A 57,671-nucleotide genomic window follows, 5' to 3' on the forward strand; every position below is an offset into this window, starting at 1 on the left:
TGGTCAGTTTAAATTGAAAAGGGGTGGTCAGTTTGACCCGAAATCGGTGGTCACTTTATATTGAAAAAGCGTGGTCAAGTTGACCGTTTTTTCCACATTACCTCCCACCTCTTATAAACTTAAAAGAAGAGTTGCTCACTCTATTGACCTTAATGCCTACGTAGGGGCTCAATTATCTGGACTATTTACCAATGGTGATACTTCAATGACGGATCAATTTACAGCAGGTATAACTGCTCCCATCGGTTTCGCTTTTTCATGGACCACCAGTGACCCCAAACACAATAACTGGGGGTTTACAATTGATGTCATTGATTTAGGGAATATTGTTAACCATTATTTAATTTCTTCTACTCCAGATTACGAGCCAGATGTGCACTTTTCAGAAATCTTTAGTCCAGCTATAAGTGGCATGTATAGCATAAAAAATACTCCTTTTGTCATTTTTGGTAGCGTTAAATTTTTGCCTCTAAAAACTACCTTAGTTGAGGAAAAATTAATTAATAATAAAACATTTGACGCTACAATATTTAGTGCAGGAATTAAAATTGATATACCGCTTGTGAACTTATTTACCAGAATAGATTATAAATGATTATGTAAAAAATTAAATCAAATAAAAAAAGGAAATAAATCAATTTTTAGATTCAGTGGACGAACAGTAAATAGTAGATTTTCATTCTAATTAACAAACATACTCATCAAATTTTGACCTGAATAACCTCAAAACTAATAGTTAATTTTGTCAAATACTTGAATTAAATCTTAATTTAAACAATGAATTAAGATTCTGATTTAATACTCGAAATTGATCCAATATAAAATTACTGAAATCACATTCTTTAACATTAAACCCCTACGATACATACAAACCGCTTCAAAACAAAAAATAAAACTAATTATCCTGCAAGTCAATAGAAAAATAATCTAATTTCTTTAAATCATTCATAAAATGATTTGTAAATTGTAAACTAGATCACTTAAGGAGACAACTAGCAAATAGTTGTCTCTTTTTTTATGCCTAAACATATTGATTTTACAGGCCTTCACAGCCTAATATTTGTGGTTCGATTTTTTCACAGGAAATTCTTAGTCTGTTTGAAATAAACAGTCTTAAAGTGGCGCTATCAGAGATTTAATCGAAGCTGAACGATGATTCGAAATCCCGTTAAGGATATAGGATTTTTTTCTCTTTTGGTTTATCGTAATTTTTTGATACTAAATACAGTAATTCCAAAATAATTTTAGCTTCCTTCTCATCTACCTGAATGCCGTTTTTGGAAAGAATAATAACGGCTTTCTTTCTCTACTGAAACATTCTTCTCAATGAAATTCATTTTTTCTATTGTTTTTTCGGTTTCTTTTTTTTGACAATATTTTTAAAAATGCTTGATTTAAGCCTAAAGATAGATCTCCTGTTTTAAAATTAATTTCCGTCGGTGGAATAAGATTTACAAGATGTCTTTTATCTGAAGCCTCAAATTCAGAAAATCTTTGAAAGATTTCAACTAATGCTTTTTCTTCTATTTGATTTTTTCTATCAATCCCTTTTAATTTAACGGCAATATCATGCACTTCCTTTTTAAGATTTTTAGTGCTGACTTGATTCTCTTTTCTTAATTGGTTGTAGTCATCAATTTTTAATATTCCAGCTATAAATAATTTTCTGCCACGAGAAAGAGTCAGCTCCTCCTCATTTATTTTCCTCTCCAATACCTTTTGAGTGCATAAATAACTTGCTTTCTGTGTTTTTATATTCTGGTCTTCCAAAACTTTTTTAAATAATTCAACTGCATTCTTTGAGAGCATTAATTGTCGAAGCTTGTTATAATAACAGTCATTAAGGAATAATGCATTTATTCTTGTTCTGCAACCATTATGACAATGATAATATGGATAGTTTTTTGATCTGCCTTTTGAAACACTTCCGCTAAGTTTTCGATTACAAACAGGGCATATTAAAAAACTTCTAAGAAAAAATAATGATTGTAAATCATCTTTCTTGGCAGTAATTCTTCTTCTTGTATTGATAACAGACTGAACCTGATTAAACAATGACTCAGATATCAATGGCTCGTATAATGCTTTTACACTCCCTCATTACCAGAATCAAGTGTTACCGGTATAAGCCCGCAATAAACAGGATTATGTAAAATCCTAAAAAAGTGTGATCTTGAGCATACTAATCCTTTTTCATTGACTATTTTAATGATTTTGGATATTTTATGATCGTTCCTCGCAACTTGATAAAAAGCCCATTTTATAATTTCGGCTTCAGGCTCTTTAGGAGCAATACCTTTCTTACCATCCATCATTGTCAAATTGATAAATCCTAACGGTGCCTTACTAGGATGTCTGCCCATCAGCTTCGCCCGACGAATGCCATTTGAAGTGTTTTGAGCCCTTCTCGCATTTTCTGCTTCCGGAACAGCCAAATATACAGCCAGCATTACTGTGCTTTCCGGCACAGAAAAATCAATTGGCTGATCAATAGCCTTTGCTGTTGTTTTGTATTTCCGGAGCTTTCCAATCATTTCGTAGGCATATTCAACATTGCGGCTGAATCGATCCCATTTGATAAATAATATATTTTTGTCTTCTCCTGAGGATTTCTTTTTGATTTCTGAAAACAATCGGTTCCATTCAGGCCTATTGAAATTCTTGGCTGAGTAATCTTCGCGGTAAATTCCTTTGACTTCGATATCGTAATATTTACAATACTTCAATAGCCTGTCTTCTTGCTCCAGCAAGGAGTAACCTTTTCTTTTTTGTTCGTCCGTACTTACACGAACGTATAAATAGGCTGATTTCATATAATTAATTTACTTGTTAGAATTTACTACTGAATATTTTTAATACATGAACTCGTTAATAAAAAATCATTTTATGTTTCATTAAATTAAACGCCATTTACAATAAAAAAATATATAACAAACTACAAATCAACACAATATTAATTTTAATAATATTGTATCAATAGTTTATAATTACTAAGTTCATAAGATATAACACTATTAACTCCGTTATAGGCCAAGTATAATTTGAGAAATCTAAGTCATGATTACGTACTAAATTAAAATTTATAAAAAAAATTAAAGAGAATGTAAATGGCACCGAAAAAACAAATTCCGAAAATCCAGCACTTCGTTCCACATTTTTTTCAGCGTTTTTTTTCTTTTGAAAACAATGGAAAAACTATTGGCATGTTCGAAACTACTAGGGATGTTTTTAACAGACATGTAAAAATATCCTCTCATCTAGGCAGAAAACATTTTTACGGATCTGATGTTTAGCTTGAAGAATGGCTTTCAAAACTGGAGTCAGATTCTACACCTTTTTTAGGGTTAAATCTATTATTTTTGAATATTATGTTAAATGATCCATGAAGCTCTTCAAAAGTTACCGTCAATAAAAACTAGAAGCACCTAGGAACATATTTTGCTCTTAGGTGCTTTAACCTTAACTTAATCGAGTTGGATTTACCGGGCTTAACTGAACTGGATGAACCTAGAATTTGGAACTTCAGTAACACAAATAGAAAAAACTCCACTCTGAGCCAATTCTCCAATTACAGTTGATGAGGGATGCCCGAAGCTGTTAGTTGTTCCAAAAGATAAAACAGCACATTCAATGTGTGCTGAATCTAAAATTTCTTTATTAAAATTGTTAATCGCACCGTGATGAGGAACCTGAATTGTGCCTGTGGTAGCCAGAAGTCCTTTTAATTTCATCTTAATATCCCTCACAATATTTGGTTCATTCAGGTTCAGATCACCAAAATAAATACAGCTTTTATAAAATTTTGGGTGAAACAAGAATGGTAAAAATTTATTCGTAGAGGTATATTCCAATATACGGCCATCCTCTTTTCCCGAAAATAAAATCATAGAATTTTCGTTTAGATCCCCCTCAATGTTATCATACGCTTTTCTTATTAAAGCTTTATTAGCTGTTATATTTTCAATTTTATCAAAAAGCTTCACTCCTAGTCCAGCTTTTTCCAGCTCCAAAATAAACTCTGCTTTTCTGGAACGCTGCTTATAATTAAAAGGAATAAAAGCCCAGTCGATATCCGCTGCAATATCTGCTCCCAGTACTGTACCGCTTTCGATAGAAGAATAATTTTCAAGTGACGAAACTTCTGTTACATTCTCTGGATTGATCCCATCCAAATTTTCGCCAGGATTTACAACTGCATTAACAAATATAATGTCTGTTCCTGATCCAAAATAACTGCGTGGGTTGTCAATTAATTCCCAAAAAGTATCCCATAATTTATGAAATTGCTGATTTTCATTAGAATTTTGGCTGTATCATCCAATAGAGGAAGCACTACTTTCTTTATCCGGTAATTTTTCTTTAAAAAGTCAAGACCGTTAACATGATCTGTGTGAAAATGTGATATAAATAAAATATCGATTATATGTTTTTTACGAAATGCAGAACTAACTAATAATTCGAGTTTTTTGTCCTTAAGAGTCAGGGATCCGAAATCAAATACTATTGTAAAACCAGAATTTGAACCTGTATTCTGATGAACTTCTGAGTAAAATGCTCCCTGACCTGCGGAATGAAATATTCTTAATGTTTTCATTATACTGTATACTTTATTAAACTATTACTATTAATGAACTATTTCTTTAGAATTTCGAAAACTTCGACTGAAGTACTTGCCACTTATATTTCAACTTCCGAACAAAACTGGGCAGTAAAGCTTAACTTGAATTTCTGTCAGACATGCGGCCTGTTTTATTAACGCATAGATTTGTTCATCACTTAGCGCCTTAAGATTTGTCGAAACTGAACGGGCTGTCCGCAGTTCATCTTCCGAAGGCTGTTTCACACTAATTTCAGAATAATTCAGACGCTTTTCAAGCTTCTGCTGTATGGAGATCCAATTTTGCTCTGCAAGATCCTCACTGCTGATTCCATGGGCATCAATAACTTCCTGAAGAACGGCGCCTTTTTTCAGGTTTTGAATAAAACCTTTAAGACAAGTGTCAAAATCCCAGCCAAGTGACTGGTATGCAACAGATTTTCTATTAAATTTATAATTATCATATACATGCTGTATCATCTGATAATTTTTAATTCTATTCATAAAGATATCACTAGTCCTGACAAGAAGCTGCAATACATTTGTAAACGAATTGATCTTGGGCATTATGTTTCCCGCATCGCTTACTATAACTATATCGCAGACATATGAGCTGTTTCCGTGGGTGAGCTTATGAATCCCTTGATTATCATACACTCCTCCGTCCACCAGACAGGGTTTCACTTTATGGAAATCCTCTTCTTTTTCAAAAAACTTAGACTCAATATAAATCGGGGTAAATGCAAATGGGACACAGGTTGATGCAGTAACTGCCAGGGAAATTGGAAAATCATCAGGAATAAATCTAATGGCTTCTGCTCCTGTCTCCGGATATTCGTAACTCGAATCACTCATTTTAAACTTAGAAAACGTAAAAGGCCTTCCAGTTTCTACATTTGTTGCATTAATGGCTATTACAGGAGTTGAATTAAAATCTTTCAGCGTTTTCGCGCCAAAAAACCAGCGGGAATACAGGCCGTCAATTATGGAACTGACTGGAAAGATTTTAAACTGAAATCTTAAAGCCGTAAAAAAAACAGCTATCAGCAGTATTGTAGAAACCCAGGCATACGCTGTGAAAAGCAACATAACCACAAGACTAAAAAAAGAAAGAAAAAAGAGAAAAATACAGATAAATCTGAAAGAGAAAAAAATCCCACGTATGATACTTCTCTTAGCAATGCTAAGCACCCCTTTCTCAAATTCTTCAAAATTATTTCCGGTCAATCCATAATAGGCTCCGGTTATGGATCCTCCCGATATCGTTGAAATAATGTCAACTTTATCCAAAAGACCAAGTTCTTTTAATTTCTTCAAAGTTCCTAAATGATATACCGACGCCCTGTAGCCACCTCCGGATAAACTCAATCCCAATTTATACTTAACATTCTTTTTTTCAATCATATACAAATGGTATTATTCTATGCGGCGTAACAATTACCGCACAGGTAGGAATAGGTGTCCTTCTATTAATTTCTTTTAATTTTTCAATTGTTTCCAAATCCTGCCCGCTAAGCCGTTCAAGATTCATCGGATGGGAATGCCATTCTCCTATATAGCCGATTATCTCACCAGTATTATACTTAATTTGGTCTATAAATTCAGGCAGACCAATTATTCCTCTAGTAAAAGCCACAACTGTTCCGTAGCTCCCTTCCGGCTCACCGCTTGCTTCAAAAACATGTATTACTTTAGTTTTATAATTTGCAACCCCTATTAAAACTCCACCTGTCTCTAATTTGCCTGCTTTCTCGCTCATTTTCCTGAGATCCTGGCATACTCCGGGAAAAAACCTAATACTCCAGCCGCTTCCTGCTTCACATTCAAAAACATCAAATGGCTTGATAGGAAACTGCCTGCTGGAGATCTGAGGAATTCCATTAGCTTTTCGTGAGACACTTAAATACAAAAGCCCTGAATCTTCTTGCTTCAAATACCCGGCAGAACCAAGAACTTGTGAAAACGCCGCGGCATGAAAACTAATTAAATCGTCAGACATAACTGTTGTCACCGAATTGCATCCAAGACCTATATTCAACACAGTTGGTTCCCGTGTTGCATCATTTCTGCGCCAAATATGCAGATCGGAATCTCTACTGGCTAAATAACAGGCCGTAAAGGACAGATCATCAATTCTTGGGTTACGTTTAACCCCTTCAATATAAAGCAGTCCCGTCTGTCCGTCATCTACCAGTTCACAACGATTATACTGAACTGATTCAGGAAGATCGCGTAATACAAAATGCTGCAGTACCTGCTGGCTGGCCGTTGTATCGACTATTATATCATATTTCCTAAATACTTCATCATTAAAAAAAGTGATGCTATGCTCATAAGCATGAAAGCCCGAAGTAACATCTAATTCGTAAAACTCTTTTACTTCTTCTATTACTGCCGAAGCTTTATTTTGGCCGATAGATCCCGAGAACAGGCTGTGGCGCGCCAAATTATGCTGCTCAAACTTGTCATGATCGACAGCGCCAATATTCACATTCCCAGCTCTCGCCTCATGCAGAAGCATCTTAGAACCAAGTGAACCTGCTCCAATAAACAATGTTTTTTGATTTCTATTTTCATTACTCAGAACCTGCGCCAGCTTTGAACTATAAGGTTCGGTGTGCGATTTCATTAAAACAGGAGAAATATCAGTTAACGCTTCCAGTCCTTGATCAGGGATCAAAAGAGTATAAGTAAAAAACTCATAAGTTCCTGGGTAGCCAATAAGTTTTTTTGGACGGCGTACAGCATGAACTATAGGTATCAATTTTGAAATTTCAACCTTTGCTGTTTTCACTGCTGCAAGCATTGCAGCAATGTTGATACCTCTCAAACTTAAATAACTTTTGAGTTCACCGTAATTTTGAGGCAGATTTGTGCTATAATACTTTTCTTCTGTTTGTTCTGGATCCCAGACAAGTAGTGAAAATAGTGAATTTACTTTTATTTTATTTTCCGAACTTCTTATCAATTTTAAAGCTGTGCTTACCGTTTTTGTAATGTCAGTTAATCCCAAGAGCGGTATTCCAGCAATTGATTTATAAACAAATTGCTTCTTGGAATCGGATTTATAAAGACAGCTTAAAATCAAAGCCATTGGAAAATCTGGGATAAGTCTTTGATCGTTCTTTACAATCTCCTCAAAAGTCTCATATTTGTAGATATGTTTCCCAGAAATATTTTTTTCAAGCCTTACAGGATCAAATTCATCATTATCATCAAGGAGTCTCCCAATTGCGGCCTTGTAAAACCACTGAGATCCGACCAAAAGGAAATCCTGCATAGTAATGCTTGCAAACCATTGATTTAAACTGTCTCTAACCAGACATAAAACAGCAGGTTTATCCTTTGGAGTATAATAAAGATGAGGCAGGTTGGTTTTCGGAAAATCTTTTCTGTCCGAAAGGATTGCCGGAGCCTGCTCCGGATAATTTTCAAGTGAAAGACGCACTAGAATAGGCTCCTCCACTCTGATCAGATTATCTGCTGATCCGCGTGAGGGAAGTGAAACATCATACGAAGCTCCAACAGCTATATAATCTGAATCTAAAGAAAATATTTTGAGGCTGTCCGCCCCAACATATTTTCTAATTTCAGAAATTCCTTCTTCTACTTCTGACCGCAGTACGCCGTCATACAAAGCCATATCATTACTAAAAAGCATTATCCCTGCGATATTATAGTTCCTGCAGCTCCAGTACCTCCGGCAGAAGTAGATGATCCGCTAATCGTTTTATTGGATGCTCTTGCCGGACCATTGGACGTGATATCAAAAATTATAGGCTTTGGTTCTGATTCACTTGGCTCTATATCCGTATTTAGAAACTTTTCTTTTGATTCCAAATATTTAAGATACTCTTTTTTTGCATCGTAATGAGGAGGGTTATCTTCATCTTTGACAATTTTTTTGCAAGATGCAATTATAAAAGATCCTTTCCTTGCATAAGTAAGTGCCTGGGCTGAAGTTTCAACGACTTCATCTTTATCAGTATCATTAAAAAATGTCCAAGAACAATGATGCGGAGCTAAAAATAAATCCCAATCAAGGGCTTTTTCATCCTCATCATTTCCAAAACGGACCGTTCGCTCGATAATCTCGCCCCACGTCTGATGATCAGAATCTCCGGCAAAAATTGCCAGACAAGAAAAATCAGAACTCCAGGAATACTGTTTGAATCTGACTTGAAAGACGATACTGGCGCAATTCCTGTTTTTTTCTTCAGAATCAAGATGCACTTTAAAGGGCGCATGAATAAAAATAGAGAAATTATCCTGGTCCTTATCGTTAAAACGAGCAACTACATCACCTGGTTTTGAACGCAGATCATCAAGGTCTTCATATTCGCCATTGATATCATAGCCAATTATTCGGATTCTGTTTCCGGGATTATCTTTCTCGAGGCTTTTTTCACGGTGAAGTTTGAGCCTGCGTTCAGCTTCCTGCTGATGGGCGTCCTCATTCGGATTTGAAAACTGCTCAGCGATCATTGGTGAAAACCACATTGCATCCATAATTATCAAACCTTCATCACGGTCCTTCTGCGAATACAGCTTTGGATCACCCTGGTAAAAATTTTCCTTAAAACCCTGGCAGTGATCCTTATCTCCATGCGTAAGTATGAAAACATCAACATAAGGATTTCTGTCTCTATACTGTATTGATTCGAGAAGGTCCTTTTTTGCATCAAAACGGGTTTTGTCCGCCTCATCCTGCGATACCACAGTTATATTGCAGTCTACAAGCAGTGTGGTTTTATCTTCCAGTGTAATTAGCGACATGTCGCCATTTTTTACCGGATAGTACTTAATCTGAGGTCCTGAAGCTACTGGCATTTCTCACAGCTCCTCTCTAAGTTTAAAAAAAATGCCTTTTCTGCGATTGTTTTTTTTGTTTTACTCATAATTCAAAAAAATGGCTTGTTAGTTAATAATTATTTAGTTTATCGGGAATAAACATTAGATAATTTAAATTAAATGGGCAGAATGGGCAATTTTTCTAAAAGCACAGATTATGCCATTTGCAAGCAACTGCCAATTCATCTTAACTTTTATTCCACAAATCCTTTTTATTGGATTCTTGCCATGACAAAATATCCTAAAATTCCGTCCTTTTGATTTACATGCAAAACTAAACTGATGCGCAAGATAAATTTTACGGATTTCCGTATCGATACGTTCTCCACACACCTAAGCCGCCAACAAAATACAGAAGAGAGTAGCTGAAAGGGACTACTTTTGTACTACAAAACCTAAATTGCATAAAGTAGCATTGCAAAGAAAAACTGCCGCATCCGATGAGCACAGTGCTCCGTCTATCTGGCAAAATGCCAAAAATAGACACTCATCCTATCAAAAGGACAGGTCCTTCAAATCAGCTTTGGGAATTCGGCTAAAATGTACCCACAGGTATCAAACTACATAACAATTTGAAAATCAGGTATTTTTACGGTAAACCGCTATAGTTTTATTTTCGATATTTGAAAAATAGAATACATCATGCCTGACCATTACACGCCTTTATTTTTTTATTTACGGATGCAGGGATTTTAAGCCATACTGAAACGGCCGCCAGGAACCACAGGAACGATTTGCCGGCAAAAGAGCATTGGATTGAAACCAAAATCAGCACAGCGGATAAACCCGCTGCTGCATCATACGATGTTTTTTTTACTGAAAACCTAAAATAAATAAGTTATGAAGATTTTTAAATGCTGCATGGCGCTGGCTGCTTTTTTTATGGCCGTGGCCAGCTCCTCTGCCCAAGACAGGCTCAATCCTAAAGTCGGCGACACCATTGTCCTGAAAAGCTACTGCCAGGTTAAGAATACAGGCAGTTTCTTAAATAATGGAACTAAGACCCTGGCCAATCAAAATACTTTTCTGCAGTATTTAGAACCCAATGTAAAATACATGATCAATGCCATCAATGACCAGACTGTAGATCTGGTTGCTCTGGACTATCAGCCCCTGTCTGCCAAAAAACTGCAGGAAATGCAGAAGACAAAACCCGAAGCTTTTGATAAAAGCCTCTATTACAACGGCAAGATATATACAATTTTACGCAGTGAATTTAACGACAGTGCAATACGCAAACCCAAAGAAGATACCATACTGAGCATAGGCCTTCTCACGCTCCCCTTTAAAGCCCGTCCCCAGAATGATTTCAGTTTTGACACCGAATTTAATATCAATACCACTCTGAATGTACGAGTCTATGAATTAAAAAAAATTAAGACCAGCCTGAATTGGCAGTTTGGGACAGGAATCGGAACCGTCAGCTTAAATGCAAGCAATGCAAAGGGCATTACCGCAGAAGACTCACAGGATGTAGCCCTGCTGAGCCTCTCAAGCGGACTGATGCTCCAATACCGGAAAATCCAGACCGGAATCTATCTCGGCGTCGACCACATCAACAATCAGCAGCACTACAAGTGGCAGAGCAATGGCAAGATCTGGTTTGGGTTTGGAATCGGATTCAATGTATTTAAGATTTCACTGGGGGAAGACAATAAAAATTCAAACTAAAACAGTAGCCAGCTATGGACATTTATACCAAAGAAAAAGATGCAATCGCATTTTTGGGACTGCTCTCGATAGCCAGTAAAACTTTCGATGCACCCTACCGGCACCCCGATAATACTGTTACCCATACCAAAGGGCTGAATATTTACGCGGTTATTTTGGACAATTCCGACGGAGACATCCTGGGACAGGGGTGCAATACCATACACACCCACTGCAATCCGCTGCTCCATGCCGAACAGGCCGCACTCCACCAGGCCATTGCGGCAGTAAACCTAAAAAGACCCCGAGACCCGCAGGCCGTCTCAGTGGAAAGCTATTATAGAAGCCATCTCTTCAATGACTCGGGACAGATTGGGAATCCCAATTTTGGAGGCACCATTTACACCACCCTTGAACCCTGTCCCTACTGCACTTCCGCACTTCTGGTAAGCCGCATGAAACGGATAGTCTATATACTGCCGGACCTGAAATTTGGAAGTGCCTACCCCTATTTAAAAAATAAATACTATCCCTCCTATAACATGAGCTGCGGGCCCGCAGATTTTGAAGGCTATGCAGAGAGGAGTTCCCTGCTTGGATATGCCGACAGCGCGCTTCGTACACTGCGGGATTATGTCAGCAGCAATCCGAACCAGTTTGGGACATTGGTGCTGGATCATTTTAAAACCTTATTGGACCAGACCTGTGAATTCTTTTTATCGCTGGACGGGGATTCCCTGATCACCCAGGGAGAGGAGAAAAACAGGAACCTGAAAACCCTCAACGATTTCAAAAAAATACTTACCGTGTAACGCTATAACCCAAAAATATGATCAGCTCCCTTTACAATATCCAGCCCAAAGACCCCCCATTTCGCAAACTAAAAGGATATACCTTCGATCCCTCACTGTCCACTAAAATCGAAACCGTTTTTATAAACAGCACCGTTTATAAAGTCATATGGGAAAAAAATCTTCAGCCGGGGCCTGTCGGGGAATACCTTGAAATTATTGATTATGACCCGACCTTGAAGAAATTTTACTTGCCCGTTGATTTAAATGACACTTATATACTGGCGCAGGACGGTCTGGACCCCAGCGAAAGCAACCCCATGTTCCATCAGCAGATGGTATATGCCGTAGCCATGACCACCATACGCAATTTTGAGAATGCAATGGGAAGAAAAGTGTTCTGGAGCCAGAGGGAAAAGGCTTCGGGCGGTTCCAAGGATAATAAGGAAGAATTTATACAGCGCCTGCGCATCTATCCCCATGCGATTAGGGAAAGCAATGCCTATTACAGCCCTGACAAGAAAGCGCTCCTTTTCGGCTACTATTCCTCAAATCCTGAGGATGAAACCCTTCAGATGCCCGGCACGCTGGTCTTTACCTGCCTGAGCCACGATATCATTGCCCATGAAACCACCCATGCCATTCTGGACGGGATATTCAGGAGATACTCCGAGAATACCAATCTTGATGTACTGGCCTTTCATGAAGCATTCTCAGATATTGTAGCTCTGTTCCAGCATTTTACCTTTCCCGAAGTGCTCAAAGACCAGATTGCAAAAACCAAAGGAGACCTTTCAAAACAGAATATACTGGGACAGCTCGCCCAGCAGGTCGGAAGCGAGAAAGGGAATTATGCCGCCCTGCGTGATGCAATCGGCCATATAAACCCTGATACTGGTAAATGGGAGGCTTTTGAGCCCGATGGAAACGAATACAAAACACAGCTGGATCCCCATCCTAGGGGCTCTATATTGGTTGCAGCAGTTTTTGAGGCATTCCTTGCCATATACAAAAGGCGTATTGCCGATCTGCTCAGGATAGCCACAAATGGCAGCGGGATTCTTCCCGGAGGGGATATTTCCCAGGATCTGGTAAACAGGCTTTCCTCAGAAGCCTCAAAAGCAGCATCCCATGTGCTTCGGATGTGCATCCGCGCCCTCGACTACTGTCCTCCGGCCGATATCACATTCGGCGATTACTTAAGAGCGGTGATCACGGCGGATTATTTGGTGGCACCTGAAGACGAGCAGCACTACAGACTGGCATTTATTGAGGCTTTCAGACGACGCGGCATCTATCCGGCAGGGGTACGGAATCTTTCTGTGGAAAGTCTGTGCTATCCTGTAGTAGTGCCCAATACCACACGCCAACTCTTTGGCACACTCACTGAGTTTCTAAGGGATTTCACCAAAGCGCTGGGATATGAAAAAGATCGTCAGAATATTTTCAATATTACCCGCAAATATATTGTCGGAGGCAAAAAAGAAGAATGGGAATGCAAAGAAATACTCGGGCTCCACAAACGCATTTTTTCTAAATTCAGCGACAGCACTGAATTTGAAGCCCTAACAGGGCTGATTATCAAGGATGACTGGGAAGCACTGGGAATTGCCACATCACGCCAGTACGGTCCCAGAATGGCCACCATACAGGTGCATTCGCTCCGTGTTGCGGTGCTTCCAAAAATCGACGGGGGACAGAGCAATCAGGTCATCCTGACTCTCATGCAGAAAATTAGGATTTCCGAAGATGCCGAGAAAGGTTTTACAGTAATAAACGGAAAAGAAAAAATACTGCCGGAAGGAAAAAAAGTGCATTTTCTAAGGGGCGGCTGCACTATGATCTTTGACCTGGATGACCTGCAGCTCAAATACGTCATTTCCAAACCACTGCTCGACCGCGAAAAAATCAAAAAGGAGAACAAAAGGGAAATCGATGCCGCAAGGGCTCGCGCACTGCTCGCTTACAAAAATAAAAAGCACGATACAGACCAGTACAATGCCTATTTTGCCGGCAGGCAGAACGATAATGAACCTTTCTGTTTTTTACATAACCATTAATACAAAAAGCCATGCCAGAAAATACGAAAGCCACAAGCGTAAACATTAGGATGTACCGCATGGGTACAGGCGATTTCTTTATCCTTAAATTCAGCACCGGATTTACCATGATGATCGACTGCGGCTGCATCAATGCCAGAAGCCCCAAGCGATTCGATCCCTTTGTTGAGGATCTGGCTGACTACACAGATAATAATATCGATCTGCTTGTAGTCACCCACGAACATGCTGACCATATCAACGGGTTCCAATATCCTTCACGTTTTTTTAAAGATATCAAGATCAAAAAACTATGGCTGGCCTGGACTGAAGACAAGAAGGACACTTACGCCAATTATCTTCGGGAAAACCATACCAAAATCAAAATGGCACTAAAAATGGCGGGTTTTAAGCTCAGTGAGCTTAAGGACCGGAATTATTACAACGTCTTTTTTGCAGGCGATCCGGGAAAAACAGAAAAAATAAAAAACCAGCAGCATTTTATCGATGTGGTCACCGAATTATCCAATCTGAACCTGCTCGGGGCTGACGGACAGGATATCCCCACCATTGAGGATCTGCTGAGAGACAAAAAAATCATTGACAAGGATACCCAAGTGGAATACCTCTCTCCCGGAAAGCTCTATGCAGACCTTGTAAACCTTACCGGCGTGCGCTTTTTCGTTCTCGGGCCGCCACGTGACAATGGCGCTCTGAGCCTGGAACATAAAAAAGGCCATGGCTATGAAAAAAGAAAACAAAGGAGTCAGGTAAACTTCTCTTTCGTAGATGCGCTCCTGAGCAGTGATAACGAGTTTTCTGATCCTTTTGATGCGCTTTATACGGCTCAGGGCAAAACTGCCGCAATGGATAATTACAGCGATGCGGGGAATGCCTGGAGACAGATCGAACAGGACTGGCTTTACAGCGCTGGGGCATTGGCGATGCGCCACGAAACAAGCATTAACAACACCAGTCTGGCTCTGGCAATCCAATTCACCGATAGTGAAAAAGTTTTATTGTTCCCCGGTGATGCCGAATATGGCAACTGGGAAAGCTGGAAAGAAATCACATGGCCTACAGAGAAAGGTAAAGTCGGGCTTGAATATCTGCTCAACAATACCGTTTTTTACAAAGTCGGGCACCATATGTCACAAAATGGTTCCGGAAAGGAATACGGCATTGAGATGATGCTGCAGCCCGAAATGGCAGCCATGGCGACACTGCACCTGGGCCAGGGCAAAATCAATACCGGATGGCTCAACACTATGCCCAATGACCTTATCGGTGAAGCCCTTATGGCCAAAACCAAGGGCAGGTTATTCTTTGTGGGCGACCCTGAGGATATTCTTCGAAACATTAAAACAGACCGCGTTTCAATCCGAAAGGCCGATATTGATGAGTTCCTCAGGCTGAACCACCAGGCTGATCCCCTTTTCATAGACTGCGAAGTTAAAGCCTAGACTGCCGTTTTTTTAAAAAAGGCATGCAATATCGCAAAAAAAACCATAACCGACCGCGACCGCATCATTTTTTGAGAGGTTACTGAATTTTAGAAATGAATAAGGAGCTGTCTGCTCCGGTAAGAACATCGCTTTTTCAAGCGGTGTTTTTTTTGCATATGCACGAAACAACAGCGCTTGTTATACTACTCACCACACCTTTGTAAAATGCCACAGGTGCTTGCAGGCAATGTAAGCGAAAGGCTCATTTTCATTCAAAATGGGTTAAAAGGGCTGCCAAAGTAGCATCCGCCCTCGCCTGCATGCGCATAACCGACAAAGTCCGACCTTCGGGACTTATAGCACTTTGGCTCGATATCCGGATACTGGCTTTTTGCTTTCTTTTTTCCCGTTTTTCTTGGAACATATCGATCTACATAACGGTACAATTTCAAAAAAAGAGACAACTAGTTAATAGTTGTCTCTTTTTTTTATGCACAAATATGCATTTTCAAGCTTTCACAGCCTGACATCATATGGTTCTATTTTTTCGAAATCCCGTTAAGAATATAGAGTTTTTTCTCTTTTGATTGATCGCAGTTTTTCGATGTTAAATATAAAATAATTCCAAAATGGACTTAATATATTTTCTGTCACAAAAGCTAAGGCGAATTTCAAATAAATAAGCCATCGCGGAACTATCCATACATATTTTTTATCTCCGCCATGACAAATGTACTTTGGGTGCTGCCTATGCTTTCAACTGAACCTAATTTATTAAAGACAAAATCCTGATAGTGCTTCATATCTTTGGCAGATACTTTCATTAAAAAATCGTAATCACCTGAGATATTGTAACATTCCACAATTTCTTCTATTTTCATTATATCACTAACAAATTGATTCCCAATATTGCGATCGTGCTGTTTAAGTTTGATATTACAAAAAACAATGAATCCCCTGTTTAATTTTTCTGCATCAAGGAGTGCTATATATTTTTTAATGTAGCCGCTGTTTTCCAATCTTTTAATTCGCTCAAAAACAGGCGATGCGGAAAGATTTACCATTTTAGCAAGCTCTTTTACAGTGTATTTAGAATTATCGTGAAGTATATTTAATAACTGAAGATCAATTTCATCTATCTGCTCCATAGAATATTTTGGGTTAATTTATTTTTAAATCAGAATAAAATTCTTCAAATATAACTAAAAACAATACAAAAATCTTACTTCAGACAAGTTTAAAACATAAAACACTGCAGCTTTCATCTTCGCAGTATAAAAATCTAAAAGGTATTATTTTATCGCAGGGAGCGTGCCCTTTATCGAAAAAAGATAAAGGAGCACGTCCCTCATAAATAAAATTATACTTCTTTTCGTCGAGCCATACCCTGAGCAATGATGCTGGCAGCGATCAATTGCAAGGCATGGTAAAGCATGAGCGGCAGCAATACGATGCCAGTGATGGTACTGTGCTGAAAAAGTACTTTTGACATAACGGTGCCGTGTACCAATGACTTTTTAGACCCGCAGAATAAGACAGTAATACGGTCTTCATCTGAAAAGCCAAGCAGACGGCTGAGTAGTCCGACACAAAAGAATACGGCAAAAAACAACGCCATCATCCCTGCTGCGAGTCCAGCAAGTTCAATGGCGGTGAAGCCTTCAAAAAGATGTTCGGAAAATGACTTGCAAAACGACGTGTAAATAATCGTTAGAATAACTGCCTGATCGAAATATTTGAGCTGTTTCTTGTATTTTTCGGCAATGGCACCGAAACGGGAGTTTAGACTTATGCCAATGATGACAGGCAGCAAGACTTGAAAAATCAACTTTATGACGATATGAGCGATATCAAAATCGCCTGTAGCAGAAGCTATAAACAGCCCAACCCAGAGCGGCGTAACCACTACTCCGATTAAACTGGAAATGCTTGCATTGAAAATGGCTGCAGGAATATTTCCCTTAGCGATCGAAACCATAACCACCGAAGAGGAAACTGTAGACGGTAAAGCTGCCAGAAAAAATACACCCAGCCAAAGCAGCTCGAAACCGTTATTAACAAACAACGGACGAAATGCCAAAACAATGAGCGGAAAAAATAAAAAAGTTGTCAACTGAACGACAATGTGCATTTTCCAGTTGGCAAGTCCGGCTTTTAGCTTCTCAACACTCAGTCGCATGCCATAAAACAAGAAAATCAAGGAAACGCCAGCATTGGCAATCTCCTCCAGTGAAACTGGTTCTTTGACCATGCCTGGCTTTGGCAAAAAATAAGCCATCAAAATCATGGTGGCTATCATTAACAGGAAACCGTCGAAACCTGATTTTTTTAATACTTCTAATGATTTCTTCAATGTGTTTTAAATATTATTCCTCCGTGGAGGCACGGACTCCATTATTAATATATTGAGACTAAATCCCAAGTTCTTTGCGTATAATTTCTGCTCCTGCGCTTAAAGCACTTAATTTGCCTCTAGCTACTTCTCGAGATAGCGGGGCCATACCGCAGTTTGTAGAAGGGTAAAGATTTTCGGCATCTACAAACTCAAGAGCTTTACGAAGAGTATCAGCTACTTCTTCTGGTGTTTCGATAGTGTTTTTTGCCACATCAATGGCACCTACCATTACTTTTTTACCGCGAACAAGTTCCATTAAATCTAAAGGCACATTGGAGTTGTGACATTCTAAAGAGACCACATCAATTTTAGATTTTTGAATTTTCGGAAAAATTTCTTCGTATTGTCGCCACTCTGAACCTAGTGTCTTTTTCCAATCAGTATTTGCCTGTATTCCATAACCATAACAAATATGAACCGCAGTTTGACAGTGTAAACCTTCAATGGCTCTTTCTAATGCCGCCATTCCCCAATCGTTTACTTCATCAAAGAACACATTAAATGCAGGTTCATCAAACTGGATAATATCTACCCCTGCGTCTTGAAGTTCTCTTGCTTCTTCATTGAGTGCTTTCGCAAATTCCCAAGCCAATTTTTCACGGCTTTTATAATGGTCGTCATACAAGGTATCTACCATAGTCAGCGGGCCTGGCAATGCCCATTTTATAGGCTTATTAGTCTGTTTACGTAAAAATTTAGCATCTTCAACAAAAACTGCTTTTTGACGTGCAACCTCACCTACAACCACTGGAACACTCGCATCATAACGGTTACGGATTTTTACTGTTTTACGATTTTCAAAATCTACACCGCTTAAATGCTCGATAAAAGTCGTTACAAAATGCTGGCGTGTCTGCTCGCCGTCACAAATGATATCTAGATCTGCCAATTGCTGTTCCTGCAGAGAAATGCGTAAAGCATCTTGTTTCCCTTCAAGCAGCTGATCGCCTTCTAATTTCCATGGTGACCAAAGTTTTTCGGGTGGCGCAAGCCAGGCAGGTTTGGGTAAACTTCCAACAATAGAGGTTGGCAATAATAATTTCTTCATAATAGTATAATTTTAATGCGTTGTAATCAATTAAAGGGTAAAATTAGCAGACCATTGTTCTAGGAGACTCTTGTAAGGCTTAATGAAATGCTCTTCTGCATATTTACCCTGTTCAACAGCCAATTGGCTGCGCTCTTCGCGGTCATAATCCACGCGAGTCAGTGAATAATCTTCGTGTTTAAGACTAGGTTGATAGACTTTCCCAGCCACTGAATTTGCATTGTAAATTTCAGGGCGATAAATCTTCTGGAAAGTCTCCATAGTGCTGATTGAGCTGATTAGTCCTAGATCAGTATAATCAGCAAGCAGATCTCCGGAATGATAAAAAGCCATCGGTGCCACACTATTCGGAGGCATGAAAAAACGAACTTTTAAGCCCATTTTAGAGAAATATTCATCAGTGATAGAATACTGATCCTGCAGATACTCAAAACCCAGAACCGGATGCTGGTACTCAGTGCGAGTATAAGTTTTGTTGCTCGATACACTTAAACAAATGATCGGTGACATCTTAAAGTGCTCTTTATAAGTGGCTGAATTGACAAAGCACTTATAAAGTTTTCCGTGCAAATCACCAAAATTTTCAGGAATACAAAAATTAGCTTTATTTTTATTGTGCTCGATCAATAAAATACTGAAATCATAATCACGTACATAAGACGAAAAATTATTTCCGGCAATACCTTCTATACGCTGGCTGGTCTTGTGGTCAAAAATATTCGTTTTTAAAACTTCAATCAACGGCAGATTGTTAATACCATTCTTATCATCAATATTCATCGTTACTGTGATGATTTCAAGTTCTACAAGATAACGATCTGCTTTTGGATTATCCACATGAGCCAATGCATTGAATCGATTGTTAATCATATTTAAGGCATTACGTAAGTTTTGTTGGCGATTACCTCCTCTGGCCAGGTTTGCAAAATTGGTTGTCAAACGCGTTTCACTTGAGGGGTGATAGTTTTCATCTAAACAAGTGCTCTTTAGTGTGAATGCAAAATCATTCTGGATTGTATTCTGGGTGTTTTCAATATCCTGCTTTTCGCTTATTCTTAAATCTTCTTGTATGTTCGCTTTCATTTGATGAAAAGGTTTAGTTTTTTTACCCTGCAAATTTGAAAATAAAAGATTTAATATTTTTCAAAAACAAAAAAATCAGATAATTATTCTTTTTTAATACTATTTTAAAGATTATTAATCTTTTTACAAATATAATAACAAAGGAAAACAGATAATTATTCTTTAGAGAACTAGGATATGACTGATTTGAAGTTTCCAATAGCAATTCAAGCCTCGTAAAACAAAACAAATAAATTTATATTTGCCAAAATTTAAGACAGACATAGCAATGAATTTGATAGAAAATTTGAAATGGCGCTACGCCACAAAAGCTTACAATAACGTTAAAGTAACAGAAGAGAAGGTCGATCAGATCTTAGAGGCTATAAATCTTTCAGCATCTTCTTGTGGTCTACAATCTTACCGTGTTTTTGTTGTAAGCAACCCAGAAATCCAAAAGAAATTAGGTGCTGATTCGTATAATGGACAGATCAGCTCTTGCTCTCATTTGTTGGTTTTTGCTGCATTCACTGACATGACTCCGAGTTACATTAACGATTACATGGCAATGACAGAAAAGCAAAGAGGTCTTGATGCTGGTGCTTTATCAGGATTTAGAAATGGACTGCATTCCTATTTCAGCGCTATTAATGCAGAACAAAAAGCCCTTTGGGCGGCCAAACAGGCTTATATTGCACTAGGAACTGCACTTATTGCTGCGGCAGAATTGAAAGTGGATGCCACTCCTATCGAAGGTTTTAATGCCTCCATTATTGATGCCGTTTTGGGTTTGAAAGAAAAAGGGCTGCATTCTACAGTTATCCTCGCTTTAGGATATCGGGATTCGGAAAAAGACTATATGGCAGCTACGAAAAAAGTTCGTTTGCCTATAAGTGAAATGATAACGAAAGTTTATTAATGTTATTAGATATGAAATCACAGAATAAAAAAATAGTCATTATTATCATTCATTTTTTGTGTTTATTAAATTCATATGCTCAAAATGACATTAATCAATTATTCTTCAATCTCCCATTACAATCAAGCAGAGATACTATCTATTCTTCAATAAAAAAATATGGATTTATAGAAAACCATAGAAATAGAAATGTTTTTCAAAATGACCAAATTATCAAAACATTTTATGGTTATTTAGATCTAAAATCGTCTGAAAAAGCCCTAGTAGCTGTGGATACCATAAAAATTCAATTAACGATCGCAAGTACTTCTTCAGAAATTGACAAATATTATCAAAATTTACTCATCGTGTCGAGCTATTATCACTTTTTAGACCCCAGAGCAGCAAAACTTTTTTACAGGGACAAAAAAATAGAAATAGATAAAATAACAGCCGAAAAGCAGCTACATCAAAAAAATTTCAGTGATCATGCAGAAACAAGAGTCAGTGATAAATTTGTGGATGCCCAGAACGAAAAAGTTTCAATTTCGTTTAAAAGGGAGCAACCAGGACACATTGTGATTGGCTTGGAATATGAAAGAAATGAAGGAGAAAAAAAACTCAAACACGAGTTTATTCCAAAAAAAGAATTAGTATTTCGGGAAATAGATATCAAAAATTTATTTCGTTCAAATAATGTGGAACAGATCCCCTTGACGAAAAAATGTGCAGTTAAAAATGATAGATCAAAAGAATGTTTCAAAGAAAGCATTATAAATCACATTTGGAATGAGGTGGAATTTGATTCTTTTAATCTGACTCCTGAAAGACAACGTATTGCAATAAATTTTATTATTAATAAAAATAAAGAAATCATTAATATTAAAGTAGAACATCCCAACAGAAAACTTTGTGAAGAAGTAATGAATAGCATAAACGAAATAAATATAATAGAACCTGCAATTAACAAAGGAATAAAAGTCGACTATTTGGCTGAGATTCAAATGATCATTTCAAATATTAATTACTGATTAAAAATGTCTTTACAACTAATCAGATAGTAACATATCTCGAATGATGTGTTTTTGTCTAGTATTTATTTTGGAAGATGAATAAATAGTAATTTATCATTGCAGTATTTTATTTACATTTGAACTATATTAGCATTTAACTATTAGAGTAACGATTACTAATCAAAATCGTTAAAATTAACACCACTAACAATCAAAACCTCACAAAAAAATTATGAATTTTACAAAACCTAGTCGCTTGACTTCTTCAAACCTCTATAAAAAAGTGCTATTTCAATTTCTATTATAGAATCTACAATCAATCATCTTACTTCAAAAACAAATCACACAACAAATGCATTTTATCTCTATTTCTCAAAAAATAGAATAGAACTATTATGCCTCTTTTTCAAAAAACCACAACCAATTAATGAAACAATCAATTCTATTATTATGTTGCTTTCTTTTTTTATCAAATACTTTACAGGCACAAATATCAGGCACAGTTAAAGGATATGTAGCAGACACCATAAACAAGTCTACTTTAACGAATGCATCAGTCTCCTTGTTAAGAGCACAAGATTCCATTTTACTAAAATTTACCCGAGCCAAAGAAAATGGTTATTTTGAGTTGAATAATATTAAACCCGGTAAATTTATTTTACTGGTTTCTTATCCCAAATATGCTGATTTTGTAGATCAATTTTCTGTCGATTCTACAAAGTTAATCAAAGATTATGGTAAAATTAATTTGGCTGATAAAGGAAGATTATTATCCGAAATAATTATAAAAGGCAATAGAGCCGCCATGAAAATCAAAGGAGATACGTTAGAATTTGATCCAAAAGCATTTAAAATAGAACCTAATGCAAAAGTAGAAGATCTGATAAAACAATTCCCGGGAATACAAATTGATAAGGATGGAAAAATTACCGCTCAAGGTGAAACTGTAACCAAAGTTTTGGTTGATGGTGAAGAGTTTTTTGGTGATGATCCCACTTTAGTTACAAAAAATCTACGTGCGGACATGGTTGATAAAGTACAATTGTACGACAAAAAAAGTGATCAGGCCGCTTTTACAGGAATTGATGATGGTCAGAAAACCAAAACGCTGAATGTTAAACTTAAAGAAGACAAAAAAAATGGTCATTTCGGGAAAGTAGAACTTGGAGGAGGAACAGATAATTTTTACAAAGGTCAAGCCATGTTTAATAAGTTTTGGGATAAGAAAAAAATAGCTGCTTATGGCATTTTTGGCAACACCGGACAAGTAGGATTAGGATGGGGAGATAAAGATAAATATGGCCAAAGCGGTTATCAAGTAACTGATGACGGCGGTATTTATTTTTCAAACAATGGAAATGATGAACTTGATAGTTGGGATGGTCAATTTAATGGTGAAGGAATTCCTGTAGCTCAAACTGGCGGAATACACTTTGACAATAAATGGAACAACGATAAAGAATCTATCAATGTAAATTATAAAATTGGCGATATCAAACTTTCAGGAAATCGCAATGATATTAACCAGCAAAATTTAAGTTCTAGCAGTATTTATAATACTTCAGACAAGAGTTTTGAGAAAAACATGACTAAAAACAAACTTGATCTGGCTTATGAAATTAAAATTGATACTACTTTAACTTTAAAATTAAATGTAGATGGGTTATTTAAAAATAGTAATTCAAGTGAAGCAGAAATGCGAAAAGGTACTGACGAACAAGGTAACCAATTGAATAATTTGAAACAGACAACTACAAACGATGTTGATGATAAAATATTTAATATAAATACTTTATTAACCAAAAGACTTAAAAAAACGGGTCGAACATTATCTCTTAATTTAAGCCAATCCAGTACAGATAGCAAAAGTGATGGTTATTTAAATTCCAGAGCTGAATTTTTTACACCATCCGTAATTAGTCCGGACAGCACCAAAGTAGTCAATCAAAATAAAGTCAATAATGTTAGCAATACAGCTTTTAAATCAAATCTAATTTATACCGAACCGTTATCCAAAAGCCTGACTGTAATTCTTAATTATGGATTCAACATTAGCAACGGAAAAGCTGATCGCAAATCTTATAATCAATCTCCCAATGGCGATTATAATGTTTTAGATTCCATCTTTAGTAATAATTATGAATTAGACCAAACTATAAACCAACTTGGGGCGATTTTTAATTACAAAAAAAATAAAACTGTTTTTTCTTTTGGTTCTAAATTTAGTGGTGTAAACTTTAAACAATATAATGTTTATACAGATAGTTATTTTAAGCAAAAATTTATCAACTACATGCCTCAAATAAACTATCAATATAATTTTAAACAAAGAGAATCACTGCGTTTTTCGTACAACGGAAACACCGATCAGCCAACATTAGAACAAATACAACCGATACGAGATAATCAAAATCAATTAAATACAATTTTGGGTAATCCAAATTTAGATCCTTCTTTTAGAAATAATTTTAGAGGAAATTATTATACATATAAAGTACTTAGCAATCAATATTTTTCGGTTAATGCGTCGTATAATTTTACGCTAAATCCAATAATAAGTAATGTGGTTACAAATGATAGAGGACAAAGTATTTCTCAATTTGTAAACCTAAAAAACAAATTAGCAACAAGTTATTATTTGGGCAGTAATTTTGGCAAAACAATCAAAGCCATAGACATGAACGCAGGAATTGGTTTAAGCGCTAACCAAAATGTAAACTATAATTACATCAATACAAAACTAAATCAAACTAAAAATTCAAGTTATTCCTTTAATTTAAACTTATCAAAGTATAAAGAAAAAAAATATAATTTTAATACTAGCTTCGGTCCTACTTACAACGTTGCTAATGCAAGCATCAACGAAAATAGTGATAGTAATGGCTGGGGTTTTAATGGAAATTTCTGGACCAGTATAGAATTACCTTTCAAACTAGAAATCAGCACAGATGGTAATTATCAATATAATGGAAAAACGCAGGTGATTCAAGAATCTTTTGAACGTTTTATTTGGAATGCCTCTATCACCAAAAAATTCTTTAAATCAGATAATTTAAAAGTTTCTATAACAGGAAGAGATCTTTTGAACCAAAATGTAGGATTTAATCGTTCTGCATTCAATGGAAATATCAACCAAAGTACTTATACCACTATCCAAAGATACTTTATGTTCTCTGTAAGCTGGGACTTTAGCAAAATGGGCGGAGGAGAAATTAAACAAAACTAAAACCATGAAAACAATACTAAATCACCTCTTAATTTTAATAATTGTATTGACAAGCTGCAATACTTTTGCACAAAATGAACACTTTGTACAAAATGGCGTAATCGAATTTGAAAAAAAATCAAATATGTACGCTTTGATTACAAAAAAAATAAAAGGAGAAACTGACAGTTATTATAAATTAGCTTTTGAAGGTTATAAAAAAAACAATCCACAATTTAAAACTGCAAAAAGTACACTCACCTTTTCAAAAAACAAAAGTTTGTATAAATGGGATGAAACCAATGAGCCAACAAGCAACAACAGTTGGATTGCAGATGATGCAATGGCTAATTTAAAAAATGTTATCGCCACAGATCTGGATACCCAAACCAGCATTACCCAAAAAAACGTTTACGATGATTTATATTTAGTTAAAGATAGTTTACGAAAAATTGACTGGAAAATTACCGATGAAACCAGAGAAATTGCGGGCTATGAATGCCGAAGAGCAAATGCCATAATTATCGATTCTGTTTATGTTGTTGCCTATTACACCATTCAAATTCCGTTCTCGGGCGGCCCTGAATCTTTTACAGGCTTACCCGGAACAATTTTAGGCTTGGCTATGCCACATGAAAATATGACATGGTTTGCTACAAAAGTTACTGAAATTACAGTACCCGAAAAAGATTTAATTCCTCCGGCAAAAGGTAAGCCTACTGACAATAAAGAACTAAACAAAACACTTTTAGAAGCTTTAAAAAATTGGGGGAAATGGGCAAGAAAAACATTACAAGCCTACTCCTTGTAACAAGCTATTAAAACTTATTTCTTATATGAAAACTAATCTAATGGTTCCTGAGATTTCCAGAATATATCAATAGAGCCTGTAATAGAAGTCACAGAATTGCATAAAATGATTTGTAATTTGTATCATAGAGGTCACAAACTGAAAATCCCATTTCTAACGAAATGGGATTTTTTTTGCCTATTTCGTCTTATTTAATCATTCCTAAAAAGTACATCCAAAAAAATAGGCTGTTTCATAAAATTATGAAACAGCCTATAATATTTTGTAAAGAGAACTCTAATTCAACTTTTAATTTCTAATATAAATAATTCAGAGCTGTAACGTCATTAGAATTGAAAGCTCCAGTTTCACTTGAAGAGAAACATGCTCTCATATAAGAAGTTGGGTCATACCCTGTAGGTGTTCCTGGGATATGAATTGCTCCAACACCAGCTGATCCTTCATTTGAATTCTGACCACAACTCTGACGGCTGAAATAGTCTGTATGACGCAAACCAATACAGTGCCCAATTTCATGTGCAGCTACGTGCGCATTTACATTTGTTGAATAAGATTCTAATCCTGAATATAATGTAACTGAATTATATGGGTTTCCTCCAGAAGGGAAACCTGCTACTCCACCCGCAGATCCAGTTTGTCTCCGGACAACAATATTTGCACCTGAAGTACTTGAACTAAAAGTAAGTGTAAAGTTAATAGACAATCCTAAATTATTATATCTATTAATTGCCGCTTGCAATCCAGCACGCATATTGGTAGTCAGCGCTGTTGTACCTGTTCCTGTTAATCCAACAACTTTTATAGTTCTTGGGGCAGATACTAAATTACTAGTACGGTATTGTTCTGTAGTAATACCACCATGAAGATCCATTTTATTTAATTGATCTTGTGTAACGATGATATCTCCTTCTACCAGGAACGCATCCTCAGTGGTACCATCTAACTTAATGTTTTTAATCACTTGAACATCTTTGTTATTTAGTGCAAGTGCATCTATTTTATTTAACACATCTTGTGTTACTTTAAGAGATTCTTGGTTAGATTGACCTGTTTCATCTTCTTTATTACAGGACAATACTGTTAGCGCTATAAATGACAACGCTAAAATTGATTTAATTTTCTTCATAATAATAGCTTTTTGGTTTAAATAAATTGATAAATTAGGGGGCTCTTTACAAAATATTGTAATATTTATTATCAAATTTATATAAATTTTAATCTTAAAATACTTATAAAAAAACTATTTAACAAAATTAATACTTTTTGTTACAAAAATTTAACATATGTTTTTAACAAAAATTATCTCATATTAATCTGAGCCCAGTAAAATCGGTAATAAAATACAAATCAACCTTTTAAGTATAAAAAAATATTTCAAAATTTTGTTTTGTTTCGCATGTGTTAAAAAATGATTTTATAGTTTTTATATCCATATAAAATATAAAGACGGCTGCAAAAGAGAATATCATTCCCATAGATTTTGAAGATTATGCAGGAAATAAAAAATCATAAAATTTTTACAAATATTTTAATAACTTTGATTTACCCACGACAGATAGTTATTTCAAATAGAAATCATTATGTATAAATTTCATCTTTGCTTTATCTAAATGAAGACAAAAATTACTTTTTTCATTCTTATGATAACGACAATCAGTCTCTCACAAAGCTCTGACAAATGGAAACAATACATAAAAAAGGAAAACGAAATAAAATTTGAAAAATATTATTTTACGTCTTTAGAAAATGCACATCACAACAACTACAAGATTGTAAAAAAGCTAGACAATACTTTTTGCATTGTTGAAAATAAAAGTGAAAGTGCAGGACTTAAAAAATCTTCGCAAAAAATTTTCCCGGTTAATAATTTATGGAAATTACCCTCCAATTTTTCAAATCATAAAGAAGACAAACAGTATATAATAGCAGCTGATTCCCTAAAAGCGTTAATTACTGATTTGAAGTCAATGAAGATTTCTGATATCGAAATACTGGATAACCACCTTGTAATGATAAAAAGTGATTCTAAAAAAATCAGCAATGAGGTTATAGTTCTGAACAGTGTATCTTCTGTTTCGCAAGAATCGCTGCAGCCAAAAGCTGAATCTAAAATAATAGATCAAAATTTTAGTATCAATTATATCAATAAAGCCCATGCTGATTTTCCTCTTTTAAAAGGCGAAAATCAAACTGCAGTAATCAAAGATGATTTTTTTGATGTGAATGATATTGATCTTTTAAATAAGCATATCCCTTCCACAACACAATCTGCTATTGTATCGGGACATGCAACGGCTATGGCGACTATTGTCTGCGGATTAGGAAATAGTTCTGCATTAGGAAAAGGCGTCGCTCAAAAGGCTAAAATACTATCATCTGATTTTTTGAATATTTATCCTGATGAAGTAGCAGCTTTACAAGGAGCGACAACTCAAAATCATTCCTACGGTACAGAAATTGAGAATTTTTATGGTTCGCTTGCTAATGCTTATGATTCTCAATTATTTTTAAATCCAGATTTGACCCATTGCTTCTCATCTGGAAATATCGGTCTTCAGGGTTATAAGTCTATTACCGGTAATTTCAAGCAATCCAAAAATAGTATCGTATTGGGCTGTATTGATCAAAACGAAGTAATTATGCCTTTTTCTTCAAAAGGCCCGGCTTATGACGGCCGAATAAAACCAGAATTAGTCGCGTTTAGTACGCAGGGAACTTCAAATTCTACGGCATTGGCTACAGGAATTATTACGCTGATGAAAGAGCATTATAAAAACATAAACAATATGCCACTGAATAATGCCACAACAAAAGCAATTTTAATTAACAGCGCCAAAGATTTAGGCAGCCCAGGACCTGATTTTACCTATGGTTATGGCAATATTAATACTTATAAATGTCTAAAAACCATCAGCGAAAATAGAATTATATCCGGCACTTTGACATCTGGTCAAACAAATATGCACAACATCAATGTTCCGGAAAATGCAAAAAACTTAAAAATTACCTTAGTATGGAATGATCTGCCTGCCGAAATCAATAGTAATATAAGTTTGGTTAACGATCTAGACCTTGAAGTTATTACGGCTAACAATACTGCTTTTTTACCCTGGATTCTTAATTCTGATGTTCCTGAGCAGCAAGCGCTCAGAGGAAAAGACAAACTTAATACGATAGAACAGGTTACTATTGAAAACCCCATATCGGGATCTTATACGATCAATATTAGCGGTGCATACATTTCGAATAATTCTCAGCAATACAGCATAGCATATGAATATGAATTGAAAAATCAATTTGAATGGAATTACCCCGTTGCAAATGATAATTTCCCTTATGATGGTAAAACTATTTCGCCTTTTAAATGGGATTCTTCTTTTTCTGGTACTTCGGGACAATTGTCTATTAGTTATAATAATGGGCAGACTTGGGAGATTATCACAAATGGTATCAATCTCGATTCTGAACAATTTCTCTATACTCCTTCTGAACAAAAATTTTCAAAAGCAAAATTAAAAATGACCATTGGTACTACTGATTATATTTCTGATAGCTTTATTATTTCTTATGATTTAAATATCAGTACCAGTTTAGTTTGTGACGGCACAACAGAAATTAATTGGGAAAAACCTGCGGATGTTACTTCTTTTAATATTTATCAGCTCACGGGTGATAATTTAGAATTTAAAGAGCAAACAACAAACACTAATTATACCTATACAGATTGGAAAATTTACACTGTAACTCCAGTATTTGACAATAGCGAAGGAATAAAATGTGAGTCAACTTTACAATATGCTCCAAACTCAAATTGTTATTTTGAGCTGGCCTTGGCAGAGATTTATCAGGAGGACAAAGTAAAAATTGATGCCAGCCTTTTTAGCTTGTACAATATCAAAAGAATTGAGCTGATAAAAATAACCAACAATGCCGAAGATGTCATTAATACCATAAATAACATCGATTCAAAAACATTTTCTTTTGTCGACAGCACGCCCACAAAAGGCAGTAATCGATATAAAATAAATATAATTTTAGAAAGCGATACTATAATAAGTTCTTCAATTCTTGATGCTAATTATTTAGGTGATGATTTGTTTTTTATCCATCCTACGTTATTAAACAAAAATGAAGAATTATTTATTGAAGCCAAAAAAGAGGAAAACGCTGTTTTCTATTTGTACACTATCAGCGGGCAAAATACCATTACTTCGCCCCTAGTTTCTAAAATTAATAACATTAATATAAAAAATACGGCTTCAGGAATTTATATCTACAAAATAATTACAAGTTCTGGCGGAATTCAAACAGGGAAAATTGCGGTTTTTTAAGCTGTTTTTTAATTCAGAAAAATAAATTAAAAGAGATTGTCCCAAAAGTCAGAGCCGACCCTTTTAAATACAAACAAATACTGTCTCTTTTTTAGTTTTAAAGTAATTTTTATTTTTATAAGAAATAGCTTATATTTTTAACATTATTTTGTAATATATTATTTATATTTGTTTTTAATATTTATATTAAATGAATAATTTTAAAAAATATAAAGTTCAGCGTGGAGATACGATAGAAAGTATTGCTGCAAAAATTGGAATTCCTGTTATCGAAATCAGAACATATCATAATCGATATTGCGATGTGCGTGATTTGGTAGAATTTGGGCTTCCTATTCGACATGCTGAATATATTTTACTTCCGGATTTAGAGGAATATGTAGAATCTAAAAGGGCTAAAAATAGCGCAACTAAAAAAGTTTTTACTAATCCAGAAAATCATCTGAGGATGCTGGTTACAGAAAATCTGAAACTTGATTACGGAACTATAATACAGTACAAAGAAAATAATCTAGTAAAAGATAAAATTCATTTTACGTCTCAAATAGAATTCCTAAAAAGAGATGGAAATTTTTCTATTGTAAAATTTCTAATAAATCAAGTTTACATCAATAACAAAGATTCGGAGTTAGTAATAGAAAAATTAGCCGACAGAATTTCGAAGGCTTTATATCCTGTTTTATTGCGTTTAAATGATAAAGGCGAAATAGACAACATAGTTAATATTGATGAGATTCAAAAAAGATGGGAGATAATAAAACCTTCTATTCTTGAATATTTTAGAGGTAATGAAATAGCTAAATTAATCGCTTCTTTCGAAAAAAACATAATGTCGGCATCTTTATTAAAAAGGAACTTTAACCAGCATCCTTTTTATCAAATTTACTTTGCACCTATATACCAAAAATACACTTCAGAACTATCATTTGCCAAAACTGACTCTCAATTAAAAACACTTCAAATTATTGATGAATTCCAGACTTCAACATCTAAAATTTGTCTGAGGCGAAAAGGTATTGAACAATTGCTTGCAAATGACTCAGAGGATTTGGAAAAAGATTTAAATAAATCTGAATTTGAAATTGGAAAATTAGAAAAAGAAAACAGCAGTAATATGGATTTTCTATACAAACTGCATCACGATAACAAAACCATATTTTCTGTTACAGGTTTTATAAATTCAAAAAAGAATAGCAATGTTATATCTACTGTAGAGTTTGAAACTTATGAGCTAATAAAGAAAAAACCAAAACAAGAAATGTTAAATCCAATATCAGAAAAAATAGATTGGAGTGCAGAGGTTATTAATGAAAAAGAAATAAATGAAAAAGGGTTTTGGGATACGTTTTGGGGGACCTAACATTAATTAAGATTAAAAGTTTAATCGATAATTTCTAATTGTAAAAAAGATAATGAAATATATAGGAGTAGACGGAGCCAAAATAAATTGTGAATATGGTAGTGCAGATTCAACTTTTTTAGAAGTACCATACTATGGATGTACAATTGATGATAAAAATCCGGTGCTTGAAAGTAATTTAAATATTGGCAATTTTATTTTTTGCACACTTAGTAAACAAACTTGTGTCTTTACAGCATTAGATAAGACTTGGAGAAAGTCTGCAAATTGTGGTATTACAGAGGGCAAGTATATTACAACAAAGTCAGTATTGTTTTGTAAAGAAAGAGGAATGTTGTCAATTACAGATGCAGGACAAAATTGCGTAGCAGAAATTGATGGTGTGTTGGTCGCTATTGATTTAAAAAAATAAAGCTTTTAAATAAAATAATTTCTAGTAACCAAAAAAAAACAAAAAATGAGCGAAGTGCATTTAGTATGTCAGGGAGCAACTTGCAAGTGCCAGTTTGGTACAACACCAGATACGTTGAAAGTAAAAACACAAACCAAACGTTTTATAAATGATGCCAAAGGAAAATCAAAATTAACGGCAACTCACAAAGATATTGGGCAAACTTTTGAAAAAAACACTTTTGGCAGTTGTGCAAAAATGAACAATAATCCTTGTAAGCCCGCAATTACAAAATGGGAAAACTTTTATGATAAAGTTACATTAAATGACAATAAGGGTAAACCTTTATTAGAAAATAGTAAAGCTACTTGTACAGTAGCAGGAAGTCCTTGTATAGAAATTATTAATCATGGGCAGATTACAGAAGTTACCAAACAGAATATTAAAAATGCTAACCCAGAAGTGATTAAAGTAATTAACCCAGCATTAAACTTAAACATTGATGAAATAGGATTATTACAAATACCTAATATTTAAATAGTATGGATGATAATAAACTGCATATTATTCCTAAAATAACATTTAGAGAAACCTATGATAAAGCGATGGGAAGCCTTGTTTTAGAACAGGCGGAAACTTTTTTTGTAACTATAGCGGAATATGAAAAAGATGAAAAAGAAATAAAAAAATTAGAAAAAAGAAAAAATACTGCCAGAGACTTTGCTGTAAAAAAATGGGAACAGCATGCAGAAGAAGGCTGGGACAAAAAAAAATTAGAAGAGAACTATAATGCTAATATGCAGGATTGGGAAAAAGCAAATAAAGCTATTCAAGCGCTCGAAGAAAAATACAATGATGTAAATTGGTGCTGGCAGTTAGTGGGATCAAAGTTAGATTATAATAATCTTTCTCATAATAAGTCTTTTACCAAAGGAATTTATCAAATAAAAAATACGGGTAAGCAAAGTATTCAATTCCCAAAACTTTTAGAAGGCGGTGGTATGGCTTGGCTGGAAGCATTTCACGAAAAAGAAGGTGCCGTTGGCAATACTCCTTATGGAATATATGTACAGGCATACGGAACACCTAAAATTATACGAACCGAATGGACAGATTTTAACTATGAGCCTATAAAAGGAAGTGTTGGTTTTATGTCTAAAGTGATTTTGCATATTTATACTCGGGCTATGTACGGACAAGAGGTAGATATACAGTTAATAGACAGAGACTTGTTTGACCCTAACGATGTCCTTAATGCTTTTGAATCAGAAACTTTTCGTGGTGAAGTAAATATATTTAAAATAAAAAAAAATGAGATAGGTAAAGAAGGAGTATCTGATTTGTTAACTAAAAGTAATGAAATCAATACTGATACTATAGTAGAAAAAGAGCAATATGTGCAAAAAATTGAACTAGAGGTTCTAATAGATGTAAATTGGGAGAAATTGGCTGGCAGTAACTTACAAATATTCTGCACAGTAAAATCAAAGCAAACAGGTACTTTTTTTGAAGGTTTTGAACGAAACTATTTAAATATTGATGCAAATAGCTTAATACTAACCGCTGAAAAAGAAGTAAGTAATAAACCGGTGCTGGTTGGACAGGTAGAAACAAATGTAGGGGCTTTTCATCATTGTCAGTATACCGGAATTAATTTAGAATACGAAAAGGGTGATAAAACCGAAAAACTAGAACTCTATAAAGAAGATCCAGGCGTAAGCGAAAATCCTAATATTGAAGTAGGATTAATTTTAGGATCTGACCCTAAAAAATTCTCGATTAAAGTTGACGAAGAAAGTGATACGGAGGAATGTATATATAACGGCCAACCTAAAGATCATGGAAAAAATATTTTCACTTTTGATAAGTTGAAGCTTTCTAAAAATATCTCTATTACTAAACATGAACCTAAAAGTATTGAAGGCAATGCTTATTTTGATTATGAAAGATCAGACATGATGCAATATTTTTATTTACCGAATAACTTTTCTAAAACAGTTAGGTATTCTCATATAAAATTAAATGCATTATCCTGTCGTCATCAAAATTATTTTAACTTAACGGTATTACCTGATATAGAATGGGAACTGGCTTTCATTATTACAACAATGGCTGGTTTTAGGGTAAAAGCAGAAAATACCACGCTTACAAGATTAAATCAAGGTTTAGGTGAATATCAGTTTAAAGGAATCAAAGCGGAGCAAACGGGAAAACTAATAGAAAAAGGGGGTGTAGGGTATTCGTTAAATATAAAATATTCTATAAATGGAGGGGATTTTTATGAACAAATCTCTTTAGACTTTGTAAGAAATATAGAAAAAATTATTGGCACTTATAATGCTATTGCTGGATTTGCTGAAATTTTTAAAGGTGACGAAAATAATGTTACTTCTGCAGCTATTTCTACTTCAGCCATAAAAAAAATAACGTTTGATATAGATTCACCTGCGATTGTATTTCTATTAAAATGGAAATATGATTATGCTAAAAGGAATAAACAACCTGTCGTAAATTTTACAGGAGCGGCAGGTTTTAAGCCTTTGATTGGTTTAAAAATAGGCGTGGATTTAGTTTCAAATGCAGATAAATTTGGTGGACTTGTAGGTGCTATAATAAAGTGGGGAGCCCAATTTGTAAAGAAACTTACAAAACTTGATTTATATATTCTTGTAGAAACTGGTGTGGCGTTAAATTATGATATAGGATTATCTTATAATCAAATTGATGGGTTTGCGCCCAACACAAAACAAAAAGCAGTCGTGGATTTAACATTTACTATAAAAGCGGGAATAAAGAAAAAAGAAGTTATTTTCATTGCAAATGTTTCTCAAATGGAGGGCAATATAATTCCCACTAATGAAGCAGAGCAAGAGACTTTTAAAGTAGAAGGTGCGGCTACTACAGGAATTCGTTATACAGAGGAACATGGAATAGAAAAAGGAAAGGGAAATTATAAAAAAGTTGATGTAAAATGGTTAGGAGCAGAAATTACAATTACTGTAGTTATTATGGCACATAAGAGAAAAATGAATTCCCCTCCTAATGAGCAATACAAGGAGAAGTTTATAGTACTCAGCCCTAAAACAATTTATGGCCCCGAAACAACTTATACCCAAAACAATTAATGGAAGGAGAAGATATCAAAGTTTACACCAAGAATTATTCATTAATTATTGATTCTAAAATTATAAGAATAAGGGAGCTAATACCTTATGAAAATATTGAAGCTATTGTTATAATGCACGTTAATGAAACGTATGATAATGAAATTGTTTTGTATCTATCTAAACCTATTGAATATAAAAACCTTGGAAAACACTTTTTTCATAAAATAATATATTCTATCTATCTGCTTTTTCATAGAAATAGAAATCTAATAAGTATGAGTTATTCGAATGATGATCTATGTCTAATTTTAAATGAAATTAAAGATAATTTAACAAATGTAAATGTACCTATATCATTAAATAAGAGTTTATTCTGGAATGAAAACTCGGACAATCGTAATTTCTCTCAAATAAAATTAGTTTATAGTAGATTGAATCTAAGTCTTTTTGAGGTCTTAAAACAAAAAAATAAAATAATTAACGAAAATGAATTATAAAAAAATAATTAGAACGACAATAAAAACGATGATACTTAATCTTCTTTTATTTTTAACGTCCTGCGCTAAATCTCAAGACATTAAAAATCCTGATCATATATGTAAGGATTGTGGGAGTTTTGATTTGGCAAAAATGTCCTTTAATGAAAAAATTTCTGATTTAATTTCGAAAACAGAGGTTTGGAAAACAGCAATTGTTAATAATAATGAAGAAAAAGAAATTGAAAATCTTTCAAAATCGGATACCATAAAACTGTATAAATATCATTTTTCTAATCAACGGAATAAAATTTTAGGTAAAAGGCCATTTAATTACAACAATCAATTTTTCTTTGATGGATTGGTTATATTAACTGATGAAAAAAATAAAATTTATGCTTATGAAGCAATTAATTTTTATGATGGAAAAATGTCTGAAATTTTGGATTTTGCTAATTATTTGAAAAAAGAAAATCAAGCATCTGAATTTAAACAAAATAAAATATTTGGAGATTTATCAGTGTATCAATGGCAATCAGAGAACAAAATAGTACAACTAGTAAGAGACAATACAGAAGGCAAAGAAAAACATACCATGAATGACAAAACTTCTATAATAAAAAGTACTTACGTAAAATTAAATGTTTATAACCAATCCTTCGTAAAAAATTCGATAGAAAAATTAGTAAAAAAGGATATTGATTTTTTAATTTTTAATGAAAAGCAGTATCAAAAATTTTAAAAAGATGAAAAGTACAAATGAACCATTTTATGAACTAGAAATAAAAACAGCTCATTGCTTTATAGAAATATTAATTAATGAGACCCCTATTTTCAGTCATTATAAAAGTGACGGTGTTGCTGTAGATTACCCAATAAATGATGCTATCCTTAGTAGCGGAAAGCAATCAATCAAAGTAAGGATATTGTCTGCAACAGAAGATGAAAATATCTTCAAATATGCAACTTGTGAATTGAAAATTTTTGCAAAAGAAGCAAACATAGAGGCATTAGGCAGAAGTTTGGTTTATGAAATACCTATGATTGATTTTAAAGAAAAGAAATTACCACTATACGAAAATATTTATTCATTTATAGCGAACGTACCTTATAAAAATGCAGGTTGGGAAAATTCTATAGATTTAAAAAAAAATGATGAAGATTTGTTGTTAAAGGAATTAGAAAATCATTTACAGAAAATAATATCTATTTATAATTCAAGAAATGAAAAAGAATATGAGAAATTTTATAAAGATCGAACTATAGAGCATAACAGAAGTTTTTATTTGACTTCTGATGAGATTAAAGAAAATAAGGATTCTATTTTTTATGGACTGCCTGAAAAAATAGAATCAATCGATAAAAGGCTTTACAAACTCGTCTTTTATGGAAGTAATAAGCTCGTTTCGTTACAAGCGAAACATCAACCAGCAGGGTTTGTTTTTGAATCTATAAATAAAGGCGAATATGGTTTTACTGAAATGGTTTTGTTCCATAAAAAAGGTATTAATTCTCCTCTAGAAGTAATACGTTAGTTTCCCTCGCTAGCGCGAGAATAAGTTCCTAAATGCAAAAAATATATTTATTATTATAAAAATACAACACAAAACATCATGACTAAAAATATTATTTTATTCCTACTTTTATTGTTTGCATCGATATTTACAAATTGCAAAGGACAGGAAATCTAAGTGCCAAATCACTTGCTGAAGAATCTTTAAGATTAGAGGATTTTGATTTCAATACCAAATTATCAACTTTATTACCTGAAAGTAGTAAAAGTAAAAAGTATCATGGATATTACGAGATAAAAAATGAGCTTATAGAAGTTGATACAGTTTCAGAAATAACATATGACGGTAATAAAAAAGTGCGAATTGATTACAGACAACGAAGCTATTCCAGCAGAGATACTATGGCTAAATTTTGTGAATTCGAATTTAATGCTATTAATCTTGCAACGGATTTAAGTGGAAAGATAATACTTATTCATGCAGTGATAGATAAAACAGACTTGAAGCAATCTAAAGATTTAATTGATATTTTAGATAAAAAATATGGAAAAGCAAAAAAAAGCAAAAATGCCTTCTTTGAAAATAATTTTGACATCTACACTTGGCATTTAAAAGACAGAATCATTAGATACAGTCTTGTTTTTGATAAGGAAGAAAATATGGTATATCTTAAAGTAGATAAAAACAATAAAAAGATTGAAAAAATAGACGCAAAGAACGAGCATTTCAAAGGATACTTCTATATTATCAAAGACGAAGATAAGGATAAAGTTTTTGGAAAAGATAAATCTGGAGATTTAGTATATGTCGAATAAAAAACTTCCTCTAATAGCAAGGACTTAATTATTTACATAGTGCTTAGAATAAGATTCCGATAGTGCAGATTTGTAATCCGCACTATCAAAATCTTATTCTAACGATTGGGCTAACAAAAATAATCGCTTAAGATTTAAGCGCTCCAGATCGAGAATTCGAAATACTAGAAAGCAATTCCAAAGGTTCTACATAATGTGGATTTTTGCGTATTTTTCCACCCTTGATCACGTAAGGATGTGTAAGTAATGCATCTGTAATTGCACTTGGGCTAAAACTATTAATATCGTACATACAAATTAGTGAAACTGAATGTTGTGGAGTTAGCAAATTCAGTTTGGCTTCATACTCTAAAAGTTCATCAGTACCGGGAAGGTTTTTGAGAGCCCAAACCATATCGCCGCACGCTCTAACGCTATCATAATCAGCTCTTGAAGCAGATAATAGAGTTTGTTCGAGCATTTTGTACATTTTTTCAGCAGCAAACTCACCGCCATTGATATAAGTGTTTTCAGAAGCCAATACTTCTAATTGACCACTTAACAGTTTTTCAGTAATAGATATTCCATTATCAGCCAGACAACGGCAATGCTCACTATGTCGGTTTCCCTCAAGGATATTAATTACTTTATCATTGGCTCCTAAACCTTCCATAATATAAGGAATAATTACCTCATATTGTTGTTCCCTGGAATCGAAAAAACCGCAAATGTGCATTGGAGCCAACAATGATTCTCCACATACCGAAAAAGATGTCTGTTTGTTCATACCTCAAATGTACGCAATTAATTGTCTTCAATAGACTTGCTCAATGCTGAAATTTTTAATATCAATTAGTACGTTCTTACTGTTGCATTGTTTTAAATTTCTATCACAAATTAATCCAGCGGTTATAATACATAAACTGGATTTTTGTGTACATAAAAAAGAACTTTATTATCCCCTATTCTAATTGTTATTAATCTACTTTGCAACATCAATTAAAAGAAGAATAATTGATCATTAAGTTTTAAAAAAACATTCATGAACAAGAAAAATATTTTCGCAATTGTGCTTTGCTTTTGTTTTGTTATGCAAATGCTTTCTCAGGAAAAACAAGTAATTAGTACTACTGAAAAGTATAAACAATTTGGTTTAGTATGGGGATTAATGAAATACCATCATTTTGAAGTAAGTAATGGAAAATACAATTGGGACGAAATATTTGTCGAAAATTTTGATAAGCTTGAAAGTGTTATTACGCAAACAAATCTCGATGCATTTTTATTAAATTTTATTTTATCGATTCCAGAAAGTAAAATAAAAACCGATACTAATACGGATAATTTATTTATAAAAAATGTTGACTATAATTGGATTGAACAGTATTCAGCCAACAAAGAACTTTACACCAAATTAAAAAAATTAGAAAACAACACAAGTATAGGCAATTACTATACTTCAAAAGGCGGAATCCCGACTTTTGAAAATGAAAAAGGCTTTAAAGCATTTGACTATAAAATTAAAAGCCACAGATTATTAGAACTATTTAGTTTTTGGAATGTTATCCAATATCATTATGTAAATAAATATTTAATGGATAAAAACTGGTACAGCCAGTTAGAAAATTTTGTTGGCAATTTCGCAAACGCTAATTCTCAATTAGATTTTGAGCTGGCAAAAACCCATTTAATTGTATCGCTTAACGATTCACATTCGTATTATTTTTCAAAAACAGTATTAGATTCTCTATTTAAATTCAAGCCGCCAATCGCAACAATGAATATTAATGACACTCTGGTAGTTACAGGAACTTTCAATAAATTGGTAGAAAAAGACGATTTGAAATTAGGGGATTTGATTGTTGAAATTAATGATATAGACATTAAATCATTTCGAAAGCAAAAGACAGGGTCAATGATTTCTTCTTCAAATGAAAATCATTTAAGATATTGGACCAGACTTTTAATGTTCAATAAAGAAGATAGCCTTAAAGTTAAGATAAAAAGAAAAGATTTTGTTACTACAAAATATATTCATCTCTATAAGACTTTTTCTAAAGATGAGGATTATTCTGATCTACCATTTTTTTCCTATAAAAAAGAATGGCAAATCATTGATGATAATATTGGGTATATAAATCTAAGTAAAATTACAAAAGAGGATACAAAAAAAGCATTTGAAGCATTTTCTAATACAAATGGGATTATAATAGACTTAAGAAATTATCCGAAAAATATTTCGGGCTCAGATATTGCAGAATATACCTATCCGGACAGGAAAGAATTTATTAAAGTTCTTTCTCCATTAAGAAACAGACCTTCGCTGTCAAATTTTGGTAAGCCTTCGATTAGTATTATAATGGATCCTTTTAAAGCTGGCAGCAAAAACTCAAAATACTATAATAAAAAAATTATTCTGTTAGTAAATACTGCCACTCAAAGTAAGGCTGAGTATATTGGTATGGCTATTCAGGCATCTCCTGCTTGTATAACTGTAGGTGAAACGACATCTGGTGCTCCAATGAATATTGCCGTTTTCAAACTTCCTGATGAGACAGAATTTCAATTTACCGCTATGGGAGGCTTTTATCCTGATGGAACGAGTGTGCAAGGAAAAGGTTTAAAAATTGATCACTATGTTAAGGAAACTACATCAAATTTTACTGCCGATCAATATATTATGAAAGGAATTGAATTAATAAAAGCTGCAGAAAACCAAGCAAATTAATTCTTGTATATTTTTTAAGGATATATCTAACAAATCAACAACAACCTATATTCCCCTTCATTTTCTATTGGTGCTCTATGAATACAAGGCAGCACTTGTTGTTTTGGATGATCTACAGCCAAACGCCAAAGATGCCCTAAACCTAAATTAATAGGTTCTGCATCCTGATGTAGCTGATAATGCAAATCAAAATAATTTTCCTTTAAAAAGTCTTCGAATTCTTCCGTTGATCCATCATGCAGTTCTTTTAGCTTTGCCCGGATTTCGGGAATTAGGATTTTTTGTTCTGCCTGTGAATTAGAAACAATATCACTTGCCGCGCCGTGATAGGTACATAAAAAAGTATCTGTTGCAATGGGCGAACGATCAACATGAAACGAATACACATCTGTAGATATGAAATCAAATTCATCATCACGTTCATAACACTTCAGTAAATTAAGAGAAGGCGAAGCTCCAAAATCAGTTAATAATTGTAAATCATTTAAGATTATTTCTCTTGCTGTATTTCCCTTTTTTGAGAGTTGGAGTGCGATTAGATCTTCGGGAGAAACTTCGGTTATATTTTCTTCTAAAGATAACTTGGTTACAATTTCGTTAAAATCACCATCTAAATTTCTGTGCCAGCATAGCGCATTCATTTCTCCTTTGAAATTGGTATTTACAAGATCAGAGAATGTAGATACTGTTCTTATTTGGTTACTGTCAGAAAATGTATTGTTCATAGTGTAATAGTAAGAAGCTAGCTGCTTCCTGCATTACAAAATTATGTTTATCGCTGTAAACTTTTGTAATTATGCAGGTAATATTTTTTGTATGCTAACTTTTAAACATTAATAACTTGTCCTGCAGGTCACAAAACATATTCTATTTCTTCAGAAATGCTTTTTTTTTAATCATTTTAAACTTATAAAATGACGATGATTGATTAATTTTACTATATTAGAATCTCTATTTTAATTAATGAAAAGTTTAAAAACCACTATAAGTCTTGAAGAATAATTTCCTTTTTTTATTTGTCTTACTATTATTTTTCCAGTCTATTACAGCACAGGAAGAAGTTGAAAAGACTATTACAGGCCAAATATTTTCTGAGACCTCTCCGCTAGAAGGTGTTACTATTACAAATACAAAAAGTAAACAGAGTACGATTTCTGACCAAAACGGAGACTTTTCTATTGCTGCCAAAGAAGGCGACATTTTAAAATTTTCTACTGCCGAATATGAAACTTTAGTAAAACAAATCAAGCCAGAGGATTTAAAAACCAGCTTTTTTACTTTACATATGACTGCTGCCGGTATTGAACTAAAAGAAGTAATTATAAATGAATATGCAGACATTACTGCCGAGAAACTTGGCATAGTGCGTCCGGGGCAGGTGAAGTTTACGCCGGCCGAACGAAAATTATACTCAGGATCTGGTGGTGTTGTTGGGTTTATTAATTTACTAACAGGTGAATTAAAAAGTTTAAAAGCAAATGTGGAGGTAGAAAAGAAAGAAATCTTACTCCGCAAGTTAGAATATATGTTTGAAGACAAATATTATATGGAAAATTTAAAAATTCCTGGTGAATTAATTAAAGGTTTTAAATACTATTGTGTTGAAGATGTTGAATTTGGAAAAGCAGTAAATTCAAAAAACAAAACAATGTGCATGTTTTTAATTATTGAACTGGCCTCCAGTTATAATAAAAAAAGAATTTCTACAGAAATTACCGAGTAATTTTCATGAAATCTTTTTTGCAGACTACTTTTATACGGTTTCAAAAAGTTCCCTAAATTGATACAGAATACGTTCTAAAAACCTTAAATCTTCTGTAATAATACCTGCGGTTCCTTTCATTTCCTGCTGAAAAGGAATTTGTTTTTTATAGGAAGATTGGAGTCCGTTGGGCATTGAAACATCAATAAGCAGGTTTCCATCCTTATCCGGAACCAAAGAAATATTATTTACTTTTCCTTGTAAAACTCCAAATTCCTTATCAGGAAAGTTAAATAGTTTAATTTGCACTTTCTGTCCTACTTTGATTTTTCCAGAATTTAACGCTGAGGCTTTTATCCTGCCTAAATATTCTTTTTTTAATTGAGGTATAATCGAAAACACATAATCTCCCGCTACAATTGATTGATTATTAGTCCAAACCTGTAAAAAAGTTACCACTCCGGAAACTGATGTTTTTAAAGTATAAGCAAGTTCCCAGTCTTTTATAGCTTTTTTAAGCTGATAAAAGGCCTGAATAACATTTCGATCCAGATTTACTGCTTCTGTAGTTCCATTTATCTGGGAGTTCTGGTTTAATTTTGTGTTATCAATTAAGGATGATTTTAATTGGGAAATGGAAGAAAGCAGGTTTTTATAATTTTTTTCGGCCTGAAAATATCCTAGCTTTTTACTTTCAAAATCCTGTGTAGAAATGATTCCTTTATTGTATAAAACCTCAAAGCGATTGATCTCATTTTTTTGAAGTTGCATTTCTTTTTGGTTAATTAATTTTTGCTGTTCAAGCAGGTTCAACCGTTCTTTTATTTGAATACTTTCTGAAAGCTGGGCTTTACTTTCTATTTCAAATGGTTTAAACTGCGTATTTAATTCCTGAGCTGTGCATGCTTTTTGAAAAACTGCGTACGCATTTTCAAGGTCTCCCAACTGTGCATTTTTTAGCAGATGAAATGGAAATTTTTGGGTATCATTCAAATTAAAAGAATCCACACATTTTTTTAGAACAAAAACATCTTTATAATCTGCACTATTTTCAATGACAGCGAGTGTTGTATTTTTTACAACCGCTGTTTTATTTTTTATCAAAACCGCTTCAATTCTTCCAGAAGTTCTTGCAACTATTTTCTCTGGTGGGATTCTGGTCGTTATAACAATCTCCGAAGTTACTACATCAGGGTATTTTAAAAACCATGAAATAAAAAAAAGCATTATGATAATTCCAAAAATTAAAAATGTTCCCCAGCGAATCATCCAATGCGGCATACGGGTAAGGATATCCTGAACTTCTTCAGTTCTTAATTCAATTGTAATTTTGTTCTCTGCCATATATTTAATTTCCTAATTGCAGCTGGTTTTTAACCAGTTCAAAGTAATTCCCTTTTTGTTCTACCAGTGCAGAATGGTTTCCTATTTCTATGATTTTTCCTTTTTCAAGTACCACAATCTGATCAGCATTCATTACTGTACTTAGTCGGTGGGCAATAACAACTACCGTTTTATCCTGAAAAAAAGTATCTAGTTTACCCATAATAACTTTTTCATTATTAGCATCCAGAGATGAGGTGGCTTCATCAAAAAACAGCATTTCGGGATTTTTGTATACTGCTCTGGCAATAAGCAAACGCTGTTTTTGTCCCGTACTCATTCCAACTCCTTCATTTCCAATTTTAGTATTATAGCCCAGCGGCAGTCCTAAAATGTATTCTGTAATATTAGCCACATCTGCCGCATAAACGAGCTGCTGCTTATCGATTAAATCGACACCTACGGCAATATTATTAGCGATGGTATCATTAAAAATAAAACCTTCCTGCATTACCGCGCCAATAGCAGCTCTCCATGACTGCTGGGCAATGTTTTTGAGCGCTGTGCTCCCCAAAGTAATCTGCCCATTTTGAGGATCGTAAAACTTTAGCAATAATTTCATTAAGGTTGTTTTTCCGCTTCCGCTTGCCCCTACAATTGCCGTTACTTTACGGGCTGGAATAATTAAATTTAAATGGTCTAAAACAGGAATATCTGCCCCTGGATAACGATAGGACAAATCTTTTATCACAATATCGCTATCCTTAGGGACATCATGTGTTTGATGTATTTTCTGCTGGAGTTCATCTTCTTTATCATGAATTTCAGAAAGTCGGGCCAGTGAAATTTTAGCATCCTGTAACTCCCGCACAAAAGAAATAAGCTGGGCTATTGGTCCGTTTAAACTTCCCACAATAGAACTTATTGCCATCATCATTCCCAGAGTTATGACTCCATCGATTACGAGTTTTGCCGAAAGAAAGACAATAAAAATGTTCTTCAATTCATTAATTACTGATGAACCAATGGTCTGGGTTTGTTCCAGCACTAAACCTTTTATAGAAACCCGGAACAAGCGCGCCTGAATAAATTCCCATCCCCATCGTTTTTGCTTTTCGGCATTATGGAGTTTTATTTCCTGCATACCATTAATCAGTTCCATTACTTTGCCCTGCTCCTGACTCACCTCTGCAAAACGTTTATAATCGAGTTCTTTTCTTCGTTTTAGAAAAAGTGTAATCCATCCGAAATAAAGAATACTTCCTGCGAAAAAAACACAAAATACCTGGAGATTATAGTATGCCAGAACAGCTCCCATTACAAACATATTTATTACTGAAAACAATACATTTAAGGAAGAGGTTGTCAATATTTTTTCTATGCGGTGATGATCGTTTATACGCTGCATAATATCTCCGGTCATTCTTACATCAAAAAAAGAAATAGGCAGGTTCATTAATTTGATAAAAAAATCAGAGATCAGGGAAATATTTATTCTGGTAGAAAGATGTAATAATATCCAGCTTCTAATAAATTCCAAACCTGTTCTTCCTGCAAAAAGAAACAGCTGCCCAAAAAGGACAAGATAAATAAAGTTGATATTTTGGTTTTGAATACCAACATCAACAATACTCTGTGTAAGGAAAGGAAAAATAAGCTGCAGTAAACTACTCGCCAATAAACCTATGCTGAGCTGAATTAAAAAAGATTTGTAGCGCAGTACATATTGTGTTATTAAACCAAATCCAAATCCTTTGTTTTCTTCTTTATCTACATCTGACTGAAAGAATTTGGGAGTCGTTTCTATCAATAATGCAATTCCTTCTTCTGTAGATTCATCTGCATTATTTCCTATCCAAAATTTAATAAAATCCTGCTGGTTGTATTGAATGAGGCCAAAAGCCGGATCAGAAACATAATAAACCCCCTTTTTTATTTTATAAAGCACCACATAATGATTCTTGTTCCAATGCAGGATACAGGGTAATACTGTATCTTCCAGCATATCGGTATTGAGCCTTACTCCCAGTGTTCTAAAACCTATTTTTTCTGCGGCATCACTTAACAAAAGCAGGTTACTTCCCTCACGGGTTGTTTCGCTTATCTCTCTAAGTTTCTGAATATTGAAATTCCTGCCGTAATATTTAGCAATTATTTTTAAACATGTGGGACCGCAATCCTTATAATCTGTTTGCTTGTAATGTATAAATTTTCTCAAGCGCTGCTTAATTTTCCAGTTTATTATAAGTGTTGCCGTAACCCTCATCAGATATTAAACTAAATCTTTTGTAGGTATCGTTACTGGCATTTTCTAACCTGAAAATGAATGACAGTTTTTCTGCAAAAAAATAGTTTTTATTAAACGTCATTCTGTACAGTAAAACTTCGTCTAAATCACCCAGTTTTAAATAATTTTCTCCTTCGTCCCCTTTTTTAATTATGATTTTTACTTTACTTAAATAATAAAGATATTCTCCTTCATCAATACAAGTAAGCTTGTTTTTAAATACGTTTATAGTAAAAAAAGCATCAATGCGTTTGGCCAATCTCCAAAATGATGGTTTAATACGATCGTAATACAAAAGATTGAGAAGCGAAAAAAGTGCATTGTTTTTTCTGTAGTCGTGTTTGTCAATGTAAAAAACATCTGGAATTAAGTCCCACTTCATCACATTATTAGAAAAAATATTTCCTTTATAATTTAGCAGATGATATAATAATATTTCCAGTTTGTCGTGATAACAAAACATTCCGTTTTCCCATTTTAGTCTTCCTGCGGTTCCTTCACAAATTAAAAAATCAAAATGGGCTTTTAATTTACCTTGATTTTCTTCCTGAAGTATAATGTGCTGCATGGTTTCAATTTCGCACTGTATATTAAAAATATCTTCTTTTTCTTTAATAGCAGACTGTTCAAAATTAGTTTCGTCAAAAGCATAATTTTTAGGAGTTGTGAAAATCATTTCATAATCCCTGCTTTTTTTAAATAATGTATTAATATAGTCTGTGTTTCTAAAAAGCATACAGCAGGCTGTTATAAAATCATGTCTTACACACACAATATCAAATTCTTCCAAAACTTCTTCCGTCATAAACTCCCTGATTCTGCCGTAAACAACGTCTATATCTGTTATTCCCCAAAAATCATAATCTTCTAAATATTCTGAAAACAGAAATCCATAAGCCGGTTTAAAATCACAAAGTTTATAAGGCTTGTTTAAATTCACTTCAAAGCCAAGTTTTGCTGTTGCCAGCGTATTAAAATCATCTAATGTAAAAGGAATAATTTTTACATTATGAGGTACTTCGTAATCAAGGACATTATCTGTTAAAATAAAAAAATCTACAGTTGGATTAAACTCACAGGATTTCAAGAAAAAATTAAAAAACCATGGAAATTTCCCGATGTAACAATTAACTAAAGCAATTTTTTTCATAAATCAAAGATTATAATGTTATGTTCTGACTCTCAAATTAAGCTGTAAATACTGCAAAGCAGCACTAGACAAGAAAGCTGATGAGCCCTTGTTTTTTTTTAAAATAATAAATTTATATTCCTGCAAATTATTTGACGATGAAGGCAATAACGGCAAACAAAATTCCTCGTTACTCTTCAATGCTCATTAGCAAAAGATCATCCCAGGGGTATTGAGTTCCATTATAAGAAAGCAGACAAAGTAATATGCCCGAGAGTCCCTGCAGTAATCCATAGGTTACTCTTTTTTCTGGTTTGTACTCTGCGTTGTAATCGGTTTGGTAAAAGCCTAAAGAATTAAGATTAAAATCTCTTTCTGCAATTCCTGTATCAAACCAGTATTCTTTTGCTTCTTTGTACACACTTTTTCCTGTATTTTCAAACAGTTTATTGTAAATATGCATTGTTCCAAAATAACCGTGGCAGATACCATGTTCCTCTAAAAGGGATTCATTTATTTTTCTTTCGGCAGATTTCCTGCAAATTTCCTCTCCAAAGGTATACCAGGATTCATTTTTACAATATTTTGCAGCCTTCAAAATACAAAGCCCTAAAGCAGAATCACCATAACACCACCCTAAACGACTTTCTTCCTGAGAGGTGCTGTTGAGATTAAATATGGGTGGAAATTGGCTCAGATGTTCATTACTTTGAATTTTTCTCAGGTAATTAATAGCACCTTCAATCATTTTATAACATTCATTTTGTGCAATACCTTTTTTGTACAACTCAGACAAGACACTTATAATTCCTGATATCCCATGAGCTAATCCAAGATTGACCAGTTCTTCCCGATAGGTAAATGTTTTGTTTACCGGATCAAAGGAATAAAATATCCAGTAACAGCCGTCTCCATCCCATACAGCTTTCTCATATAATGTGGTAACAAATTTTGACAAAAGTTCTTTTTCCGGATAGAATTTAAGTATATAAGTGATTAATCCTGAAGCTCCTCTAAAAAAATCAAAATCGAAAATTTCTAGAAAACGCGCCGTGCTTTCTGCCAGAAGTGTATTTAGATCGTCAAACCAGTCCGGATCAATTTTATCTTTTTGATTAAGCTGATAAGCCGTCTGGAGTGCATAAGTAATTCCTCCGAGGCCAAAAGCCAGAGAACTGTCCAGATGTTTCGTTTCAATATCATTTAAAATGCCGTTTATACATTTTTGTATGGCATTGTCGACCTTTTTTTTATAGGCTGGATTTAAATGAAAACAACTGTAATACGACAATGCTATTAAAATCCCGGGTTTACCGTGCGTTATAGTATGATCAGCATCTGAAATACTGTTTATTAATTCCAGAATTATCTCATCTGCCAGATTCTGGATATCAGCACTTTCTAAAGTTATATTTTTTTCCTGCATCATAGCATTAATTACACATTGCGTTTAAATAAAAACTTAAATTAGAGCTTCCTTTTTTCCAGCTGTCAAATCCTTTCTCCCTATAATAAGAAATAGCGCCGGGTGATGCTGCAGTAGAAATAGAAAAGAATTTACTGCTGTCATTCATTTTTTCACTGGCAATCCACTGAATCGTTACTGCAATCTCTTCATTTTCTTTTCCAATAAATATATCCTCATTTTTAAGGTTTACATTGTACCATCCCAAAAAGCCATTTTTTATTTCAAAAATGATATCTTTTTTAAGCAGTAAATCATGAGGCAGATTATTTTTTACTGAATAAATGTTCAATCTAAATTTCAGTGATTTAAATTCATTCGAGGTGATATTGAAATTAAGACCTTCAATACTGCAGTCTTTTTTAATTTTCATTTTCATTCCCATTTCTTTACTCAGTCTGTCTTCAACATTTTTTTCATAAAAAGAGTAAAAATTGGCATGCATCAGCCCTAATCCTTTTGTTGTTCTGCCTATTTTCTTTTCTTTTGGCATTTTTAGGTTTACAACCACTTCTTTAAGTTCATTAACATCTCTTTCGAGTTCAATAACGGCTTCACCTGAGCTTTCTAACGAAGCAAGGGAAACAGCTTTTGTTTTGTAACCGATGTAAGAGAAAAATACTTCCTTTTTAAAACTGATTGTATCATTTAACTTCAGATTAAATCTGCCCTTTTCATCAGAAACAGTTCCGATATTTTCATTGGGGATTCCAATATTTACAAAGGCTAAAATTTCTTTAGTCTTTAAGTCGATTACTTTACCATGAATGTTTTTTTGAGAAAACATTATCTGGCTGAGCAGTAAAATCGAAATCAAAAAAAACTGCCCTCTATTCATAAGTTCTTAGATTTAAAAAATACTGTTTTATAATAGCGAATCAATAAATCATAAATTATTAATTCCTGTTGGTTTGGATTATTTTCAAAAAAACGGTTCAGAAACATATGTATATAATTTTCAACACTGTAACTTATTTTATTTTGAATTAAATCATCGATACACGCTTTATTCCTTGAAGATCTTGTTTTAAAAAAAGTAAAAAAAAGTTTTTCGAACTTTTCCGGGTCCATATACAAATCCATACTTTCCTTATTTTCCTGAAAGAAGAAAAAAACCTGTTTGTTTACTTCTGATCTATTCGCAACCTCTTCATAATAATAGTCTCTGAGCTGTTCCAGCTTTTTAATACGGTCACTGTGCGCTATCAAAAAATCCTGAAACAAATGATGTACTCCCTGCATGGCGATTAACCACTTATCTTGTTCTTTATCATTCTTTTCTATCCACAATAATGTTTCTAACACACATACAGAATCGTAATAAAACATTTTTTCAGATACTTGTATGCCCATTGCACCACCATATCGTTCTGTTTCCCGCTCATAGGTATCTATCTGGATTTTATCTACAATAAAAGAATCAATTTCTTCCTTAAATGCTTCTTTTATACAATTCACGATATAATCGATATCAAGCTTTTCCGAAAATAACCTGATTCTAAAATGATAATCCGGGTCTTTATATCTAATATAAAAATAATAATCACATTTTTTCTGCTGTACTAATCCTGATAAAAGGTAAAATATTTTTTCAATAAATATTTTATCGACGTGTTCATTTTTAATATAAATTTTAAAATAAAGCGAACTTTTATCTGGAAATAATTTATAAGAACTGTCCTTATTTTGGATAGATGTTTTTATTTTTTCCAACTCATATTTTTTTAAACCGCCTGCTGTTTCGGGCAATATTGGTATGTGAATTTCATTTGTTGTATTCCCAAAATTATTTTCAACTGCCGACTTACTGTTTACTAAATTGACAGATTCTTCGAGAGTAATTATATTATCCTTAAGCAGTTCTTCGTGAATTAAATTGATCGAAATTTCGCTTTTTAAATCCAGAGGCAAAAAATTATCGCCTGCCGAATTTAAAGTTACATACCTTTTGATCGAGTTTGAAGAAATAAAATCTTTTAAAACAGCAATAGTTTTAGCTCCAGAATAAATTAACCTTGGATTTAGTATCCAGCGCTCTTTTGATAAAATAAAATCTTTAAACTGCACTCTTGGTAAATGAAACTTATTTTTTAAAAAACCCCAGTCCCAATACGTCATGAAACTATCATTCATTATTTCTCCCAGAAAATTATATATAGAACAAGTTAAAAGTGCCGTGTTTTGGGCGCAGCTTAATTTTGGAATAACCTGTTTATTTAATTTAAAAGAATATAAAATCACAGTATCGTCCTCAATGTAAAGATATAGGTCTGATAATGCGATTTCAAAATCTGATGCCTCGCAGCTGCTGTCATAAATGGGAATAAAATAATCATAATGATTAGGTCTTTGGCTGATATTGCCCAGTCTTGGCTGAGAATAATGTTTTACTTCTGCATAAACCTGGTTATCAGATAACTGCTTTTTCTCATAATCTGCCACTTCATTCATATAATTATTCATCTCCGTATTTCGGTAAGCAAATCTTCCTGCACTAAACTGCGCAGTACCTTTTCTGATAGCACTTACAAAATACTCATATTCATCTGTTGCCTTTTCATAAAGCTGTGCAGAAAAAAGCATAGACTGGATTTGTCCTGTATTAACCGGATCGATAAAATTTAAGTCAGCTGCATTTATAGAAATAATGCTCGTTTTATTACTTAAATACTGCTCATATTTTTCCAGAAGAAATTTATCCCATTCATTTATCTTATCATCCTGCGGGATATGCTTTTCTACTACCTGAACGTTCTGAAGCAAACTTGATTTAGCATTTACTTTTACATTTAACGGATAACCAATTCCTATTTCTAAGTCTAAAACTTCCAATAATGAAACCGCTCTCTTACCATATCTGTTCAAAAATTCCCTCTTGAATTCGGTCAGCTTTTTTCTTTTATTGATCTGGGAATTTAATTTGTGAAATACGCTGATATTCTTTTCGATATTCTTTTTTACCTTAATGGGTAACGAAAAATTGCTTTCCTGTATCAGGTCAACTTGTACAGCAGTGCTTTCGCTGTCATTGTAATCATCTAATAAAAAATCAAGTTCTTTAATCAGCTCAAAGCTTTGATCAGATTCTAATTCTAAGTTTTCTAATTCTAAGCATAATTCTTTGGTACGGCTTAAAAGCGTTATAACAGTTTGTAGATTTTCGTTACTGTTTTTTTTATTGAACTCTTTGAGTCTGGCCAGCAAATCTTCCTCAAAATTTACATTAAGAACATCATACTGCAGGTTGCTCACAATTAATTGTGAGTTAATGAGCTCTTCAATAAATTCTTCAATTTCATCCAGTTCCAATTCCTCATCGCTTTGAAGCAAAGTTCTAATATCCTTAATTGTTGCGCCAGAACTGCAAATTTGTAAAATCTCATCTAAAAAATCATTAGTTTCAACTTTTGTCAGTGAAAAGTCAAAACTACTTTTTAAATCATTTTTTTCAAAAAAACGATAACTGCTGTCCTTTAAAAAAAGAGTATTGTTGGAGTAAAAAGTAAAGGCTTCCCTAATATTTATGTCACTGTTTAATTTTTTTAAAATAGCAGAAATTACCGCGCTGTCAATTTTAACGCTGCGGTGTTTATAGGTTATTTTTTTTAAAGTGCTGCTTTCTTTATAAGCAGCCAGCGAAATACCGGCCGATAATCCAAAAGGTGTTGCCCTGTAAGACATCCTTAAAAAATAACGTATTAAAGCATTAGCTGCTTTCTTTCTTTTTTTACTATCGAGAGGATTATTCTCATGAGCATATTTTAATGCCTGACGGTATAAAACTCTTGAATTGAGATATATTGCTTCCTGAAAAATAATGTTTTCCAGAAAAAAGCCATAAATATATTCTGTTGGGTTATCCTCTTCAAATAAAATATTTAAATATTCCGTAGAATACAGTGGTGTTCGAATTAAAAATTTATTCATAATTATGCTATGAGTGGCGAAGTCTTTCTAAAAGAAACTGTGGTTCCTTAAAATTTAGTTTACCTTCTATAAATGCTAATATTTTATTCTTTGCGATTAAATCCTCTGTATAAGAAAGAAGGTTCTTTAAAATCAGTAGTTTATAAGTATCAAAATGGTAGAAATTATACGTATTAAAAAAATTCAGAATGAGCTGTGTATCGACTTTTTTAGAAAAAAATAATTTTTGCAAAATATTAAATTCTATAAAAGCATTTAGGTATCTGTCTCTTTGCTCTCGGTTATCAAGAATTTTTTTTACCCTTTTATCCTTCAAAAAATAGCTTTCTACTTCAGGATATTCCCAGATACAAATAAAATAGCTCCTGCTAAAATCGTCTGCAATTTGAGAAACCGTAATATTAGGCAACATCTTTTGAAAATAAATCTCTCCAGAACTTCCGTATTTAGAATCTAATTTAAATTCGTAGAGATAGATAAAAAGGTCTGCAAATAACTGGGCACATTTTTTATATTCTTTTCGGTCAAGAAGCAGCTGGTGAAGGTTTAATGTATGATGAAACTTATGCAGATGCAGCACCGGGAACTTATGTGATAAATAATCGTCGTACTTTAAGGTAAGGCTTACATAACGCTTGGACAAAGCAGGATTATTTATTTTTTTAAAGTAATATGCAAAAGACGGATATACAAAAATTTTCCCTAAAATCAAGGCCTCACCCTCTAAGCATCCTAATATACTTTTAGAAAGTGTTATTATTTCCTGAGCCTGAGAAAAATCAAGATTTTTAGTATAAATAAGTATGAGTTTCTGACATCTTACAAGGTCGTTTAAAAAGCTGCTCTCTGATTCATCATATAAATTTTCCAATTGTTCAATGATGGTCAGCATGGGTTCTTTTGAAACACTGTTTTTAAATTTTGCCCTTTTGATCTTACTTAATTTAACTAATAAATCATCCAACATAGTTACCGTATTAAAATTAGTCTGAAATACTATTTAAAGGCTGTATCGATATGATACAGCCATAAAAATTTACTTTGGTGAACAGCATTGGTAGCTGTTAACTGTAAACCCAATCTGATCAGGTCTGCAGCCGTGAGAAACACATAAACTTTGTGAACATCCAAAGATCGAAAAGAAATATCCTCCAATTATAGAGCTCATTTCTTTCTTGTCTAAAACTGATTTTACAGTTTCTTTACTAATTTTTAATTTCTGGTTTTTTTTCATTTTAATGTTTTTAAAATGTTAATAAAATAGGATTACTTTCCAATTTTTCACGTGCACTTGAATTTCATTGAAAAATAACTTTGTCAAAAATGAATATTTAACACCTTTTTTCCTATGTGATAATGAGCATATTTTATGCATATCACAGCATAATACATTTCATAGAATTCAAAAGAGTCATTACTCACTATCATCAAGCCATTGAAAAAAAATCTTTTACTAACATTCCTTTCTTGTAAGACGTGGTTTTGTAGTGTTTTTGTAGTGTTTTTTATACATAAACCCTAAAAAGAATAGTTCTAAATTATATATTTTTACAAAAATGTATGAAAAATAATACCTCCTAATTAAGATTAGTAAACTAATTTAAATAACCACTTACAAAACAAAAACCACAAAAAAAATGATCAAAAAGAAGTTAACTTTAAAACGTATCGAGAAGAATTTTACTCAGGAAGAAATTGGATACCAATTGGGAATATCTCAATCACAGTACAGCAGACGTGAACGGGGCACCACTAAAATTACTGCTTCTGAATGGAATAAACTTGCAAAAATTCTTGATTCTGATGTAGCTCTAATTTACGAACCTGATGAAAATATTGATTTAATTTATCAAAACGAGAAAAACAATGGTGGAAACCTTCATACTGAAAAAGATAGTTCTGACTTTACATTTATTATAATGAAAAAATACATTGAAAAACTGGAGCATGAGAACAAAAAACTCAAATCAAAGCTTTAGAATTCCTTACAAGGCTTTACTTAGAAATAAATCTATTATTAAGCAAAAGTCATTATAGTTATATTGTTACCTTATTACCAACTTTCACAAAGTAAAATTGTAAAGTTTAGATTTGAATTTAGAGACTCCTCTTAATCCAAAAAAAACGGGACAAAAGATGATATTCATCTTTTGTCCCGTTTTTTTATCTTCAAACATTTTAATGAAAGATTGTTTGTAGTTGAAAAAGCTGCCAATAACAATTAAACTTTATTTACGTAATTTCTTCTCATCTTGATCTTCTTTCGTATCAAATGATGCTCTTCTTATTCGGCTTAAGGAAGATTGTGTAATCCCTAAATAGGAAGCTAAATAAGAAAGCGGTATTCTTTCTGCCTGAGCTGGAAAGTTGTTTAAAAATTTATGATATCGCTCCTTGGCTCCCTCAGTCATCATAGGGCTGATTCTATTGACTTTGTCAGCTAGTCCTTTAGCCGTAATTTTTGCTATAATTTTATCCCACTCAATTATTGTGGATGACAATTCTTTCATTGCATTTTTGGAAAGCACAAAATATTTACAGTCCGTAACTGCCTGAACATATTCTGTAGATGGAATTTCAAGATTATAACTATTTATGTCAGCCAGAAAATTATTTTCGTCAATAAAATATTTGGTAATTTCATCTCCCTTGTGATTGTAATAACAGACTCGCATAATTCCTTCTGTTAAAAAAATAATTTCAGTGGGTATCTTGCCGGCTTGATGGTAATACTCCTCTTTTTTAATTTCTCTGAAAACAAGCTTGCTTTTAATCAATTCAATTTGATGATTGTTCAAATTTCCAAATTGCAATAAATAGTTAATTAAGGTTTCCATAGTTATTTCATTTGACTCATCACTAATTTATCAAATAATTTATCCGATACCATTTTTTTAATAAATAAAAATGGTTTTGCATTACTTGCAATGTAACGCGTTTTTGGTGATTTTGATTCTATACCTTTTGCAATTAATTTTGCAATTTCTACAGCTTCAATTGCTTTTTCTTTTTGAGCGGCATACGATTTTGCGACTGCATTTGCTAAATTTTTGTATACTGTTTTCCCGGAAATACGCATTAAATCGGCAGTTCCATTCTGGATCATTTCTGATTTTGTTCCGCCCGGTTCAATAACGATTACATCTATGCCAAATTGTTTTACTTCGTTGCGCAGGCAGTCACTTAGTCCCTCAATAGCAAACTTACTGGCATGATACCAACTTCCCAGCGGGAGCCCGACTTTACCGCCAATGGAAGAAATATTTACGATTTTTCCAAATTTATTTTTTCGCATTTCAGGTAGTACCAATTGTATTAAACGTGCAGCACCAAAAAGGTTAATTTCCATTTGATTTTTTGCTTCTGCCATCGACACATCTTCTAATGCTCCATAAGATCCCAAACCGGCATTGTTTATTAAGACATCAATCCGAGAATCCTGATTCAAAATAGTACTTATGCATGACAAGATACTGTTGTCGTCTGTTACATCCAAAGCAATTGCTTTCACGCCGTATTCTTCTAAATCATGCAGAAGTTCTACTCTTCGTGCTGCACCATATACTTTGTATCCTCTTTGTGCTAAGTAAATAGCTGTAGCTCTGCCTATTCCTGCTGAAGCTCCTGTTACCAAAACTGTTTTTACCATTTTTTAATTATTTCAAATTAATCATAATGTAAAAGTATGGGAACAAAAAACGACTGCATTTGTCATTTGGCAAATGCAGTCGTTTTTATTTTCAGTAAAGTTTATTATATTATCTTGAATGTCTTTCTTCTAATATAATATTCTGAGGCGTAATTACAAATTCGGCATCTTCTATATCGCAATCAAAATACTTATTATTGTAATTATAATATATTCTATCTGTAAATTTAAATGGCAAAACTATATTGTTATTAAAATCTATAATACCATACTTGTCATCTTTAATGGCGTGAATATATCTTAAATCACTAATTTCTTTGATTGCATCATATTCATTCGGGATTATTGTATTTCCTTTTTGATCGATCATCCCCACTTTATTATTCTGATTTTTGGTAAGAATACAATAAAATTTAGAATTATAATTTTCCTTGCTGTCGTACTCTAATGTTTTGATTTCTGTAAAACCATCAGATATAATTTTTCCATTATCATCAATGAGATATTGCTTATTGTCTTTTTGAATTATAAACAAATTATCAATTTCTATTTTTTGAACATTAGGATATTTATAATCGAAAATTAAATTCCCTTTATTATCTAAAATCCCTTGTTTACCATCTTTAAAAATTTCGAAGTAATCCAGTTTATAATTTTCACGAAGAGAATCACATTTCACCTTAAACTTATAAAGGCCTGTACGGTCAAAAACAATTGAATTGTCCTTTTTTCTGGCAATTATCACACTCGTAATTATTTTACTGCCTATTTGAATATGATCAAAATCTGTTTCTAAAATTGGATTTAACTGGTTGTCTAAAAGTCCATATTTACCTTTTTCTTTAACGATTATATTAAATGTTCTGGCCGAAAGAAGTCTTTCATCATCGCGGTTACCTTTACTTTCAAACAAATTCACCCATTCAAATTGATCGTATTTAATGTCAAACAAAACTTGTCCTTTGGTGTCTAATATTCCTTTTTTACCGTTTTTTTCTGCTTCCAGAAAAAAATAATTATAATTCCAGACTCTGTTTTCTATATGACTGATGGTATCGCAAACAAATGGATATAATACTTTATTTTCAAAAGTTACTAAACCGTATTTATTATCTCTTTTAGTAATCAATGGATTTTCCCACGTTTTGATGCTGCTATAGTCATACTTTCTGTGATCGATTCGCTCATCATCAGAGTTATAACTTTCATCTGCTATAATAGTTCCGCTGCTGTTTATGAGTTGTACCCTTCTTTCTTTTTGTCCCGATTTTTCATCAGTATAATATAAATTAGTAAAAATATTTCGAGTATAATCCCCATCCATTGAAACGCTTTTTGTTTTCAATATTGTTTTACCTGCTTTTAAATCAAACATTTGAACAGAATCATTTGATTTAAAAAGCAGCAGCCCTTTTGGGTTTCGAATGTAGTACCATTTATACCCTTTTTCTATTTTTTGAGTGGCAATTTTTCTCCCGCTTAAAGAAATATAATCGATGATATCATATTCTGAATCTGATTTTTCAGTACACGCAAAGATGTAACTAATTTCTTCGGCTGTAAATTCATTATTTGGATAATACAAACCAATTTCTGACTTGCTTATTGGCCTAATATCATCATACTTTTCTGCTTCTACAACGACATTTCCTTCAAAATCAATCAAACCGTTTCGCTCAGATT

Annotated in this window: 46 protein-coding genes (1 of these 46 running past the window's edge); 21 read left to right on the plus strand and 25 right to left on the minus strand. The window is 33.6% G+C overall.

What is annotated here, in order from left to right:
* The first annotated feature begins 79 nt into the window (after window positions 1–79).
* A complete protein-coding gene (locus J2Y38_RS10475; protein ID WP_309842070.1) occupies window positions 80–595 on the plus strand; it encodes a hypothetical protein in 516 nt (171 codons plus the stop codon).
* A 728-nt stretch (window positions 596–1,323) separates the two neighbouring features.
* Here the strand turns inward: J2Y38_RS10475 and J2Y38_RS10480 are convergent.
* The 7 genes from J2Y38_RS10480 to J2Y38_RS10510 all read right to left on the minus strand — a co-directional run bounded on the left by J2Y38_RS10480 (window position 1,324) and on the right by J2Y38_RS10510 (window position 9,373).
* A complete protein-coding gene (locus J2Y38_RS10480) occupies window positions 1,324–2,055 on the minus strand; it encodes a zinc ribbon domain-containing protein (RefSeq protein WP_309842072.1) in 732 nt (243 codons plus the stop codon).
* Between the two features lie 32 nt (window positions 2,056–2,087).
* The gene (locus tag J2Y38_RS10485) at window positions 2,088–2,813 is read right to left on the minus strand and encodes a recombinase family protein (protein WP_309842075.1); all 726 of its coding nucleotides are present in this window, start codon (window positions 2,811–2,813) and stop codon (window positions 2,088–2,090) included.
* Window positions 2,814–3,488: 675 nt separating this feature from the next.
* The gene (locus J2Y38_RS10490; RefSeq protein WP_309842078.1) at window positions 3,489–4,172 is read right to left on the minus strand and encodes a hypothetical protein; all 684 of its coding nucleotides are present in this window, start codon (window positions 4,170–4,172) and stop codon (window positions 3,489–3,491) included.
* Between the two features lie 77 nt (window positions 4,173–4,249).
* Entirely contained in the window at window positions 4,250–4,594 is a 345-nt protein-coding gene (locus tag J2Y38_RS10495; RefSeq protein WP_309842081.1) for an MBL fold metallo-hydrolase, read from the minus strand.
* A gap of 90 nt (window positions 4,595–4,684) precedes the next feature.
* Window positions 4,685–6,001 (minus strand): patatin-like phospholipase family protein, encoded by a 1,317-nt coding sequence (locus tag J2Y38_RS10500; protein WP_309842084.1) that lies wholly within the window; start codon window positions 5,999–6,001, stop codon window positions 4,685–4,687.
* Entirely contained in the window at window positions 5,994–8,258 is a 2,265-nt protein-coding gene (locus tag J2Y38_RS10505; RefSeq protein ID WP_309842086.1) for a ThiF family adenylyltransferase, read from the minus strand. Before J2Y38_RS10505 ends, J2Y38_RS10500 begins: the two co-directional genes overlap by 8 nt.
* Window positions 8,258–9,373 (minus strand): hypothetical protein, encoded by a 1,116-nt coding sequence (locus J2Y38_RS10510; RefSeq protein ID WP_309842088.1) that lies wholly within the window; start codon window positions 9,371–9,373, stop codon window positions 8,258–8,260. Before J2Y38_RS10510 ends, J2Y38_RS10505 begins: the two co-directional genes overlap by 1 nt.
* Before the next feature lie 915 nt (window positions 9,374–10,288).
* Here J2Y38_RS10510 and J2Y38_RS10515 point away from each other — a divergent pair.
* The 4 genes from J2Y38_RS10515 to J2Y38_RS10530 are packed head-to-tail and all read left to right on the plus strand — an operon-like array spanning window position 10,289 to window position 15,391.
* Window positions 10,289–11,119, plus strand: a complete 831-nt coding sequence (locus J2Y38_RS10515) for a hypothetical protein (RefSeq protein WP_309842090.1) — start codon at window positions 10,289–10,291, stop codon at window positions 11,117–11,119.
* A 14-nt stretch (window positions 11,120–11,133) separates the two neighbouring features.
* Window positions 11,134–11,910: a nucleoside deaminase gene (locus tag J2Y38_RS10520; protein ID WP_309842092.1), complete on the plus strand. Its 777-nt coding sequence runs from the start codon at window positions 11,134–11,136 to the stop codon at window positions 11,908–11,910.
* Between the two features lie 17 nt (window positions 11,911–11,927).
* Window positions 11,928–13,949 carry a hypothetical protein gene (locus J2Y38_RS10525; protein WP_309842094.1) on the plus strand — a complete coding sequence of 674 codons (2,022 nt, stop codon included), beginning with the start codon at window positions 11,928–11,930 and terminating at the stop codon, window positions 13,947–13,949.
* An 11-nt stretch (window positions 13,950–13,960) separates the two neighbouring features.
* The gene (locus J2Y38_RS10530) at window positions 13,961–15,391 is read left to right on the plus strand and encodes an MBL fold metallo-hydrolase (RefSeq protein WP_309842096.1); all 1,431 of its coding nucleotides are present in this window, start codon (window positions 13,961–13,963) and stop codon (window positions 15,389–15,391) included.
* Between the two features lie 677 nt (window positions 15,392–16,068).
* On the opposite strand, the gene J2Y38_RS10535 is transcribed toward J2Y38_RS10530, so the two are convergent.
* The 4 genes from J2Y38_RS10535 to J2Y38_RS10550 form a co-directional block, all read right to left on the minus strand.
* The gene (locus J2Y38_RS10535) at window positions 16,069–16,521 is read right to left on the minus strand and encodes an Lrp/AsnC family transcriptional regulator (RefSeq protein WP_309842098.1); all 453 of its coding nucleotides are present in this window, start codon (window positions 16,519–16,521) and stop codon (window positions 16,069–16,071) included.
* Window positions 16,522–16,733: 212 nt separating this feature from the next.
* A complete protein-coding gene (locus tag J2Y38_RS10540; RefSeq protein WP_309842100.1) occupies window positions 16,734–17,726 on the minus strand; it encodes a bile acid:sodium symporter family protein in 993 nt (330 codons plus the stop codon).
* A 58-nt stretch (window positions 17,727–17,784) separates the two neighbouring features.
* Window positions 17,785–18,816, minus strand: a complete 1,032-nt coding sequence (locus tag J2Y38_RS10545) for a methionine synthase (RefSeq protein WP_309842103.1) — start codon at window positions 18,814–18,816, stop codon at window positions 17,785–17,787.
* A 30-nt stretch (window positions 18,817–18,846) separates the two neighbouring features.
* The gene (locus J2Y38_RS10550) at window positions 18,847–19,899 is read right to left on the minus strand and encodes a DUF1852 domain-containing protein (protein ID WP_309842105.1); all 1,053 of its coding nucleotides are present in this window, start codon (window positions 19,897–19,899) and stop codon (window positions 18,847–18,849) included.
* A gap of 268 nt (window positions 19,900–20,167) precedes the next feature.
* Here J2Y38_RS10550 and J2Y38_RS10555 point away from each other — a divergent pair, with 268 nt between their 5' ends.
* The 4 genes from J2Y38_RS10555 (at window position 20,168) to J2Y38_RS10570 (ending at window position 25,805) form a co-directional block, all read left to right on the plus strand.
* Entirely contained in the window at window positions 20,168–20,797 is a 630-nt protein-coding gene (locus tag J2Y38_RS10555; RefSeq protein ID WP_309842107.1) for a nitroreductase family protein, read from the plus strand.
* A gap of 11 nt (window positions 20,798–20,808) precedes the next feature.
* Window positions 20,809–21,807, plus strand: a complete 999-nt coding sequence (locus J2Y38_RS10560; protein WP_309842110.1) for a hypothetical protein — start codon at window positions 20,809–20,811, stop codon at window positions 21,805–21,807.
* Between the two features lie 409 nt (window positions 21,808–22,216).
* A complete protein-coding gene (locus J2Y38_RS10565) occupies window positions 22,217–25,015 on the plus strand; it encodes an outer membrane beta-barrel family protein (RefSeq protein ID WP_309842113.1) in 2,799 nt (932 codons plus the stop codon).
* Between the two features lie 4 nt (window positions 25,016–25,019).
* Window positions 25,020–25,805, plus strand: a complete 786-nt coding sequence (locus J2Y38_RS10570; RefSeq protein ID WP_309842115.1) for a GLPGLI family protein — start codon at window positions 25,020–25,022, stop codon at window positions 25,803–25,805.
* 295 nt (window positions 25,806–26,100) lie between these two features.
* On the opposite strand, the gene J2Y38_RS10575 is transcribed toward J2Y38_RS10570, so the two are convergent.
* Complete coding sequence (locus tag J2Y38_RS10575) at window positions 26,101–26,931, minus strand: M57 family metalloprotease (RefSeq protein WP_409025140.1); 831 nt, start codon at window positions 26,929–26,931, stop codon at window positions 26,101–26,103.
* A gap of 514 nt (window positions 26,932–27,445) precedes the next feature.
* Between J2Y38_RS10575 and J2Y38_RS10580 the strand changes: the two genes are divergently transcribed.
* The 9 genes from J2Y38_RS10580 to J2Y38_RS10620 all read left to right on the plus strand — a co-directional run bounded on the left by J2Y38_RS10580 (window position 27,446) and on the right by J2Y38_RS10620 (window position 37,799).
* Window positions 27,446–30,136, plus strand: coding sequence for a S8 family serine peptidase (locus tag J2Y38_RS10580; RefSeq protein WP_309842120.1), 2,691 nt, complete (start codon window positions 27,446–27,448; stop codon window positions 30,134–30,136).
* A 190-nt stretch (window positions 30,137–30,326) separates the two neighbouring features.
* Window positions 30,327–31,496 carry a LysM domain-containing protein gene (locus J2Y38_RS10585; protein ID WP_309842122.1) on the plus strand — a complete coding sequence of 390 codons (1,170 nt, stop codon included), beginning with the start codon at window positions 30,327–30,329 and terminating at the stop codon, window positions 31,494–31,496.
* A gap of 52 nt (window positions 31,497–31,548) precedes the next feature.
* The gene (locus J2Y38_RS10590) at window positions 31,549–31,908 is read left to right on the plus strand and encodes a PAAR-like protein (RefSeq protein ID WP_309842126.1); all 360 of its coding nucleotides are present in this window, start codon (window positions 31,549–31,551) and stop codon (window positions 31,906–31,908) included.
* Window positions 31,909–31,953: 45 nt separating this feature from the next.
* Complete coding sequence (locus tag J2Y38_RS10595) at window positions 31,954–32,424, plus strand: DUF4280 domain-containing protein (RefSeq protein ID WP_309842128.1); 471 nt, start codon at window positions 31,954–31,956, stop codon at window positions 32,422–32,424.
* A 5-nt stretch (window positions 32,425–32,429) separates the two neighbouring features.
* Entirely contained in the window at window positions 32,430–35,012 is a 2,583-nt protein-coding gene (locus J2Y38_RS10600) for a hypothetical protein (RefSeq protein ID WP_309842130.1), read from the plus strand.
* Window positions 35,012–35,491, plus strand: coding sequence for a hypothetical protein (locus tag J2Y38_RS10605; protein ID WP_309842133.1), 480 nt, complete (start codon window positions 35,012–35,014; stop codon window positions 35,489–35,491). The genes J2Y38_RS10600 and J2Y38_RS10605 overlap by 1 nt, the downstream gene beginning before the upstream one ends.
* Window positions 35,481–36,212: a hypothetical protein gene (locus tag J2Y38_RS10610; protein ID WP_309842135.1), complete on the plus strand. Its 732-nt coding sequence runs from the start codon at window positions 35,481–35,483 to the stop codon at window positions 36,210–36,212. The genes J2Y38_RS10605 and J2Y38_RS10610 overlap by 11 nt, the downstream gene beginning before the upstream one ends.
* A 4-nt stretch (window positions 36,213–36,216) precedes the next feature.
* Window positions 36,217–37,005 carry a hypothetical protein gene (locus J2Y38_RS10615; RefSeq protein ID WP_309842138.1) on the plus strand — a complete coding sequence of 263 codons (789 nt, stop codon included), beginning with the start codon at window positions 36,217–36,219 and terminating at the stop codon, window positions 37,003–37,005.
* Window positions 37,006–37,139: 134 nt separating this feature from the next.
* Entirely contained in the window at window positions 37,140–37,799 is a 660-nt protein-coding gene (locus J2Y38_RS10620; RefSeq protein ID WP_309842140.1) for a hypothetical protein, read from the plus strand.
* 127 nt (window positions 37,800–37,926) lie between these two features.
* Here the strand turns inward: J2Y38_RS10620 and J2Y38_RS10625 are convergent, their stop codons facing one another.
* Window positions 37,927–38,565 carry an MEDS domain-containing protein gene (locus J2Y38_RS10625; RefSeq protein WP_309842141.1) on the minus strand — a complete coding sequence of 213 codons (639 nt, stop codon included), beginning with the start codon at window positions 38,563–38,565 and terminating at the stop codon, window positions 37,927–37,929.
* 255 nt (window positions 38,566–38,820) lie between these two features.
* Between J2Y38_RS10625 and J2Y38_RS10630 the strand changes: the two genes are divergently transcribed.
* Entirely contained in the window at window positions 38,821–40,506 is a 1,686-nt protein-coding gene (locus J2Y38_RS10630; protein ID WP_309842143.1) for a S41 family peptidase, read from the plus strand.
* Between the two features lie 26 nt (window positions 40,507–40,532).
* Here J2Y38_RS10630 and J2Y38_RS10635 read toward each other — a convergent pair whose 3' ends face one another.
* Complete coding sequence (locus J2Y38_RS10635; RefSeq protein WP_309842144.1) at window positions 40,533–41,231, minus strand: DUF1826 domain-containing protein; 699 nt, start codon at window positions 41,229–41,231, stop codon at window positions 40,533–40,535.
* Between the two features lie 266 nt (window positions 41,232–41,497).
* On the opposite strand from J2Y38_RS10635, the gene J2Y38_RS10640 reads away from it, so the two are divergent.
* A complete protein-coding gene (locus tag J2Y38_RS10640) occupies window positions 41,498–42,229 on the plus strand; it encodes a carboxypeptidase-like regulatory domain-containing protein (protein ID WP_309842145.1) in 732 nt (243 codons plus the stop codon).
* Window positions 42,230–42,259: 30 nt separating this feature from the next.
* On the opposite strand, the gene J2Y38_RS10645 is transcribed toward J2Y38_RS10640, so the two are convergent.
* The 8 genes from J2Y38_RS10645 to J2Y38_RS10680 form a co-directional block, all read right to left on the minus strand.
* Entirely contained in the window at window positions 42,260–43,552 is a 1,293-nt protein-coding gene (locus tag J2Y38_RS10645) for an HlyD family efflux transporter periplasmic adaptor subunit (protein WP_309842148.1), read from the minus strand.
* A 4-nt stretch (window positions 43,553–43,556) separates the two neighbouring features.
* A complete protein-coding gene (locus tag J2Y38_RS10650; protein ID WP_309842152.1) occupies window positions 43,557–45,749 on the minus strand; it encodes a peptidase domain-containing ABC transporter in 2,193 nt (730 codons plus the stop codon).
* Window positions 45,750–45,756: 7 nt separating this feature from the next.
* Window positions 45,757–46,968, minus strand: a complete 1,212-nt coding sequence (locus J2Y38_RS10655) for a DUF6625 family protein (RefSeq protein WP_309842155.1) — start codon at window positions 46,966–46,968, stop codon at window positions 45,757–45,759.
* 169 nt (window positions 46,969–47,137) lie between these two features.
* Complete coding sequence (locus tag J2Y38_RS10660; RefSeq protein WP_309842156.1) at window positions 47,138–48,376, minus strand: lanthionine synthetase C family protein; 1,239 nt, start codon at window positions 48,374–48,376, stop codon at window positions 47,138–47,140.
* 4 nt (window positions 48,377–48,380) lie between these two features.
* Complete coding sequence (locus tag J2Y38_RS10665; protein ID WP_309842157.1) at window positions 48,381–49,250, minus strand: carboxypeptidase-like regulatory domain-containing protein; 870 nt, start codon at window positions 49,248–49,250, stop codon at window positions 48,381–48,383.
* Window positions 49,247–52,339, minus strand: coding sequence for a lantibiotic dehydratase (locus J2Y38_RS10670; RefSeq protein WP_309842159.1), 3,093 nt, complete (start codon window positions 52,337–52,339; stop codon window positions 49,247–49,249). The genes J2Y38_RS10665 and J2Y38_RS10670 overlap by 4 nt, the downstream gene beginning before the upstream one ends.
* A gap of 7 nt (window positions 52,340–52,346) precedes the next feature.
* Window positions 52,347–53,231, minus strand: a complete 885-nt coding sequence (locus tag J2Y38_RS10675; protein WP_309842162.1) for a hypothetical protein — start codon at window positions 53,229–53,231, stop codon at window positions 52,347–52,349.
* Window positions 53,232–53,375: 144 nt separating this feature from the next.
* Window positions 53,376–53,573 carry a TIGR04149 family rSAM-modified RiPP gene (locus J2Y38_RS10680; protein WP_309842164.1) on the minus strand — a complete coding sequence of 66 codons (198 nt, stop codon included), beginning with the start codon at window positions 53,571–53,573 and terminating at the stop codon, window positions 53,376–53,378.
* A 403-nt stretch (window positions 53,574–53,976) separates the two neighbouring features.
* On the opposite strand from J2Y38_RS10680, the gene J2Y38_RS10685 reads away from it, so the two are divergent.
* Window positions 53,977–54,318, plus strand: coding sequence for a helix-turn-helix transcriptional regulator (locus tag J2Y38_RS10685; RefSeq protein ID WP_309842165.1), 342 nt, complete (start codon window positions 53,977–53,979; stop codon window positions 54,316–54,318).
* Window positions 54,319–54,567: 249 nt separating this feature from the next.
* Here the strand turns inward: J2Y38_RS10685 and J2Y38_RS10690 are convergent, their stop codons facing one another.
* From J2Y38_RS10690 to J2Y38_RS10700, 3 genes are all read right to left on the minus strand, one after another.
* Window positions 54,568–55,176 carry a Crp/Fnr family transcriptional regulator gene (locus J2Y38_RS10690; protein ID WP_309842167.1) on the minus strand — a complete coding sequence of 203 codons (609 nt, stop codon included), beginning with the start codon at window positions 55,174–55,176 and terminating at the stop codon, window positions 54,568–54,570.
* A gap of 2 nt (window positions 55,177–55,178) precedes the next feature.
* Window positions 55,179–55,988 (minus strand): oxidoreductase, encoded by an 810-nt coding sequence (locus J2Y38_RS10695; protein WP_309842168.1) that lies wholly within the window; start codon window positions 55,986–55,988, stop codon window positions 55,179–55,181.
* A gap of 109 nt (window positions 55,989–56,097) precedes the next feature.
* A protein-coding gene (locus J2Y38_RS10700) for a WG repeat-containing protein (RefSeq protein ID WP_309842169.1) crosses the window boundary here: on the minus strand, window positions 56,098–57,671 show its 3' end. The gene runs 2,398 nt beyond the window's last position; the window shows 1,574 of its 3,972 coding nt (coding positions 2,399–3,972); its start codon lies off the right edge, out of view — the gene reads right to left on this strand; its stop codon occupies window positions 56,098–56,100.

Origin of the sequence: Flavobacterium sp. 2755, assembly GCF_031455715.1 — a bacterium.
Classification (GTDB): domain Bacteria; phylum Bacteroidota; class Bacteroidia; order Flavobacteriales; family Flavobacteriaceae; genus Flavobacterium.

Coding starts and splice junctions, on each gene's coding strand:
- J2Y38_RS10485 (WP_309842075.1), bottom strand. CDS start 2,813: ATGAAATCAGCCTATTTATACGTTCGTGTAAGTACGGACGAACAAAAA.
- J2Y38_RS10495 (WP_309842081.1), bottom strand. CDS start 4,594: ATGAAAACATTAAGAATATTTCATTCCGCAGGTCAGGGAGCATTTTAC.
- J2Y38_RS10500 (WP_309842084.1), bottom strand. CDS start 6,001: ATGATTGAAAAAAAGAATGTTAAGTATAAATTGGGATTGAGTTTATCC.
- J2Y38_RS10505 (WP_309842086.1), bottom strand. CDS start 8,258: ATGCTTTTTAGTAATGATATGGCTTTGTATGACGGCGTACTGCGGTCA.
- J2Y38_RS10510 (WP_309842088.1), bottom strand. CDS start 9,373: ATGTCGCTAATTACACTGGAAGATAAAACCACACTGCTTGTAGACTGC.
- J2Y38_RS10515 (WP_309842090.1), top strand. CDS start 10,289: ATGAAGATTTTTAAATGCTGCATGGCGCTGGCTGCTTTTTTTATGGCC.
- J2Y38_RS10520 (WP_309842092.1), top strand. CDS start 11,134: ATGGACATTTATACCAAAGAAAAAGATGCAATCGCATTTTTGGGACTG.
- J2Y38_RS10525 (WP_309842094.1), top strand. CDS start 11,928: ATGATCAGCTCCCTTTACAATATCCAGCCCAAAGACCCCCCATTTCGC.
- J2Y38_RS10530 (WP_309842096.1), top strand. CDS start 13,961: ATGCCAGAAAATACGAAAGCCACAAGCGTAAACATTAGGATGTACCGC.
- J2Y38_RS10535 (WP_309842098.1), bottom strand. CDS start 16,521: ATGGAGCAGATAGATGAAATTGATCTTCAGTTATTAAATATACTTCAC.
- J2Y38_RS10545 (WP_309842103.1), bottom strand. CDS start 18,816: ATGAAGAAATTATTATTGCCAACCTCTATTGTTGGAAGTTTACCCAAA.
- J2Y38_RS10550 (WP_309842105.1), bottom strand. CDS start 19,899: ATGAAAGCGAACATACAAGAAGATTTAAGAATAAGCGAAAAGCAGGAT.
- J2Y38_RS10555 (WP_309842107.1), top strand. CDS start 20,168: ATGAATTTGATAGAAAATTTGAAATGGCGCTACGCCACAAAAGCTTAC.
- J2Y38_RS10560 (WP_309842110.1), top strand. CDS start 20,809: ATGAAATCACAGAATAAAAAAATAGTCATTATTATCATTCATTTTTTG.
- J2Y38_RS10565 (WP_309842113.1), top strand. CDS start 22,217: ATGAAACAATCAATTCTATTATTATGTTGCTTTCTTTTTTTATCAAAT.
- J2Y38_RS10570 (WP_309842115.1), top strand. CDS start 25,020: ATGAAAACAATACTAAATCACCTCTTAATTTTAATAATTGTATTGACA.
- J2Y38_RS10575 (WP_409025140.1), bottom strand. CDS start 26,931: ATGAAGAAAATTAAATCAATTTTAGCGTTGTCATTTATAGCGCTAACA.
- J2Y38_RS10580 (WP_309842120.1), top strand. CDS start 27,446: ATGATAACGACAATCAGTCTCTCACAAAGCTCTGACAAATGGAAACAA.
- J2Y38_RS10585 (WP_309842122.1), top strand. CDS start 30,327: ATGAATAATTTTAAAAAATATAAAGTTCAGCGTGGAGATACGATAGAA.
- J2Y38_RS10590 (WP_309842126.1), top strand. CDS start 31,549: ATGAAATATATAGGAGTAGACGGAGCCAAAATAAATTGTGAATATGGT.
- J2Y38_RS10595 (WP_309842128.1), top strand. CDS start 31,954: ATGAGCGAAGTGCATTTAGTATGTCAGGGAGCAACTTGCAAGTGCCAG.
- J2Y38_RS10600 (WP_309842130.1), top strand. CDS start 32,430: ATGGATGATAATAAACTGCATATTATTCCTAAAATAACATTTAGAGAA.
- J2Y38_RS10605 (WP_309842133.1), top strand. CDS start 35,012: ATGGAAGGAGAAGATATCAAAGTTTACACCAAGAATTATTCATTAATT.
- J2Y38_RS10610 (WP_309842135.1), top strand. CDS start 35,481: ATGAATTATAAAAAAATAATTAGAACGACAATAAAAACGATGATACTT.
- J2Y38_RS10615 (WP_309842138.1), top strand. CDS start 36,217: ATGAAAAGTACAAATGAACCATTTTATGAACTAGAAATAAAAACAGCT.
- J2Y38_RS10625 (WP_309842141.1), bottom strand. CDS start 38,565: ATGAACAAACAGACATCTTTTTCGGTATGTGGAGAATCATTGTTGGCT.
- J2Y38_RS10630 (WP_309842143.1), top strand. CDS start 38,821: ATGAACAAGAAAAATATTTTCGCAATTGTGCTTTGCTTTTGTTTTGTT.
- J2Y38_RS10635 (WP_309842144.1), bottom strand. CDS start 41,231: ATGAACAATACATTTTCTGACAGTAACCAAATAAGAACAGTATCTACA.
- J2Y38_RS10645 (WP_309842148.1), bottom strand. CDS start 43,552: ATGGCAGAGAACAAAATTACAATTGAATTAAGAACTGAAGAAGTTCAG.
- J2Y38_RS10655 (WP_309842155.1), bottom strand. CDS start 46,968: ATGAAAAAAATTGCTTTAGTTAATTGTTACATCGGGAAATTTCCATGG.
- J2Y38_RS10660 (WP_309842156.1), bottom strand. CDS start 48,376: ATGATGCAGGAAAAAAATATAACTTTAGAAAGTGCTGATATCCAGAAT.
- J2Y38_RS10665 (WP_309842157.1), bottom strand. CDS start 49,250: ATGAATAGAGGGCAGTTTTTTTTGATTTCGATTTTACTGCTCAGCCAG.
- J2Y38_RS10670 (WP_309842159.1), bottom strand. CDS start 52,339: ATGAATAAATTTTTAATTCGAACACCACTGTATTCTACGGAATATTTA.
- J2Y38_RS10675 (WP_309842162.1), bottom strand. CDS start 53,231: ATGCTGACCATCATTGAACAATTGGAAAATTTATATGATGAATCAGAG.
- J2Y38_RS10680 (WP_309842164.1), bottom strand. CDS start 53,573: ATGAAAAAAAACCAGAAATTAAAAATTAGTAAAGAAACTGTAAAATCA.
- J2Y38_RS10685 (WP_309842165.1), top strand. CDS start 53,977: ATGATCAAAAAGAAGTTAACTTTAAAACGTATCGAGAAGAATTTTACT.
- J2Y38_RS10690 (WP_309842167.1), bottom strand. CDS start 55,176: ATGGAAACCTTAATTAACTATTTATTGCAATTTGGAAATTTGAACAAT.
- J2Y38_RS10695 (WP_309842168.1), bottom strand. CDS start 55,988: ATGGTAAAAACAGTTTTGGTAACAGGAGCTTCAGCAGGAATAGGCAGA.